The organism is Flammeovirga sp. OC4 (assembly GCF_000812565.1).
Taxonomy (GTDB): Bacteria; Bacteroidota; Bacteroidia; order Cytophagales; family Flammeovirgaceae; genus Flammeovirga.
Genome location: NZ_JTAM01000027.1, coordinates 57,672 through 111,436, shown reverse-complemented (window position 1 = coordinate 111,436; position 53,765 = coordinate 57,672). Strand labels below are relative to the sequence as shown.

Below are 53,765 nucleotides of genomic sequence, written 5' to 3'. Positions count from 1 at the left end.
TTTTTAATTATGAGACAGCCTCATTTTTTTATATTCAACTTTACAAGAAAGACTACATATTTCTTCTGTACTGTCCTCCAACATCAAACAATGCATGTGTGATTTGACCAAGAGAACAATACTTTGTGGCTTCCATTAAAGCGTCAAAAGTATTCTGATTGGCTAAAGCAGTACTTTGCAAATCTTTTAGTTTTGCAATGGCGTTTGCTTGGGCATGTTGATGTAAATTTTCCAGAGAGTTGATTTGACTATCTTTTTCTTCTGTAGAAGATCGAATCACTTCTTCAGGAATAATAGTAGGAGAACCTTCCTTACTTAAGAAGGTGTTGACACCCACAATAGGGTATTCACCATTATGCTTCAACGTTTCATAATGCAGGGATTCTTCTTGAATCTTAGAGCGTTGATACATTGTTTCCATTGCACCCAATACACCTCCACGCTCGGTTATTCTGTCAAATTCCATCATCACAGCTTCCTCTACCAAATCTGTCAATTCTTCAATGATAAACGAGCCTTGTAATGGATTTTCATTTTTTGCTAATCCAAGCTCCTTATTAATGATCAATTGTATGGCCACTGCTCTTCTTACAGATTCTTCAGTAGGAGTAGTGATGGCCTCGTCATAAGCATTAGTATGCAATGAATTACAGTTGTCATAAATAGCATATAATGCTTGCAGGGTAGTTCTAATATCATTAAAAGCAATCTCTTGAGCATGCAACGATCTTCCTGAAGTTTGAATATGGTATTTCAATTTCTGGGAACGGTCACTTCCTTTGTACTTAATTTTTAAAGCTTTCGCCCAAATTCTTCTAGCCACTCTGCCAATGACCGCATATTCTGGGTCCACGCCATTAGAGAAGAAGAAAGAGAAGTTGGGAGCAAAGTTATCAATCTTCATTCCTCTGTTCAGGTAGTACTCTATAAAAGTAAAACCGTTGGCTAATGTAAATGCCAATTGAGAAATTGGATTAGCACCTGCTTCTGCAATATGATAACCAGAGATTGAAACGGAATAGAAATTACGAATACCATTGTCAGTGAAATACTGTTGCATATCACCCATTAAACGTAGTGAGAATTCTGTAGAGAAAATACAAGTGTTTTGTGCTTGATCTTCTTTAAGAATATCGGCTTGAACCGTTCCTCTTACTTTGGCAATAGTTGCTTTTTTGATTTCATTGTAAATTTCTAAAGGTAAAACCTGATCACCTGTTACGCCCAAAAGCATCAGCCCTAATCCGTTATGATTTGGTGGTAATTCACCTCTGTAAGTTGGGATGGTTTGCCCTTTATAAATAGAAGCAATTTTATATTTTACTTCTTTTTCAAGACCATTTTCTTTAATGTAGACCTCACATTGCTGATCAATTGCGGCATTCATAAAGAACGCCGTCATCGCTGCCGCAGGACCATTGATAGTCATTGAAACGGAAGTACTTGGAGCACATAAATCAAATCCAGAGTATAACCTTTTGGCATCGTCCAGACAACTTACATTCACGCCTGAATTCCCAATTTTTCCATAAATATCGGGTCTGAAATCAGGGTCTTCCCCATAAAGGGTTACAGAGTCAAAAGCGGTAGATAATCGTGCAGCGGGTTGTCCTTGTGAAAGGTAATGAAATCTTCTATTTGTTCTTTCAGGGTTTCCCTCACCTGCAAACATTCTCGTGGGATCTTCTCCTTGTCGTTTGAAAGGGAACACACCTGCCGTATAAGGGAATTCTCCAGGTACATTTTCCTGCATTACCCAACGTGTGATATCACCCCACCCAGTAAATTTAGGGAGTGTAACTTTTGAAATTTTATTGCCGGATAATGTTTCAGATTTAGCTTCAACTTTGATGTCTTTGCCTCTTACTTGGTAAGTAAAGGTATCTCCAGCATAAGCTTCTACTTTTGCTTTCCAACCTTCCAAAACATCAAAAATATCGTGGTCTAAATCCCTTTTTATTTTATTAAAAGCTTCCTGTAAAGTAGCCTTTGTGCTTTTGTCACCTTCAAGAATTTCTATTGATTTTTGTAAACCAAATAGCTGATCAGCAATGTCAGCTTGTTCCTTGACATGTAAATTGTAGTTTCGAACGACTTCAGAAATCTCTGACAAATATCTAACTCTTGATGGAGGGATAATATGAAAGCGGTCGGAAGTTTCATTTACTTCAATCTTAGGGAATTTGACAGTACTTTTTTCCTCTAAAAGTGAAATGATTTTGTTGTATAACTCATTCACACCTTCGTCATTAAATTGAGAAGCCATGGTGCCGTATACTGGAATATCATTTTCCTTTAGTTCCCAAAGCCCATGATTTCTTTTGTACTGTTTTGCTACATCTCTTAATGCATCTAATGCTCCTTTTTTGTCAAATTTATTAAGAGCAATTACATCGGCGTAGTCTAGCATGTCAATCTTTTCCAACTGAGTAGCCGCACCATATTCCGGCGTCATCACATAAAGGGAAACATCGCTGTAATCCACAATCTCAGTTCCCGATTGTCCAATACCAGAAGTCTCTAGAAGAATTAAATCAAAGTTAGCTGCTTTGACGACCTCTAATACATCTTCAATATGTTCTGAAATGGCTTGATGTGCCTTTCTTGTCGCCAATGAACGCATGTAGATTCTACCATCCGCAATGGCATTCATTCGGATTCTATCTCCAAGTAACGCTCCTCCTGTTTTTCTTTTGGAAGGGTCAATGGAAATGATCGCAATGGTTTTGTCTTCAGATTGAGATAAAAATCTTCTGATTAACTCATCCACCAGACTTGATTTACCAGCACCACCAGTACCTGTAATTCCAAGTACGGGAATATTTTTATCTTTATTCTCTACGTTCAGTTCTTGAATAAAGTCAGCTTGATCTTCTTTGAAGTTTTCTATTGCTGAAATAATGCGACCGAGGTTTCTATGATTTTTTTGCCCTAATTGAAGTTTCTCTTTTCCTAGATTTTCTCCAGTAGGATGATCACATTGAATCAAGATGTCATTAATCATTCCTTGCAGACCCATCGTTCGACCGTCATCAGGAGAATAGATTTTCTTGATGCCGTAATCGTGCAACTCATCAATTTCAGAAGGGAGAATGGTGCCACCACCGCCACCATAGATGCCAATATATCCAGCACCTCTTTGTTTCAGCAAGTCATAAATGTATTTGAAATACTCTAGATGTCCCCCTTGATAAGAAGTAATAGCAATTCCCTGCACATCTTCCTGTATGGCACAGTCTACAATTTCTTGAGCCGTACGGTTATGCCCAAGGTGAATGATTTCTGCACCCGAAGATTGCATGATTCTACGCATGATGTTGATCGATGCATCATGTCCGTCAAATAAAGAGCCCGAAGTGACTAGCCTTACTTTGTTTTTCGGTTTGTAAGGTGTAGTGTTGTTCATTTGTGAAGTCATTTTTGTGATGTGTGTTTAAGTTATGGTTAAGTACTAGTTCAGCACCGTTAAATGGTTTTTGTACTAGTGTTTATGTGTGTATTTTAAGTTTGACAGTAAAACTGTCTTGAGTGTCTATAATCTCTAGTTGATGTTTGAGGTTATACTGCAAATTGAGACGTTTTTTTACATTTTCCAAACCTATGCCCCCTAATTGATCTTTTGAAAGCTTTGTTTTGGGTTTACTATTGGCTGCTTCAAAGTAGATTTCATTCTTTGTAGTGACATCTAATTTCACCTTAATCCAGCCGTGATCTTCATCCTCAATATGACTGTGTTTGAAGGCATTTTCTATAAATGGAGCAAACAGTAAAGGAGCAATTTGTAAGGAGGGTTTCTCAATATTCCAATGTGTCTCAATATTATCTTTTATGCTATCACTTTTAAGTAAATGTAGATCGATAAAGTTTTTCAAGTAATCGACTTCTTTGTGAATCGGAACGGTTTCAGTGGAGGTGTCATAAAGCATGTAGCGTAACATATCAGAAAGCTGTAATACCACTTCTGGAGTTTTTTCAGACTTGATAAAAGATAGTGTATAGATATTATTCAATACATTAAAAAGAAAGTGGGGGTTGACCTGTGATTTTAGAAAACTCATTTCAGATTTCACTTGTTCTTCTCTCAATAAAGTGGCTTCATTCTCCTTTTTTAAGCCAAAAAGTGTCATTCTGTATGCTGTACTGGCTAGAGCGATCACTCCAAACAAGATAATATTATAAGTACTTTCAAAGATTCGAAATCCTTTACGGACTCTTTTTGCATTACGGTTCTTTAAAGCTTTTTCCCTCATCTCAGGATCGTCAAAAGGAAACATCATCCTTTCAGAATTGGACTGTTTCCATGCCTGGAAAATTTCCTTTTCGATGTATTGATATAGAAAAGCGATGATCAAAACAAAAGAGAAAAGTGATAATGCATAAATGACATGCTTCTTCTCTAAAAGTAATTTAGGTACCAGGTAATGGAGATTGAATTGCCAGATGAAAACTTGGAAACTCACCAGTAAAATAGCTTTCATTGAGCCATAGGCAAAGCCAAAACGTTGCTCAAAAAAATTATAGGTTAAAAAAAGATAAGCAAGAATAAGTAGCCCTTGCCAAATATGATCTTGTTTTATGGTTTTTATTGAAAACATTCACCTCAACTTAAAATATTCTATTCCAATTGTTGGAAAAGACAAGATACAATATCTGAATTTGATTGAGGTATTTTTTAAGGATAATTATTGAAAGACAATTTCGTTTGGAATAACACCCACTTTGAATGAATCTAATTTGACACCCTCTTGGTTGTATTTGAAAATCCATCCTTTTTGAACATAATCAATGGCATCAGCAACGTAAATATCATTGTTATGTGGAGAGACTCCTAAACCATAGAACAGGCGTTTTTCTTTAGGGATAATGGAAGTGGGTTGGGAAGCATCAATTGGAAGGGAAAATATATCTTTTTGAATATAATATAAGATGTCTTTTTCTTTATTGATACGTAATCTAGAGGGCATGCTTAGATAATCATTAGCAGAAAGGTCAAATGTTTTTAAGATGTTAAAAGTGATAGGATCAACTTGAGCAATAGCAGGTTTGAGTTGTACTAAGCCTCCGTTACAGAGCACCCATATTTTTTCGTTTTTATCAACCTGAAGGTCAATAGGTCCGTAAGGAAGTGCTAAACTATCGACAATTACATCAGTTTGTGCATTGATTTTTAATAAAAATTGTCCACCTTTTCGGCTGTCGTATACTGTTCTGGTTTGTGTCATGTAAACGAAATCACCCACTTTACACATTTTTTCGGTCCATCCTGTTGTTCTTACTTCTTTTTGAATAGTATTAGAATCAAGGTTTAGAACATAAAAACGATCTGCATATAGTTCAGTAATATAGGCTTTGTGGTCATCTATAGGTAAAAGGTAACGTGGACTACTTCTTGGAATTTCGATTCTTCCAATCCATTTAGCAGTTTTGGTTTCTATGATATCAATTCTTTCTGAATTATTGACGCATAGATAACCTTTTTCTCCTATGATAGTCATGGACTGAGCTACATTACCAATTTCGAATTCATTTCTTTGTTTATAAATTTCTTCATATACGCTATCCGATTCATATTTTTTGAATGAGAGTGTCCCATGTCCCCAATCGAAATTACCCTCATTGATCACAAATAAACCTTCCTCAAAAGTAACTTCCTCAGGCACTTCTGGTGTATTAGAAATAGGCATGCTGTCCTCAACAGTATTACATGCATTTAAAAAAAAGGTAATAAATATGAAAATAAGAATCGGAAAACGCATATATGATTATAGTTTATAAGTAAAGGTGAGTTGATAGACTCGGCCAGGCATTGGTTTTCTGGCAATAGATTGATAGTGGAAAGCGAAAACATTTTCGATTCGAGCCTTTAAGTCGAATCGATGTTGACGAAAGGAGAACTGCTTACCTATACTGAAATTTGTGAGATAATAAGGAGGTAAATATTCGCTTCCATCAGTTTGTGTTAATCGCTTTCCGTATATCTGCTGTTCCACTATCCCGTACCAAGATTTGTAATTTGCTTGTATATAACCTTGAGCACTAAAGACAGGAGTATATATTAATTGTGTGCCTACTGATTGGTCTAGTTCATCATAAGCTTCTAAGTTTTCTGACTTTACATAAGACAAGGAAGCATACCCAATCCATTGCCAGTCGCCTTTATGATAGGTCAACTGTAAGATTTGTTCAATACCACGACTGTGTACTTTCTTTAAATTTTCTGGACGCCAAAGATTACTAACGGCAGGTTTCCAAACAATCCAATTGTGGATAATAGCGCTGAATGCAGTGACGTCATAGCTCAATCTCCAATTATTTTTCCAATGCGATTGAATACCTAAAGTTCCTTCATAAGTCCACCCTTGTTCTGGCAATAGGTCAGGGTTTCCGACAGGGTACCAATAGCGGTCATTCAAAGAAGGAGCATGGAAGTTTTTGGAAACATTACCCCTAAGGCTATAAGAGTATTTTCCATTTTGATTCCATTGGTATTCTACCCCCAAGGAAGGCAATATAGGTTTGTGATCACCATCTATCCATTGTTGTCGAACAAGAAAACTCATGGACAATTGTTCCATAGGAAAATAATCAAACCCACCATATAGATCAATGGTGTTTTGATGCACATCAATAATTGTTGAGTCAGAAGAAGCTTGGTATTGATTACTGCTAATTTTGTCCCAAGCATAATCATAACCACCTCTTAATAGCAGCCGATCATGAACTTGATAAGATGTTCTAAGGTGTGATTGATATTGATATGAAGTTGAGTTAGAATGAGTGGTTTTTGGTGTTTCATCATTACTTAAAAGCTTTTCATACCATAAATAGTCATGAATATAAGCGTTATTCCACTCCATTTTGAAACTGTCATGATTGATTTTCCAAGTGATTAATCCTCTAAATGATTCATCACCTTGTTTTGAATCACCATATCTACTGTCCATGGAAGGCGTCAACTTTCGTTCACTATTCTGATACCATAGATTACCTTGTAAGGTATGGTTTTCATTTATTTTATAGCCGATCTCTTGCAATGCTCCATATTGTATTTGTCCGGAGTGATCATTGCTCCAAGTTGGGGTTTCAGGTTGTAACGGGTTGACAAACTCAAAAAGATTTTGAGCATCTTTATAAAATAGTTTGGTAGTGCTGCTCCATTTTTCATTTGAAAAAGAAATGCTACCATTTGTGATTGAATTTTGTAATGTATTATAAGTTTTAGAGAAGATAACTTCCTGTTTTTTGTCCCAGTTTAATTTACTATTCATCTGAATGCCACCACCCAATCCACCAGTGCCATATAGTAAACTTGAAGCACCGTAATTGATTGTAACTTCATCGGTGAAAGCGACTGGAAATAGAGAAAGGTCAACCTGACCCAACATAGGTGAGTTCAGGTTGATTCCATTCCAATACACTTGGGTGTGACTGGCACCCGTACCACGGAAAGAGGGAGTAGCCGTACCTCCCGCCCCGTAGCTTTTGATAAATATGGGAGTAGTTAGGGTTAGTAATTCTCCTAAAGAAGCTGACAAATACTGATCAATTTGCTCTTTGTCAATTTTAGTGTTTTTGAAACTGACTCTCTCAGGTATGCGTTGCCCGATGATTTCCACTTCGTTTAAGTAAGTGGTTGAATCAATTTGTGCATTTGCCTGCGAAAACCAAAAGCAAACGATCAGTAAAAGTCTAAACTTATAATTATTCATTTGTAGGAAGTAGACTGATATCTGCCGCTTTAACAATTTCTGGAGAACGCTCTCCAAGCCAGTGTGCAATTTCAGTAGTTGCTGTATACACTTTTACAAAGTCTATTGCAATAAGCTCTACTTTCTCTCCATTTTCATCCACAGCATTACTGATATCAAAAAGGTCTGCGCTTCTTAAAATTCCTTCATTCTCATATCCTCTGTTGTCTGCATAACCCCAGTCATAAGCAGGGTTGTGGTAATATTTCCACTCACCCATATCTTCAAACCAGGTATTAGATTTTATCCTTGTGCCGGTGAAAGTGATTTCATCTTCAGTATAGAAAGTAGGGAACATGGGTTGTTCATGGAAGGGTTTAACTGGAGTAAAGTCCATTTCACCTTCGTTTTCAGTATCACCGTACTTTTCTTTGTATTTAATAATATGTTGATCTTCCTCAGGTCCAGGTCTGTAGTAAGTGATAGAATAATTGTGAGTGGTTTCATCTTTGTAATATTCACTCCCTGCTAATTCATACCAAGGTTCATCTTCATCAGCTATTCCGTTGTGATTCAAATCTTGACAAACCATTACGATACCTGGCTCACTATTGTCTTCAAATGGATTTCCGTAAATAGCAATATCATCACCTTCTCCATTCATGATAGAGTGGTCAAACTTAAATGTGACATTTCCTCCAAAAGTCCCCAGTGAAATAAATTGATACGAATCTCCTATGATATTGACGACAGAGGCTTGGTCATCTACTTTGTTTAAGAATTGTCCTGGAGCAGGAGAGAAGTTTAATACTTCTGTGATATATGGGGTGGCATTTGGATTGACAATAGGAGTATAAATAACATCCCATGTCGCTGTTAAAGTAAAATCTTCTTTTACAGGTTCTCCAAAATCATAAGGTACATCGTTTTTCAACCATGTTACAAACTCAGACCCATCCATAATTGGATCATTTGGTTTTGCAACTGTATCACCGTCAATGACCAATTGTGATTCAACAGCGGAACCTCCTGCAGGGTCAAATTTTACCTCATGTAAAATACTCTGATCTTCTTGAGTGTCACAACTACTAATCAGTCCAAGAATAGATAAGAATAAAAGTTTGTTTAGTATAGTAAGTCGTTTTTTCATTTTTAGATAAGTTAAATAGCTATTGCCCAAATTGAGCAATAGCTGATTTTAAAACTATATATTGTCAGTAAATTGTAGTTCTTCGCCTCTTAAAACAGAAATCACTTTTCCGTCTAGCTCAATAGTTTTTACAAACTTGTTTTGCCCTAACAGTGCCTCAATTGTAGCAACAAAGTCTTCAGAAACGTTTTCATAAGTACCTTCTTCAATTCCTAAAGTTTTGATATAAACTTCCGTTTCACCTATCAATACTTTTACTTCATCTTCACTTGTGAAAGTCACTTCTCTTACGTTACCTCTTACCACTTCATCAAAATATTCAACACCATAACGCATTGGAGCTAACCATTTTGATCCATTGTAAGCACCTGTTCCTGTTGCATCAAATTCTTCATTTCTTCCATACCCAAATCCTAGTTGAGGAGAAGACATGTAAACATCTTTTACCAAATCAAAAACAAAAGTTTGACCTTCAATGTGTGTGTCATTTTTAGTAAATTTTAGAGGGAATGAGAACATGCCGAAGTTGGAGTGATTATAGAAGTCTTTTGAGCTGTGACCTTCAGGGTCAGTAATGTAAGCTTCAGTTCCCCAAGCCCAGCCGAACATTAAATAATTGATTTGAGCTTTTACCAACATATGTTTTTGAGATTCCATTGCTTGGAAGTCATCAAGGGAAATCGTTTGGTACATTACTTCAGTTTCACCCACTGAGAACATATATTTTGCTTCAATACTGATAGGGGATGTAACAGGTGTCGCAAAGTCATACGGTTCATTTTCGTAGTACCATCCAAGGAAATCAGACCCTTCTTTTTGAGGGGTTTCAGATGGTTCTGCTACCGTTTCATTTTCAATGACAGAGACAACAACATCGCTATCACCGTTGTTGATACGAAATGTTACGTCAAATAAGGGGAGTTCTTCCGTTGCTTTTTCACAACTCGTGAAGCCTACGGTTAAAATTAGGAAAAGAAGATTGATTAAGTTTGTAAGCTGCTTTTTCATTTTAAACTAGAAAAATTGTTTGTCAACAACTTACGGGGTGGAGAGACACAACTATTTATTGTGCAGATTAGCGCAAGCAAAATGCAAAAAAATACCTCCAACTTTATTCCCGAAGTTGTCTTTTCGATTAATATAAAATTGGTAGGTCTCCTGACTTTCTCCTTTGTTACTCCTTCTCATTCAGATCAAATGAATAATGGTTATCTGTAACAAATCTTTGATTGAGATTTACAGTTGCGGGTACAGTCCTAGAATTACACTAGGTTCCCTGTTATTCTTCTCAGAACCAATTATGACACAAAATTGCAGGGTTGGTTTAAGAGTTTTTATGATGTAAGTCAGCGTTAACATATGATTGATAATAGCGACTAAAGTAAACGATTGTTAATCTTGTTGAAGGTTTTGTGAAGAAATTTTATAAAAAGCTCAATTAGAAAATCTTTAAAAAAATAGGTGTTTGACGCTGTTTTTTTGTTTTTTAAGATAAAAAAATTACTAAGAAAATGATTTTTGTTCTGATTTTCTAAACATTTATTAAATTTGCAACTTGAAAATTAAGAATGCTCTAGGAAAGAGTAGATTTAATTAAACAAAACAACAAATTTCGGCAGCATTCAGTGTGTTTCCCTATCACATAAGAAAAAAGACATGGCAAAAGCAAAAATTATTTACACCAAAACAGACGAGGCACCAGCATTAGCTACCTATTCGTTTTTACCAATCGTAAAAACATTCGCAAGTGCAGCAGGCGTTGAAATCGAAACAAAAGATATTTCTTTAACAGGACGTATCCTTGCGAACTTCCCTGAGAATTTGTCAGAAGACCAAAAGATCGGAGATGCTTTAGCGGAACTAGGTGCTTTGGCAAAAACACCAGAGGCGAACATCATCAAGTTACCAAACATTTCAGCTTCTATTCCACAATTACAAGCTGCAATTAATGAGCTTCAAGCATTAGGATATAATATTCCTGATTACCCAGCTGAACCTGCCAACGCTGCCGAAGAGGAAATCAAGAGCAGATATGCAAAAGTTTTGGGTAGTGCTGTAAACCCTGTATTGAGAGAAGGAAACTCTGACCGTAGAGCTCCAAAAGCAGTGAAGAATTATGCAAAGAAACACCCTCACTCAATGGGTGCTTGGACGGCTGATTCTAAATCACACGTGGCAAGTATGCCTGCTAATGATTTCTATGGTAGTGAAAAATCTGTTACTGTAGACAAAGCAACTGATGTAAGTATTCAGTTTGTAGGTGCAGATGGTTCAACTTCTGTATTGAAAGAAAAAGTAGCTCTTTTAGAGGGTGAAATCATAGATGCTTCAGTGATGAACATGAAAGCTTTAAAGGCATTCATCGCTGAGCAAGTAGAGGATGCAAAAGCACAAGGTGTATTGTTCTCATTACACATGAAAGCAACAATGATGAAGGTTTCAGACCCAATCATCTTTGGTGCGGCGGTAGAAGTATTCTATAAAGATGTATTTGAGAAGTATGCTGAATTATTCGCTGAGTTAGGCGTAACTGCTACAAACGGTTTGGGTGATGTATATGCAAAAATTGCAGGTCATGAAAAGCAAGCAGAAGTAGAAGCAGCTATCGAAGCAGTTTATACGTCAGCTCCAGATTTAGCAATGGTAGATTCTGACAAAGGAATCACTAACCTTCACGTTCCTTCAGATGTGATTATTGATGCTTCTATGCCAGCAATGATCCGTACTTCTGGTCAAATGTGGAACAAAGCAGGAAAGCAACAAGATACGAAAGCGGTTATTCCAGACCGTTCTTATGCAGGTGTTTACCAAGCTACAATCGACTTCTGTAAGCAAAATGGTGCTTTAGACCCAACAACTATGGGTTCTGTATCAAACGTAGGTTTGATGGCACAAAAAGCAGAAGAGTACGGTTCTCATGACAAGACATTCCAAATGTCAGCAGCAGGTACTGTAAAAGTAGTTGACGCGGCAGGTACTGTTTTGATCGAGCAAGCTGTAGGTGAAGGTGATATCTTCAGAATGTGTCAGGTGAAAGATTTACCAATCCAAGATTGGGTGAAATTAGCAGTGAAAAGAGCTAGAGCTACTGGTACTCCTGCAGTATTCTGGTTAGATGAAAATAGAGCGCATGATGCTCAATTGATCGCTAAAGTAAACAAATACTTAGCAGATCACGATACTGACGGTTTAGAGTTATTGATCAAAGCTCCAGTAGCAGCGACTCAATTCTCATTAGAGCGTATCGTAAAAGGTGAAGATACAATTTCAGTAACAGGTAACGTATTAAGAGATTACTTAACTGACTTGTTCCCGATCTTAGAAGTAGGTACTTCAGCGAAAATGTTATCAATCGTTCCATTAATGAACGGTGGTGGATTATTCGAAACTGGTGCAGGTGGATCAGCACCTAAGCACGTTCAACAATTCATCAAAGAAGGTTACTTAAGATGGGATTCACTAGGTGAGTTCTTAGCGTTAGCCGTTTCTTTAGAGCACTTAGGTGAAACGTTTGACAATCCTAAAGCGAAAGTATTAGGAGAAGCATTAGACGTAGCTACAGGTCGTTTCTTAGACAATGACAAGTCGCCAGCTAGAAAAGTAGGTGGAATTGACAACAGAGGTTCTCATTTCTACTTAGCTTTATACTGGGCACAAGAATTAGCGGCTCAAGACAAAGACGCTGAGTTGAAAGCACAGTTCGCAGAGTTAGCGAAAGACTTGACTGAGAATGAGGAGAAAATCAACGCTGAGTTGATCGGTGCTCAAGGTAGTGCTCAAAACATTGGTGGTTACTACCATCCTTCATTTGATCAAGCTTCTAAGGCAATGCGTCCAAGCTTTACTTTAAATGATGCTTTAGCACAACTTGTATAAGTTATAGTGTTACAAAACATAGATCAACCCTGTCTTGCAAAAGGCAGGGTTTTTTATTTGTTGAAGGAATTTTGGAGCGAATGTGATTAAGGAGGTGTTCAATAGTACTTTTTTTGGAATTATTGGAGATAAATCACAAAGGATATAATAAGTTATTTTTCTATCTGTTAAATATATATAATTGATTTTTAGATTCTTTTATGATCAATTTGTAAGGTGTTGGTATCCTTGGGTTTATTTGCATTATTTTTGTATAATGTGATAGCTGTATTTATTACGTTTAAATATGACGTCCTCATTTTAATATTACATTATGCTAGCGAAAGATAGTAACGCTTCATTCTATTCAAACATGCCGTTAGATATTTTCATGGGTTTTGCTGAGAAAATAGGGCTCTCAGAGGGTGAAGATGTTGATCAGATCTATGAAGATATAAAAGAGAGTGCTCTTCTAATCGAATTTGGTTCTGGGTATGGGAGAGTGATTCAGGCTTTGAAAATGAAAAATTTCCAGGGGAAAATTGTTGGAATAGAACGAGTACACGAATTAACTGAAATTTTAAAAGAAAAGGCATCAGATAACATTACAATCATTGAAGATGATTTGTGCTATTTAGATTGGCACAGAGAAAAGGCAGATACTATTTTGTGGATGTGGTCTGGTATCTTAGAATTAACGCCAGATGATCAGCAAAAAGTAATCACAAAAGCTTATGATATGCTTGCAGATGGAGGTAAATTGATTATCGAATGCCCATTTAATGATTCAATTTCTAAGGTCGGAATGTTATCAAATGATAAAAAAATTGTCGTTAAAGAAGCTTGGGGTGTCTTAGATGCAACACTTGTTGAAAGTAATGATATTGAAAATTACTCATCTAATGCAGGTTTTTCATCTCATTCTCTACGGAAATATGAAACGACTACAAATTTGATAAGAGCAATTTATACATTGATAAAGTAAAATATAATAAGCATATTTGACGAAATTATGCTAAAAAATCTATGAAGAACTTACTCCTTATTAGTCTGTTCTTTTTGATCAACGTTCCGTTGGTATCTGCTCAAAGGTTTGGTTACATTGATTCTCAAGTAATCATAGAGTCTTTACCTGAGTACAATGAAGCTGAGGATAAACTAAGAAAACTAACGGACAAATGGTTAAAAGAGCTAGATGACATGAAAAAGGAGGTGGAAGACCTTGAGCGTGCTTACACACATGAAGAGATCTTGCTGACTCCTGAAATGAAAGCTGAAAAGCTTGAAGCCATTGCTAGTTTGAAAAATGATATGAGAGATTTTCAAACCAATCATTTTGGATATGAAGGCCTTTTATATTCTAAAAGAATGGAGTTTATGAAACCGCTACAAGACAAAATAGCAAAGGCTTGTGAGGCAGTAGCGAGACAAAAAAAGTTAAATTTTTTATTTGATAAAGCTTCAGATATAACTTTAATCTACTCAGATCCACGTTATAACTATACTGATTTCGTTTTAGACGAACTTGGGGAGGGAGATCCTGAGGATTCTCCAAGATAATTTATATTTTTGCAAGGAAAACCGTACTAATCAGTTAGTGTTTTTATAAATAAACAGAGAAATTAATTACGCAATGAAGAAAATCTTATTCGCGCTTTGGTCGTTGATGATGCTATCTTCAATGGCAATGGCTCAACAAAAAGTAGCCTATATCAATGAGGATAGTGTGATTACTTCTATGGCAGAGTTTAAAACGCAGCAAAAGATCATTGAGTCTTATGCAAAGCAGTTCAAAACTCAAATAGAAATGAAACAACGTACTTTGCAAGAGAAATACCAACAGTTAATGCAAGGTCAACAATCAATGGCTCCTGCTGAGATTCAAGAAAAAGAAAAAGAGTTACAAGCTCTACAACAAGAAGTTCAGGAATTACAACAAAGAGCTTCACAAGGTATTAATAAAAAACAAGCTGAAGCGATGGAACCTCTAATGAAAAAATTAGAGTTGGAAGTAGAGGCAGTGGCCAAAGAAGGTGGATATTCAGTTGTTATAGCCAAAGGTGTTATGGCAAGAATTGGAGCTTTCTTAATTGACGCCAACGGTGAGGACATTACTGGTAAAGTAATTGCCAAAATGAACGGTCAATAGTCAAATTAGTTTTTAGAACTTACAAACGAAGAACAATGAAATTAAAAGTTATATTCGCATCTTTATTTGCAGTGATGCTTATGAGCTTCTCAAATGAAAGTGCAGCTCAAACTAAAATCTTTGCTTACGCAAACCTTGATAGTGTAGTAAGATCAATCCCTGAATTTGAAACTAAAATGAAGGAGTTGGAAAGCTATCAAAACCAATTGTATACTTCTATGCAACAACAAGAGCAAGAGTTCCAGTCGAAGTATGCTGATTTCCAACAAAACCAAGCAAACTGGTTACCAGAAATCATTCAGCAAAAAGCACAAGAGTTAGAGTTGTTACAAAGAAACTTACAAGAGTTCCAACAAACTGCTCAGCAAAACTTTGCAAAGCGTCAAAATGAAGCAATCACTCCTTTACGTCAAAAAGCAGAAGCAGCTTTAGCTGATGTAGCAAAGGCACAAGGGTACCAATATGTATTGCCAATCGAAATGTTGTTATACAATGATGGTGCTGATGATATTACTGAAATTGTAATTCAAAAAGTAAAATAATTTGGTATACTGCTGACAAGGTAATACTTGTTTCAATATCAAAAGAAAAGGCTAGGTTGATCATGAATTCAACCTAGCCTTTTTTGTATTCTGAAGAAGCTATGCTTAATCGAAAATTTGTTCCATAGTAATACCAAACTCGTCTTCAATCTCATCCAACTTGCTTAACTCTCTCTTGCTTACAATACATAAAGACACGCCAGACTTGCCAGCTCTTGCTGTACGACCACTTCTATGCGTAAAGTATTCAGTCTTGTCCGGAAGTTGATAATGTACCACATACGCTAAATCTGCGATGTCAATGCCTCTTGCTGCTAAGTCGGTAGCCACCAAAATCTGCAATTTATTACCTTTGAAAGCACGCATTACTTTGTCTCTTTCCTTTTGATTAAGATCTCCGTGAATAGACTCTGCTTTGAATTGCTTACCATGAAGTTGTTTTGCTACTTGTTGTGCTTCCGCTTTTGTCTTAGTGAAAATAACACCCCTAGCATCACCTTGCTGACGAATAAACCAGTTGAGTGTTTCCATTTTTTGCTTTTGCTCTGCTAAAATGTACTCGAACTTGATTTTCTTATTGATGACATTGAATTGGTTCACCTCAATACGGTGAGCATCTTTTGCCATGTATTTTTTGATGATGTCATTGATGCCTGCTGGGAATGTAGCAGAGAATAACCAAGTTGCTTTCTTGTGAGTTGTCAAACGCAAGATCTTAGAAAGATCTTCTTTGAAGCCCATGCTCAACATTTCGTCTGCTTCATCCATCACTACTGTTTTCACATACGAAAGGTCAATAGCGTTTCTATCTACTAAGTCCAACAAACGGCCCGGTGTTGCGACAACAATTTGTGTAGGACGCTTTAGGTTGTTGATTTGTTGATCCAATGAGGCTCCACCATATACGGCTTCACAAAATATCTTATGGTAGTATTTTGTAAAACGAAAAAGTTGTTTCTGTATCTGTTGTCCTAACTCTCTTGTAGGAGATAAAATCAATGCTTGGGGTTGAGGGCTTTTAGGATTGACTAATTGAAGTAGAGGCAATCCAAAAGCGGCTGTTTTGCCTGTTCCTGTTTGTGCCTGTCCAATAAAATCCGTGCCCTGATTTAATAAAAATGGGATTGATTTTTCCTGAATAGACGTCGGTTCTTCAATTCCATTTTCTTTAAGTGCTTTGATAATTGCACTTGAGATTCCTAATTCCTTGAATGTCATTATGCTTGTTTTTAATGATTTCGAGTGCAAAGGTAATCTGAATAATTGGGATTCTATTAGTAATTGGGAGGATATATACATTCTTTAAGAAGAAAAGGGGGAAAGCTTTTCTTCTTAAAGAATATAAGTACTAAGACAAAAAATCAAATAGAATTAACTATGATCTATTTTTGGCTTAGTGCTTACTGTTACCAAGGTTACAAACTAATGTGAATTATTTTGATCGGTTAATAACAAGGGGACAATGATAATGTAAAAGTCAAGTTGAGTTTAAATTCTATAGAGATTTACCCATTCGATGTAGATGATTTTGGGGTTATCTTCCCACATCTCTTGAGGTAACTCTATTTCAACAAAAGGTTCATCTTTTACAATCCTTTTCTTTTCAGCTCCTTTGTAGGTAGCGATGTATTGGTGATTACCAACACCGGCAGCATGAAAATGCTCGAAAAGGTGTTCTTTGTCAAGATTAGTGTAGGCTTTGAATCCTTCTAAACGGGGGAAAGGAAGCTTCACTGTAATTGATTTCGGCCATACGTTGCCCTCGGGTAAGGTAATAGTACCTTTTCCAATTTCTGAAATTTCATTAAAGACGATTACTTTTCGTTCGTTGTCTCCAATCATTTCCACTTCATGGACTCCTTTGGTTGCATCGTAGCTTAGTGTAGTGTTAATCTCTTCTGAGCTATTGCACCCTGAAAATATCAGTAGAATAGCAGATAAAATAAATACGTTTCTCATTAAGGCAATACAAGATATTCTGAGTGACTTTTACATGTTTCCATAATATATGAAAAAACGAAGAATAACTTTTGAATTTTGAATAATATAACAAAAAAAGAGTAACCTTTTATTAGTGGTTACTCTTTTGATTAAGTCTTGATAAGAAAGTATTGTGTTTCTTAATAACCTAGTTTTATGATGTTTAGATTGTTAGCGTATTCACTGGCAATGGCTAACTCGTTGGTTCTTTTAATATAAATCATCCCGCTTGGTCCATCACTAGAAGATTGGATAATACGAGGTTCTCTTGAAAGGGAACTGTTGATTTTTATAATCACATTTTCCTTATGATCAGCACCCCAAGCTGTCAAATAATAGCTCATAGAACCATTGAAAGTAATGTCTTCCAAGTAAGGGAAGTCCATGACCTGTAACTTTAATTCAACCGCTTTATCCTTTGGAGAGTAAGCATAAACACCACCTGCGGATTCAAGGGAACTTAGGATTAGAATATCTTTTGACTTTTTATCATAATAAACGCCAGTTGGTGAAGGAACATCTGTAGTGATCACTTCTACTTCTTCTGATCTAACGTTAACACTAAATACTTTTGATGCTTCTTTGTCTGAAATGTATAGAATATTGCCATTACAAGTAATCGCATGTAAAGCTTGAGCCCCTGCTACTTCAACGTTAAAAACCTCTTCATTGTCTTTAATATTAAAACCTTTCACTCGGTTAGAGTCTGCAACATATAATATACTATTTAGAATGGTCACTCCTCTAGGGTGTACCAAATCTTTTGTCACAAAAACAGCTCCTCCTCTACGGCCCCTTTTGATAATTCCATGATTTCCTGAGGAACTAATAAAGAATAAACCAGATTTTTCATCGAAAGCAATATCGTGTGGAGATTGAAGTTTTGCATCAGGATCCGCTGAAAGTGTTTTTTTGCTTTTTTTCTTCTTCTTTGCTTCTTTGTTTTGTCCTGAAACGGTGCCAAAAAGAGATAAGGTAATTAATAAACTAAATAATAATTTATACATCTTGTTAGATATTAAGTCTATTTGAAGTCTTGTTTGTCACAAAGATAACAGAGAATTCAAAGATGCATAAATTTTCAATTGTGATATAAAGTTAAAATGGTCACATTGATCACAAAGACAAGGGGATATTGAAGCAATTTTTTTCAACGAAATATCTACAGCAAATTTTGTTTAAAGGCCTCTGTAGCGAGGTGAATGATATTTTTCTTCTTATTCTTCTTAATCATGTTTTTCCGATGGCGGTTTACAGTTTCAACAGAGATATTTAATGTTTCGGCCATTTCTTTTGTATTCAATCCCTTGATGACATGCTGTAATATTTCAAGTTCTCTTCTGGATAAAATCAGAGAGGGTAGCGTTACTTTGGTATGATGCTCTGAAAGGTCAAAATGATGTTCTTCCTTACTTTTCATGTTATAAAAAGAGATACTATTATCTTGTTCGATTAAAGAATGGGAAATATCAGTTACTACAGAGAAAAACTGCTTAATCTTTCCATTCTTAATTTTAATAGGAATATCATGTTGAAGAAAAGAGGTGATCCTTTCGTTTTCCCTTTTTATTCTGAACACAAAACTTGACCGAAACAAAAAAGGGTCTTTTTCATCGAATAGAGCCAAATGTTTTTTAAACACAAAATTTATCGCATTTCTGTAAATTACTTTGTCTTCTTCGACTAAAAAACGGTCAAGATCATGAAATAAATAATCTAGTGAAGTAGTTGAAGTAGGACCTTCATACTTTACGCCCGAATTTTGAAGCAAAGTAAAACTAAAATTCTCAATGTCAATTAAGAAATGCAAAGACTTTCCAGGAAGAATATATTCCTTTTCCCTCTCAAACGAGTTATTAATAAAGTCCTTATGTTGTAAAGTTGTAATAAAGTAATCACTATTTTCTATGTAGGTATTTTGAATTTGTTCAATAAAATTGACTAACATTTATCTTTTGTTTTGAGTTAAAAGATTTTTTGAAGTATAGCCTTCTGAATAGCCACCATAATATTAGGGGTGTTTGTTTTCGATATAATATTTTTTTTGTGAGTTGAGATAGTGTGGGTGCTAATATTTAAAATAGTTGAAATCGCATTGTTTGAATGTCCTTCTGACACAAGTTTTAGGATTTCAATTTCTCTTTTTGTCAGTTTACGGATATTGATAACCTGTTCAAAATTTTCAATAGTATCCACATGATAATAAGAAGGAAGCTTTTGATCATGAGCTATAAAACTCAGATTAAATGCTTTCGTATTGTCATAATCTTTTTTGATAATTTGATTATAGGCTAAAACATATTTCAAGTTATTATTATCATCAAGTTCTAAGACTCTAACTTGTACCAAACAGGGGTATACGTTGCCATCTTTATGTAATAATGGGTAATAGTAAAAGATGGTATAATGCTCAAGATTTTCATAAAAATGATGCACAAAAAAAGTAAGTAATTCACCTAACGTTTTTAAAATAGGAGCGTAATCTTTTGGAGGGGTTAAAGAAAAATCAGAATTGAATAATGCTTCATGAATAGCATATCCAGTCTCTTCTGTAAATGAAGGAGAAAGGTGTTCAAATCTTAGTTTAGTGCAATCATAGATATAATGAAAAGTATTGTTGCCAATACTTAGAAATCGTTTATGATCTTCTAAAATAGTATCAAAATCTACAGGCATGTTAATAGTATTGGGAGCTTCCCTAACGAATTATAGTATAAAGATGTGGTAATCACTAACCAAGGTAAAGCGTAATAATAATGATTATACTTCAATTATACCAAAAAAAGCCAATAATATCTTAAAATAATATCATTGGCTTTCTGTGTGATTTTTGTCAGTGTTACGAGATAGCCGAAATGTAAAGATTTATAGCCGATAAAAGACCAATTACCCACATTACCTTTGAAATTCTATTTACTTGTCCACTGCAAATTGCAATAATCAAATAAGAAAGAAAACCAAAAGTTAAACCATTACTGATACTGTATGTCAAAGGCATTAAGATAATGGTTAAAAATGCTGGAGCACCCTCTACCAAGTCATCAAACTTAATCTCTTTGATATTTTTGAACATATAAATTCCGACCATCACTAAAGCAGGAGCTGTAGCAAATGCTGGAACGATAGTTACAATTGGTGAGAACAATAATGCGATGGCAAATAACGCTGCGGTAAATACTGAAGCTAAACCTGTTCTAGCACCTTGTGAAATACCTGAGGCTGATTCTATATATGTAGTTGTAGTTGATGTACCTAATAAAGAGCCAATTACTGTAGCTACGGAGTCAGCTTCAAGGATTTTACCAATCTTAGGAATGTTTCCTTTTTTATCTACCATTTTGGCTTCGTAGGAACAGGCCACAATAGTTCCTACTGAATCAAATAAATCGACAAACATAAAGGAGAAAATAGGAGCAATAAATGCTAGATCCAATGCACTCATGATATCTAATTTAAAGGCAATTGGAGCAATAGAAGGAGGAACTGAAATGATTGATTCGGGTAAAGCTACTTCACCTGCTATCATTCCTACTACCGTCATGACAATGATACCAATTAAAATACCACCTCTTACTTTCATTGTCTCTAATACAACAATAAATACAAGCCCTAATAAAGCAATGATAGTAGGTGTACTTAAGTGACCTAAAGACACAAGCGTAGCCGGATTAGACACAACCAATCCCATACCTTTAAACCCAATAAATGTAATGAAAAGTCCAATACCAGCCGAAGTTGCCAATCTCAACGAAAGTGGAATAGCATTTACGATTTTCTCTCTTACACCAAGCACTGTTAAAATGATGAACGTGACACCAGAAACGAAAACAATACCGAGTGCAGTTTCCCATGGTAAACCTCTACCGATAACAAGTGCATAAGTGAAAAAGGCATTTAACCCCATCCCTGGAGCCATTGCAAAGGGAACTCTAGCCCAAAATGCAGCTAGCAATGTACCAATAAGAGCAGCGACACAAGTAACAGTAAATAAAGCACCTTTGTCCATACCAGCATCACCCAAAATACTTGGATTGACAAATAAGATATAGGCCATTGTGAGGAAGGTAGTGATACCACCAATAGCTTCCGCACGGACCGTTGTATTATGTTTTTTTAAGTTGAAGAAGTTTTCAATAAAACCTCCTTTATTATGACTAGCTTCCATTGTTGGAGTTGTGATTTAATGTTGAATAAATTACCAAGTTAGACGTACAGCAGCTTGAGGAGCAGTCACTGATACAAATTCATTGTAATGCATGTATACATCTACACCCACTTCTAATTTTGTGAATTTATCAGGCATAAAATGTTGGCCTAAGTTGTATAGCACTCTAGGTTGAGCAAGGAAGTCAGTTCCCCAGTAGTAGTGGTCTTTCCCATTTGGAATAAAATCAAAGAAACCTTGTAAACGAAGTCCAATTTTTCTTGATAATGGAAGATCATAAACACCCGTGATTTGTGCCAAATGATCCGTATTTTCAGCAAAAGTAGAGGCTTTGTAATACACCATCAATTTTAGGAATGTATCGTAGTTAGCTGTTTTGAAAGTCATGCCTACACCACCTAATAAAGCATAAAAACTAGAGTAAGAAACGTTTAATTGACCTTCAACAGAGAAGTCTTTGAAAATCCAAAACCCAAGGTCTTTACCCGTAATTTTGTTTAATGATAACCAAGGAGACCACTCCGTGTATAATCTGATAGGTCCGTTGTGAGTAACATTACCGTCAAAGTCTGTATCAGGAATCATGTTGTCTGCTGCCATGAAGTTGATAAATGCATAGTTACCACCATAGCTCCATTCAGATACGTGATCTAATGTGATCAGCCACATGTTTCCGTTTTCAGTATTGTTACCGAATTGGAAGTCTTCGTTACCAGAACCATAAGCAACTTGCGCAAATGTAGAATTGAAATTCTGAGCCTTTGTAACATTAAAAGTAAGTAAAGTAAGTGCGAAGAATACGAAAGATAATAAATGTTTCATATGTAGTTTTAAATAATGAAAAGATCAAAAAAAGGATAATCTTACCAAACAGTGCTGTAGGGTTAGATTATCCTTTTTATATAAAGAGGACGAGAATTGTGATACGATCTTACTAATAAGCAAGACCGATCACTTTCTCCTTTATTTCGTGAAGCGTCAATAATTCGACCTAAAAAGCTTGCAAACATTAATGCTATTCTGTTTACATTTTTAATAGGTAATTTGATTAGAAAGGTAGGGTTTTGAGGGATAAAGAATTGAGAGTGTAAAATGCTATTTGCAAAAAAAGCATTGTAAGTCTCTTTTTTTAACAAGATTGAATAGGACATTAAATTGCCTATAAAACTCATTTTGTTTTTTATTTTTTCCAAATCACACTAATAATAACACCGTGTGCAATATTATTAATTTCGTTAAGAATTGAATAAAAAATTTAAATAATAAATATAAACGAAAATGGAAATGTTAGTAATATTTATGCGTTCTATAGAATTGATGTAGGATTGATGACTATTTTAAAGTTCATTTTTACAGATAGTGTTTGATAAGATTTATCTTAAGTAACCCAATTAATTATTTTACAAAAAACAACCTATGAAATTATCACTACTTCTTATTCTTAGTTTTTTGATCTCAATGCTTACACCAAAGCAGCTTATTCCAGTAGAGAAAAATGGCAAATGGGGATATTGTGATCAGAATAAGCAATTGGTGATCAATTACCTATATGAGACAGTTACGCCATTTAATTCAAGAGGAGTTGCCATTGTTTCCAAAGGCGGTAAGTATGGAATAATTGGAAAAGATAATGAGTGGAAGGCAAAAGCAAAGTATGCAAATATTAGGTTTACTTTGGAGGAGGATGAAATGATAGTAAGAAACACTAAAGGAAAACATGGTATTATTGATTATAAAGGGGACAAGATATTGAACTTAGAATATGATAGTATTAAACCGTTTGATCATAATCATACTTACCTCGCCTACAAAAATAACCTTTGTGGTCTTTATAATACTAAATTCAAAAAATGGAATCTTCCGTTAGAATATACTGCTATTACATTTAATGAATATGGTTTGCTGGAAGCAATGGGTGAAAGTTCATTAGGTCTTATCAATGATGAGGATTACTCATTGACTTCTAGAGGAATAGTGGTCAATAAAACAAGGGGAAGTAAGGGATTTAAATCAATAAATTTTGAACAATGGGAGGACTTAACTGTTATAATCACAAATAATGGATACAACATTATGAACAAAGAGGGGAAAGTACAATTAGCAGAGCATACAGACAAAATAATCAAAAAGATTGACAGCGAATATTATAACTCAAACGGTTTTAAGCTTCCCCATAATGCAAAATATATTTCCGGAGATAAGGTATATCTTGAAACATCAAGTCAACAGATAGAAGAACATCGATTAGATGAGTATTTGGTGGGCTCTACCATGGATGATGAAATCAAAATTAAAAATGTACCTAATTCGAAGAAATACGCTTTATATAAAGAGGGGAAAAAAGTCTCCTATGAATATGATTCCATCAAATCTTTTAGCAACGATTTTTTACAAGGAATAACCTATAAGGATGCTCAAAGAAATGTTTCATTATTGCCGCTTTCAGCGAAAAATAAACTTAAAATTCTTCCAGTTGTAGATCATTTTCATTCCGTTATTAATTACATATCCAGCAGTAATGATCCTGCACGAGAATGGGTTATTTTGATGAATGAAAAAAAGCAACAAGGCATCTTCGATTTGAATACTCAAAAATTTGTAGTGCCATTGAAATATGAACAGTTGTACATTCCTTTTGTAGAAAGTTATGGGCTAGCATTGGTGGGACACACAAATGATAAGTTTGCTTTTTATGATATATCCCTTCAAAAGCAAGTTACGGATATGAAATATGATGCTAACATCTCACAAGAGTGTATAGAGGAAGGTTATTTGTTTTTAGAAAGAATAGGAGAAGGGGTAGAATCCAAAAGAGTAATGGATATTTACGATTTAAATGAAAAGAAACTGTCAGGGAAAAAGATAGACGGATACAATATAATTAAGCGAAAAGAGAAAGGAACCGTTCACTACAGTAACAATAATAGCGGATGGGAAACGAATATTGATTATGAATTAAGTGAATTTGCTCCTGAGAATTTTGCTTATTATTATCTTCAAGATCAAGGTGATGGTCAAATTACAATTGGCTTTTTGGACCGGGATTTTAATATTATTATTCCTCCAAAATATGCAACTGTTGAATTTAGTAGTTTGAATAACCCATATCTTCAGGTAACAGACTTTGAGTTTAATGAGGGAATCATTGACGTTAATGGCAAAATAATAATTCCTCTAGGCAAATATTTAACGGTAGGAGCGATGCAAGATGGAATTGCACCCGTTGAAGATTTAGACGGAAATAAATTTTTTGTCAATAATAAGGATGAAAAGTACATCGTAAATCCTTGATATTTAACATATTATTAGTTGTTAATGCGTTACTTACTTCGTATATTATGAATATAAGTACTCATTTACTTTCATTGTATCCAATTAAAAACAGAAATAACGATACTTTATTTTAACCCATATACCATTTAGACTGTAATGTTTCTCAATTGCACAAAAATTAGAAACGTTGTTACATAATGAAACCAAAAAAAATAACTATGAATGCCGCAAATGATCAAAATGAATTCAAAAAGCTTTTTGACTCATTCCGTAAAGAAAAGAATAAAGCGGAAGAGAAAATGTCGTTTTTGGATTATCTAGAGATTGTACAAAACAATAATGATTTGGGTGATCTCGCTCACAAAAGAATGTATAAAGCCATTACCAAAGATGGCGTTTCACACCTAGACACCGATAAAGATGTAAGGCTTAGAAGAATATTTGGAGCACATACCAAATTGAAAAGTTATAAGTTCTTTGAAGATGAATTTTTTGGAATTGAAAAAGTATTACAAAAAATAGTTAGGTATTTTCATTCTGCTTCACTGAAAGGAGAAGAAAGCCGACAAGTCTTATTTTTAGTAGGGCCTGTAGGTGCAGGAAAATCTTCATTAATAGAAAAATTAAAATCAGGACTAGAAAAATTGAGTCCTTTTTATTTCTTAGAAGGTTCACCCATGAATACCAATCCACTATGTGCTATTCCTCCAGAACTTCGTCCAGAGATGGAAAGCCGCTTGGGTGTTGAAATTGAAGGTGAATTGGACCCTGTAACTCAGTTTAAACTTGACAATGAGTTAAAAGGTGATTTTACGAAGTTCAATGTCATTAAAAGGGATTTTAGTATTCGTAAAAGACACGGCGTGGGTATGGTACCGCCTGTTGATCCTAACAATCAAGATACTTCCGTACTTATTGGTTCTGAGGATATTTCAAAACTAGACCGTTACAGTGAGGATGATCCAAGAGTCCTTACATTAAATGGTGCTTTTAATGTGGGTAACAGAGGTTTAGTGGAATTTATTGAGGTATTTAAGAATGAAATTGAATACCTACACGTAATGTTAACAGCCACTCAAGAAAAAAGAATTCCTGCTCCTGGTAAACATGGAATGATTTATTTTGATGGTGTTATTCTAGCCCACTCCAATGAAGCGGAATGGAATCGATTCAAAGCAGATCATACGAATGAAGCAATCTTGGATAGAATTGTAAAGATTGAAGTACCGTATGTATTAGAGATTTCAGAAGAGATAAAAATCTACCAGAAGATTATCAATAAATCAGATTTCAATGCTCATATCGCTCCGCACTCATTGGAAATCGCATCAATGTTTGCCATTCTGACCAGATTGAAACCTACCAATAAATGTGATCTCCTCACCAAATTGAAATTATACAATGGTGATGAGGTGACTGAAAATGGACAATCAAAAAGAATTAATGTCTTAGAGTTAAAAGAGGAGCATGAAGATGAAGGTATGAGTGGTATTTCGACTCGTTTTATCATGAAAGCATTGGATAATGCCCTTTCTGATACAGAAACAAATACGATTCACCCCATTGCTGTTTTGGATGCCTTGCAAACAAAATTGAAAGAAGAGCCGTTAGCCGGAGATGTGAAGAGTCATTATATGGATATCCTGAAGGATATACTTTATAAAGAGTACTTAAAAATGCTTGAAATCGACATCACAAAAGCATTCGTACATGCTTATGACGAACAAGCAGAATCGCTCTTCCAAAACTATCTAGACCATGTGGAGGCTTATGTATTGAAACGTAAAGTACAAGGGCAGAACAATGATGAAATGGAACCGGATTTAAAATTCTTAGGGTCTATTGAGCAACAAATTGGTATTGCTGGTACTGCTGCAGATGGCTTTAGACAAGATGTGATGAGCTATGTGACCCATATTTTAAGAAGAAATGGGGCATTACATTACACAAGTTATGAGCCATTGAAGGAAGCAATTGAGAAAAAATTAATGGCTTCAGTCAAAGACATTACAAGAATTATTCTCAAAGCTAAAACAAGGGATGAGGGACAGATGAAGAAATACAATGCCATGGTAGAGCAGATGATTACTATGGGCTACAACGAAGAAAGTGTGGAAGCTGTATTGTCATTTGCATCCAATAATCTTTGGAAAGACTAAGTATTCTAATTAAAGAGCATGTTAGAAAACATGCTCTTCCCATTTTTTGAAATTTAGGATTAAACTTAGTGAAGTATGGCTATTTTTAAAGAATTTAGTAAGCAGAAGAGAGACCGATCTGTTGCAGACCGTCAGCGGCATAAAGAATTAGTCAAAGACAAAATCAAGAAAGGTATCTCTGATGTTATTGCCAATGAATCCATCATTGGTCAATCAAAAGATAAGAAAATAAAAGTTCCAATCAGAGGTTTAAAAGAGTACCGATTTGTATACGGTTCCAATAAAGGAAAAGGGGTGGCTCAAGGGACTGGAAAGGAACAAAAAGGTCAGGTGATTCAAGACCAATCAGCTCCACAAAAAGGAAAGGGAAAAGGAGAGGCAGGAGAAGATGCAGGTGAGGATATTTATGAAACAGAAATTTCCTTGGAAGAAGCTGTAGAATTGATGTTTGAAGACTTGGAACTCCCAGACATGGATCAGAAAAAGTATTTCCAATCTGAAACTGAAGTGCTTCGGAAGTTGGTCGGTTATCAAAAGAAAGGAATCAGGGCACGTTTGTCGAAGCGGAAGACGATGATGAATCGTATTAAGCGAATGAAAGCAAAAGGGGTGGATAGTGCCGCTTTGAAAAATTCGGATGAAACTTTTCCATTTCATAATGATGACCTTGTATATAGAAGGCTTCAAGTAGACGTTGAAGAACATTCAAACGCTGTGATATTGTGTTTGATGGATACTTCCGGTTCTATGGATCAGACTAAAAAATACCTTGCTCGAAGCTTTTATTTTATGCTGTATACTTTTCTCCAATCTCGTTATGAGAATACAGAGATTGTATTTATTGCACATCATACAGAAGCGAAAGAAGTGACAGAAGATGAATTTTTTCACAAAGGAGAGTCTGGAGGAACAAAAATATCCTCAGCTTATATTAAAGCATTGGATATCATAGAAGATCGTTTTAATCCAGCACTTTGGAATATCTATGCATTTCATTGCTCTGATGGAGATAATTTTGCATCCGATAACAAAGCAGCTATTGAAGCAGCCGAAAAACTAACCCAAGTATGTAACCTATTTGGATATGGCGAAATAAAGCCAGACATGGGATACTCTTGGTCAACGATGTTGGATGAGTTCAAAAAAATACAAGAAGAAAACTTTGTTTCCTTAAGAATGAGGTCAAAAGAATCTGTTTGGCCAGCACTTAAGAAATTCTTAAACAAAGACAGAAGTAATACAATGATGGATTAATGAGCAGACCGATGATCAATCATTAATTCTTTAAAATATAACAAAATATGGATTGGTCCTTAGATGATTTAGCCCGTTGGAATGATAAAATTGAGGAAATAGCACAGGAATGTGGATTAGATTATTATCCTCAGGAATTTGAGGTGTGTGATTACCACGATATGATTGGCTATCAATCTTATGTTGGTATGCCGTCAAGATATCCTCATTGGAGTTTTGGAAAATCATTCGAAAAACAAAATACACTTTATAAAATGGGAGCTCAAGGGTTGGCCTATGAAATGGTGATTAACTCAGACCCTTGTTTGGCCTATTTGATGATTGACAATCCTTTGTCGATGCAAATTTTAGTGATGGCACATGTTTATGGCCATAATGACTTTTTTAAAAACAATATTAATTTTTCTCATACGAAGCCAGAGTTCGTATTAGAAAACTTTAAACTACATGCCGATCGAATTCGCTCTTACATAGAAACACCAAGTATAGGTTATAAAGGTGTGGAAAGAATTTTGGATGCTGCACATGCTATTAGCTTTCATGTGGATAGAAATCAAAGAATTATTCGATTATCTGAAGAAGAACAAAAAAGCCATTATTATGGAGCATTAAACAAAGATCGGTCGTATTGGGATGAGTTAAAAAAGGAAGAAACAGAAGAAGAGTTTATTCCCTCTTTATCAGAAGATCTGATTTTATTCTTGATTGAGAATAGTCGCTTTCTTGAAGATTGGGAAAAAGATATTCTTAATATTGTTAGAGAAGAAACGCTCTATTTTCTTCCACAAATGGAAACCAAAATTATGAATGAAGGGTGGGCAAGTTTTTGGCATTATACCATTTTGCATAAACTAAAGTTACCGCCGTCTATGCATGTAGATTTCATCCGTTCTCACAATCAGGTGATTCGTCCGCACGTAGGAGGTTTAAATCCCTATCATATCGGTTTTAATATTATGGCCCATTTGGCAGGGAAAAAAGACATGTTTGAGTATGAAATCAATCCTCAAATATTTGAAGTTAGAGCAGTGGATAGAGATGTCTCATTTTTAAGACGTTTCTTAACAAGAGAGTTGATGGAAGAACTGGGGCTTTTTGAATACCAAAGAAATCATGGTAAGATTTCAGTAAGTAATATTTCAGACGATATGAAAGGCTGGAAAGAGGTACGTGATACTTTGATTGCTCAAACCGGTACGGGAAGTATTCCGATCATCAAAGTAAAAGGCATTGCACCTATAAATAACACTTTGCAATTGGTGCATGAATTTGATGGAAGAGAATTAGAACTAAGTTACGTTCACAAAACAATGCAGCATATTGGTACGCTTTGGTCTGATTTCCCGGTGAAGTTAGAAACTAATATTGAAGGAAATAAAGTAGTTTGCTGTTATCAGAAAGGAGAATTTACCGTAGAGACCGATTCTGAATATTAATTTTCAAAAGAATTACTCAAACTTCATTGATAAAACAATGATTAATATTTCTAAAAAAAGCTTCATCGTTAAAAAATGAAGCTTTTTTAGCATTAATAAGTGCTTGCTTTGTATTTTATTGGTGATTTAAATTACTTTTGCAGACGGTATTAAGTAAAGATTGTTTTGGGAATATTTAGAAACATGGCGCGTAAAGATTCTGGAGAGAAGAAAAAACAGCGTTTAGACAAGGGAAGTATAAAAAAACTGAGAGGTATATTTCGGTTTATGATGCCTTATAAAGGTGTTTTTACATTAGGTTTAATTAGCCTTTTCTTTTCTAGCACTATTTTATTGGCATTGCCCAAATTGATTGGAGTATTGATGGATACAGCACAAGGAAAAGTGACTGTTTCATGGCTACCAGATTTAAAATCTGTAGGTTTAGCTCTAATGGGGGTTCTATTGTTTCAAAGTATATTTTCATTTTTAAGAGTATACTTTTTTGCAAAAGTAAATGAAAATGCCATTGCTGATATTAGACGTACACTTTATCAGAAGTTTATGTCACTTCCAATGTCATTTTATGATAAAAACCGTTCTGGAGAGTTGTTCAGTAGAATTACTTCCGACGTATCGGTATTACAAGACACGTTTTCAACTACATTAGCAGAGCTATTTAGACAAATTGCTACATTGGTTTTTGGTGTTTCCATCTTATTTTATGAAAACCCAAAGTTATCTTCAATCATGATTTTGAGCTTTCCAATTTTAATTGTTTTCGCAATCATTTTTGGTAAATTCATTCGAAAGCTTTCTAAAAGCACTCAAGATGAATTGGCAAAAGCAAATATTGTTGTAGAAGAAACGATCCAATCAATAGGGACTGTTAAGACATTTGCTAACGAGGAATTTGAAATTAAAAGGTATGGAAACAATTTATCTAAAGTAGTAGATATTGCGTTGAAGTCAGCCACTTATAAAGGTACATTTATTTCATTCATCATTTTTGTATTGATGGGTGGTATTTTAGGCGTACTTTGGTATGGAACTTATATGGTTTCTGTAGGTGAAATTTCAATTGGTAGCCTTACTACATTTGTACTTTATACAATGTTCATTGGAGGTTCATTGGCAGGGCTTGGAGATATTTATGGCACTCTTCAAAAAGCTGTAGGTGCTACTGACCGTGTGGAGGAAATTTTAGCAGCAAATTCAGAGCATGAAATTGATAAAGAAACCATTCCAAAATTAAAAGGGAAAATCAGTTTCAAAAATGTTAAGTTCTCTTATCCAACTCGTAAAGAAATTGAAGTTCTAAAAGGGGTTAACCTTGAGATTGAGAAAGGAGAGAAAGTAGCACTAGTAGGTAAATCAGGTGGTGGAAAATCAACTATCGCACATTTATTACAACGTTTCTATGAAATTGATAGTGGAGATTTGTTGATTGATGGTGTATCTTCAAAGGATTATAATTTGATTGGGTTTAGACAGCATGTAGGTGTTGTTCCTCAGGAGGTGTTATTATTTGGAGGTTCTATTGCTGAAAATATTGCTTACGGTAATCCTGAAGCTACTGAAGCTGAAATTATCGATGCCGCTCGCAAAGCCAATGCCCTTGAATTTATTCAATCTTTCCCAGAGGGAATGGAAACTTTGGTAGGAGAAAGAGGTGTAAAGCTTTCTGGTGGGCAACGTCAAAGAATTGCCATTGCAAGAGCTATTTTAAAGGATCCTGCAATTTTAATTTTGGACGAAGCAACTTCAGCTTTGGATATCGAATCTGAGAAGTTGGTGCAAGAGGCGTTAGAAACATTGATGGAAGGAAGAACAAGTTTGATTATTGCTCACAGACTATCCACAATTCGTAATGCTCATAAGATCGCAGTGTTGGAAGAAGGGCAGATTGCAGAAATTGGTAACCATAATGATTTAATTAGTGAATCTGAAGGAGCATATGCCAAGTTAATTCAGATGCAAGACTACTAAAATTCTCTTAGGAGGTTGTATAAATCAAAATATAGGAAGCTAGAAATAAGGATAAGCCCTTGTTTCTAGCTTTTTTTTCTTGTGTAGAAAGGAACTTTAATATAAGTTTGTTTAGAGTAATTGAATGAGAGACTATCTATCAATAGAAGAACATTTAATTGTAGGCCAAAATAATAATACACTAAACGAAAAACATATGTTTCAAGACAACTATGCTCCACAAAAAGGTACCTTCACATTTACTATGATCAAACCCGGTGAAGAAAACCAAGACTACATTGGAGAAATCCTTACAATGATCCATGAGGCAGGCTTCAGAATTCAAGCTATGAAAATGGTAAGGCTAAGAACAAAACAAGCAGAAATGTTTTACCGTCATTTATCCGATCAACCTTTTTACCCAGATGTAGTAAAATACATGACATCAGGGCCAGTGATTGCAGCAGTGCTTGAAAAAGAGAATGCAGTAGCAGATTACCGTAAACTAATCGGTGCGACTGACCCATCAAAAGCGGAAGAAGGTACAATTCGTAAAAGATTTGCAAAATCTACAGACAGAAATGTTGTACATGGATCTGATTCAGATGATAATGCCGCTGAGGAAGCATCATTCTTCTTCTCTTTCAGTGAGAGATATAATAAAGATGGTCATTGTTTCTTCGGTTGGGGTAAATAAGAACTTTAATTATTATAAAACATAAGAGAGGGTAGTGATATAACTTATATATTACTACCTTTTTTTATGTGATGAGAAATTTATTTAAGTGATATTCTTCTTTTTTTATCTTTTAGGTTCTAAATAATGATTCTTTACATAAGTGTTGTAAATACATCTATTTTGAAAATTAACGTATTTTTAAGTTTGTTTTTTTATTAAATGTAGTATTTGTTTTGAGAGGTTTAAGTAATTGATTGTTAGTTTTTTAAGGTGTTTTAGTAGTAATAATGTAGTATAAATATCGTAAAATTGAATTTGATTTTATTTGAGGTAGAGGGGTAGTATTCCTTAACATTGCTATATGAAATTTTAACAGCTGTTCTATTTATCTCTTACACATTAAAATTTAGAAGTATGAAATAGCAAGACCTTACTCTTTTACATTAAGTAATAAAAGAAATAGTAATAACAACTATATAATCTGTCATTTTTATAACTACAACACTTTCTTTTTTAATTATTACAAATATGAAAATGAGGAATAAGATTATATTAGTATAGTAATACTATAAGACGACAATTGAGCTTAAATCCTTTCTTAGTTTCTATACGAAAGGTAGGACAGTTAATATAAATAGAGATTAGCACTCTCTTCTATTTATTCAATGTCCTTTGAAATGAAATACTATCGCTTATCAAAAAAACAAACATGCAGTATTACAACTCAAAAAGAAACATAAAAGTTTTGATGTTTCTTATATCCTTGTTGTGTTCTCTTCAATTATACGCACAAGAAAGGGTGATCACAGGACAAGTCCTTGATGCTGATGATCAATCGCCGATTCCGGGTGTAAACGTAGTAGTCAAAGGTACTTCAATCGGTACCGTTACAGATTTTGATGGAAATTATAAGTTGGCATCAAGTACACCAATTACAGAAATAGTGTTTACCTATGTAGGTTATAAAGACCTGGTAAAAGTTGTAGGAAGCGCTGATGTAATTAACGTAAGCCTTGAGGCAGATTTAGAACAATTAGAAGAAGTAGTGGTGGTTGGTTATGGCCAAATGAAAAAGTCTGACTTAACAGGCTCTCTAGTTTCTGTAAAAGGTGAAGCACTTCAGAATACAGTTTCCACGTCAATGGACCAAGCGTTGATCGGTAGAGCTGCTGGTGTAGTTGTTACTCAAAACTCTGGACAGCCAGGTGGTGGAGTATCAGTGAACATTCGTGGAGCAAGTTCATTTGGCTCTTCAGAACCTCTTTATGTGATTGATGGTGTTCCTTTTTCAGGTAACGCACAAGGCACAAGTTCAGGATTTGGCTGGGCAGGTGGAGGTGATGGACAAACAGCAGTGAGTCCATTATCAACAATCAATAATAATGATATTGAGTCAATTGAAGTATTAAAAGATGCTTCAGCAACGGCAATTTATGGTTCGAGAGCAGCTAATGGTGTAATACTCGTTACGACAAAATCTGGGAAATCAGGTAAAACGAATATTGCTTATGATACTTTCTATGCACTTCAGGAAGTTCCGAAGAAATTGGATGTTTTGAACTTGAGAGAGTTTGCAACTTATATGCAGGAAATCGATAGAGATTACAACAGAAGCAGTGATCCTTATTTATCAGATATTTCTTTATTAGGAGAAGGTACAAACTGGCAAAATGAAATTTTTAGAGTTGCCCCAATGCAAAGCCACAACCTAAGTCTAACAGGAGGTAATGACAAGACGAACTTTGCAACTTCATTAGGTTATATGGACCAAGAAGGTATTATGGTAGGGTCAGGTTTCAATAAGTTAACAGGTAGATTGAACGTAAACCATAAGGCAACGAATTGGTTTAAGATAGGAGCTTCTGTCAACTTTGGTAATACCACTGAAAATATTACATTAAATGATGATATTGACGGTGTAATCTCTTTATCGTTAAGACAACGTCCTGATATTCCAGTGAAAAATATGGATGGCACATGGGGAGGACCAAGACCAGAAGACGGCATTAACTTTCTTAATCCTGTAGCTCAAGCAGAACTAAGAGATATGAGTTTAGAAAGAATGAAGTTCTTTGGTAACCTCAACGCTGAAATTGACCTGCATAAGAATCTTAAGTTTACAACAAAATTAGGTTATGACTTTGGCATTACCAACAACTATGGTTTTGATCCTACTTATGAAATTGGGGCTGTAGTCAATAACGTCAACAAAAGTAGAAGACAAGTTGATCAAAATAAATTCTGGGTATTGACCAATTTCTTGACTTATAACAAGTCTTTCGATAAGGTGAAAGTAAGTGCTATGTTGGGCCAAGAAGCACAAGAGGCATCATGGCAAGGATTAATGGCCTTCAGAACTGATTTCGTGACAAACGATATTACAGAAATTAATGCTGGTGATGCAGAAACAGCACAAAATGCAGGTTACAAAGGAAGTCATGCATTAGCCTCTTATTTTGGTCGTGGACATATTGATTTCTTAGATAGATACATGATTACAGCTACTTTCCGTTATGATGGATCGTCTAATTTTGGCCCAGAAAATAAGTGGGGTTTCTTCCCGTCTTTTGCTTTTGCTTGGAAAGTGAAAAACGAAAGCTTTATGCAAAATGTTGACAAAATCAGTGATCTGAAATTTAGAGTAGGTTATGGTGAAGTAGGTAATCAAGATATAGGAGGTTACGGTTATGGTACTGCTTTAACGAACTACGCTACAAAGTGGGGGATAGGTCTTTTACCTGCCAATTACGCAAACCCTCTATTGAAATGGGAAACATCAAAATCAGTCAACTTAGGTATTGATTTGGCAATGTTTGAGAACCGATTAGAACTAATTACTGAAGTCTATCAAAAAAATGTAACAGATCTTTTAATGGATCTTCCTTTACCGATGTATATGGGTTCTCAAGGAACAGGTTCGATAAAAGCACCAACGACAAACATTGGTGAAATGACAAACAGAGGTGTGGAAGTGACATTGAATACAATTAATACTACTGGTGCTGTAAAATGGTCTACAGGAATCACATTTACAGCGAATAGAAATGAAATTATCTCTACAAGTGGTGCAACAATCAATGGTGCAGTACAATATGGTAGAGACCGTATCACAAGATCTAGTGAAGGTCAACCTATTGGTTTATTCTATGGTTATCAAGTAGAGGGTGTTTTCCAAGATGCGGCAGATGTTCAGAACCACGCACAACAATCAGATAAGATTGACAGATTGAGTGGTACATGGGTTGGTGACTTGAAGTTTAAAGATATCAATAACGATGGCGTGATTAACGAAGAGGACATTACACTTATTGGTGATCCAAACCCTGATTTTACATTTGGTATCAATAATACTGTAGAATGGAAAGGTTTTGACCTTAACTTGATGTTGACAGGAAGTGTAGGAGGTGATATTTTTAATTATACAAAACGTACTACAGAGGAATTAACAGGAGCGTTTAACCAATCAGCTACCGTGAAGGACAGAGCTATTTTATCAAGCAATGATAATTCAATTGAAGGTGTTACGCTTGTTAATCCAGGAGCTTCATTACCAAGAGCAACATCGGGTGACCCGAATGCGAACAATAGAATCAGTGACCGATACATTGAAGATGGATCTTATTTACGTATCCAAAACTTATCAGTAGGTTATAGCTTGCCATCACACGTCTTGAATAAGATACATTTAACGAAGTTGAGAGTGTATATGAACTTCCAGAACCTGTATACTTTCACTAATTATTCAGGCTATGATCCTGATGTAGGAAACTACAACCAAAGCTTGATTTTAAAGAATGTAGATAATGGTAAATACCCATCACCAAGAATCTATACATTGGGACTAAACGTACACTTCTAAACCATCGAGAAAATGAATTTTAAAAAATATATAGTGTTATTCATTGCAGCAACAACTTTAGTGGCATGTAGTGAAGATTTCCTAAACCGTCCACCCGAAGATGCTATCACTGAAGATTCATTCTACAAATCAGAGAAAGAATTGAAAATGGCCACGGCAGGTTTATATAATGTAGTATGGTTTGATTACAATGACAAAGCAAACTTTGCGATCGGTGACGGTGGAGGTGGTAATTTTGCTACCAATGATGCAGGATATGATGCATTCTGGAGATTTGCAGTTACAGGTACAAACTACGTTTTGGCAGAAGCTTGGAGATCACTTTTTACGGTTGTAGGACAAGCCAATAGTGTGATTCGTAATGTAAATGAAAAAGCGGATGAGAGCATTCCTATGGAAGCTAAAAATCAAGCAATTGCGGAAGCACGTTTTATGAGAGGGGTTGCCTATTTACAATTAGCGTTGTTGTGGAGAGAAGTGCCTATCATTGAGGATAATGTACCGTTAATCAGTAATCCGATTATCCCTAAAAATACAACAAGTAACGTATTCCAATTCGTCATCAATGATTTAACATTCGCAGCTGATCACCTTCCTGAAACAGACGAACCAGGTAGAGTCACAAAATGGTCGGCAAAAGGAATGTTAGCCAAAGCTTATTTGTATAGATCAGGTGTTGGACAAACAGGGAGCCGTAGTCAGGATGATTTAAATATGGCCAAGTTACATGCAGGAGAAGTAATCAGGCTAAGTGGATTGGAATTAATGGACAACTACGCAGATTTGTATAAGATTGAAAACAATAACAGCCCTGAAAGCTTATTTGCCTTCCAATGGATTTTTAATGGAGGATGGGGTACTCAAAATACACATCAAGCTTACCTTGCTCCAGAGGGAAAACTAACAGGTGTTGGTGATGGCTGGGGTAGTGGCGGTGGAGCTGCTCCTAGTATCAAAGAATTGTATGAAGTAGGTGATGAAAGAAGAAAAGCAACTTTTATGTATAAAGGTGATTTCTATCCTGAATTAATGAAAAGTGAAGGTGGATACCTTTATGAGTTAGAGACTTATCCAGCGGCTTCTTCTGTAAAAAAATATGTAGTAGGTTCTCCTGATGATAACGATGGTCAAGTAGCTTTTATGCGTACAAGTTTAAACACTTATATGCTAAGACTTTCAGAGGTTTACTTAATCTATGCTGAAGCAGCAATGGGCAATAATGCTTTTACTTCAGATGCTGATGCATTACAATATTATAACGCTGTAAGAGAGAGAGCTGGACTTGATGCAAAGTCAGCCATCACTTGGATGGATATTTTTAATGAGCGACGTGTAGAATTTGCAATGGAGGGCCACTTCTGGTACGACCTATCACGTTGGAGCTTTTATGATCCTCAAGCAGTTGTAGATTACCTTTCAACACAAGAAAGAGGTTCATTTAGCTGGACAGATGGCACCCCTGTTTTAGAATCAAGAACTTATAATGTGATTGAGTCAGATTTGATTATGCCTTATCCAGAAGCTGATGTGGTGAACAACCCTTTATTAAAAGAGGCAGCAGTAGAATATAATTTCGAGTAAACTAAAATTAAAAACATTATGAGAAGATTATTTCTTCCAATATATATAATTGTTGCATTGGTAATGCAAGGATTATTCTCCTCTTGTACAAATGAAACAGAGGATGCACCAGCAATTTCAATGGTAAGATATACCGACCCAGATTTAGCGGATCAAGATTTAGCAGAAGTAGGATTGGGTGAAGTTATTGCCATTGTGGGTAAAGGTTTAGGGTCGACAGCCAAGGTGACCTTAAACGATATGGAATTGTTCTTAAGTCCGGTATACATTACAGATGGTAGTGTGATTGTAACTGTTCCTGATGATGTTCCTACAGTAGCCACAAATAGTTCAGTTTCAAACAAACTAGTGGTAACGACAAGTAACGGGATGATTGAGAGGGACTTAATCGTATTACCTCCTGCACCTGCTATTGAAAGTATAAGTAATGAATTCGCGAAAGCAGGTGATTCATTTAAGTTATCAGGAAAGTTTTTCTATTTTGTTGAAAAGGTAATTTTCCCAGGTGGAATAGAAGTAACTACAGGACTTAATGTAAATGATGAGGCGACTTCTCTGACACTTACGGTGCCTGATGGTGTTACAGAGGCAGGTGCAGTGGAAGTAGTAACGGCTTCAGGAACTTCATCTACAGCTCCAAGGTTTATGTTCAATGATAAAACAGGTATGGTATGTAACTTTGATGACCTTAATATCTTCTCTTGGGGAGTTGGTCCTGGAGCGTTTAAAACAGAAGATGGTTTAGACGGTGTTTATGTACATACTTATCAAGATTCACCAATTACTCCAGGTTCATGGTGGGATAATAATTGGGTAATCGCCATGAATGGTTATGCAGGTCAAGGTTTGGATGGGTCTGCTAGTGATTATGCTCTTAAGTTTGAAGTAAATGTTGGGGCTCCATTAAATAGTGGTAGAATTCAAATGCAATTTATTGGTGATAATGGCCCTCATTACTTATGGAAACCATGGGAAATCAACAAAGATATGACAAGGTATTGGGAGTTTACTGGCGATCGTGAGCCTTTCCAAACAGAAGGTTGGGAAACGATTGTAATTCCAATTGAGTTATTCCGTTATTCAGGAGGTGCAGGGGCACCTGTTGGAAATGTTGCAGACATTGATGGACAACCGATTCGTTTTGCCCTTCAAAATGCAGATGATCCAGAGGGAGAGGAAATCCCTATGTTAGACATTAAATACGATAATATTCGAATCGTAAAAATCAAATAAATTCAATTGAAGAGGTAATACTTCAGTTGTTGAGTTAAGCTATAATAGCTTTTCCACGTTAGTTTAGTCTTTAGGCTACTCTGTTTTAGGGTAGCCTATTGTCTTTTTATCACTTTAAGAAAGCATTTCTCAGATTATTTACTTGATATTCCGAATGATTCATCGTTCAAGAATATCACTATCTTTTCTTTTTATTTCATTTTAAGATGAGAGCCTCAGAAGAGTATTTTGTTTTAGTTAATTTATAATAAGCAATCATCTTAAATACTATGAATTACAAAATACTTACTCTTGTATCTTTCTTTCTCTCCATCTCAAATATTTCCTATGCTCAATTTAGTGAAACAGTTTCTTCGGATAGACCTGGTCAAACTTACAGTGCAACTACTCTAGGAAAACATGTTTTTCAGTTACAAACAGGGTTTAATTATACAGAAGAAAAAGATGGGGATGTTGATCGTAGTAACATCAATAGTAATACTTTCTTAAGGCTCGCCTTAAGTGAGAGGTTTGATTTGGAAGCTTTGGTAATTTACCGTAGAGATAAAGCAAAAACACAAGGCGAAACTTCGGTAGTTGCTGAAGGTATAAGTGCTACTGAATTAGGTTTTAAATATAGTGTATTAGAAAATGATGGATGGATTCCAAGTATGGCTTTTCAAGGAAGAGTACTTTCAAGGTTAGTAGATGATGATTATAAAAGATCTTCTGCAGGTATGTTGATGAATGTAGCCACCCGAAATCAAATCAATAATTGGCTAGCGTATAATATGAATGTAGGTGTGACTTTTCCAAGAAGAGGAATTTCTACCTATTTAGTTCCAGCTACTTTTAATTTCTCCGCTTCTTTGGGGAAAAGGTGGGGCGCATTCATCGAGCTTTATGGTAATTTGAATGATTTTGAGCCAGGAGTTGATGGAGGTTTTTCTTTTTTTATCAATAATGACTTTATGTTGGATTTATTTGGAGGTGTTGCATCAGAGTCATGGTTTGTAGAAGGAGGTTTATCGTACAGAATAAAGTGGAGGGAAGATTAAATTTGCAAATAGGTGAACTTCTTACTTTATTTACATAATACGTACACATTCAGATATATAATAATACTACAAGCAACACGTTATATATTCACAAGCTATATACTCTTACAATGAAGACTCTACTACTCCTACTTATCATAGTCATGTCGCCTCTTAAGATATTGGCTCAATCAACACCAGAGGAAATTTCGAAGGACTATATTCGTTATGCTTATGAATTATTAGAGCATGAAGAGTACGATAAGGCATTGATCAAAACAGACGAAATCATAGCATTACTTCCAAGAACTACTTCGGAAATTCAATACATTAGATCTTTGGCTCATCATCATTTAAATCTAAATGATATAGCAAAGAATGAGGTGATGGAAATGTACAATTACCCAATGACTGATGAACTGAGAATGCATGCTAACGAGCTTTCAATGTTATTGGATCATGAAATGAAAACAGCTTCTGCTGAAGATTCCGATACTATTTATGCAATGCCCGAAACTTCAGCATCATATCCGGGAGGTATGGGGGAGTTTTACAGTTGGTTTCATGCTACTTTCGAATCCAATACATCAACTCAAAAAGGGAAGGTATTCGTAGAATTCATTGTAAATAAATACGGTAAATTAGAAGATATCAAAATCTTAAAAGGTATTGACAGTAGTGTCGATAATAAAGTGATCACTATTTTAAAAAGCTCTCCAAAATGGATGATTGCTCAACAGAGCGGTAAACCCGTACAACAAAAAATGGTGTTGCCTTTTACCGTGGAATACTAGCTTAATGTATTAAATTATCGTCAACTTTCAATAGGTCTTTCTACAAGCATTTATACGATCTACTTTCAAGCTTCCTTCTTCTTTTTTGTCTTGAAACAAAAACGAAGCAAAAAATTCAAGGCTTTGAACACAAAAGCTAAATTCCATTACTCTCGCCTAAATGATTTTAAACTCGCTTTGCTCAAACAAGAAAATCATTTTTAACGGTTCAATTTATGAAATTCTTAACGCTTTTCCCTTCAAGGCTGGGAAGTACTATACAATGAATAGAGTAGAAAGCTCACTGGCGCGAATGTAAGCGTTAGCGTCATTCGTGTCCTTCAGATCATCAAAAATCTCCTGATTTCTAAATGATCCAAAATTACCATAGTCTGATTACGTATTAGTATATTTTCAATTCTATTAGTTTGGGAGTAAATACCTTTAAAATTTATAGAAATGCTTCTTGATAGTTATCTCTAATTGAGTATTAAGAATGAGAATATTTAAGCTCTTGGGCGAGCAAACTTCTGCACTTCTTTGTGTCTAAAACAATCTACAGTGTGATCATTGATCATACCTACTCCCTGCATATAAGCATAACATGTAATACTCCCGACGAATTTAAAACCTCTCTTCTTTAAATCTTTACTCATTCGGTCGCTAATCTCTGTTTTAGTCGGTACTTCTTCCATTGTTCTCCAATTATTTTGGATCACTTTATGATCTGTAAATTGCCAAATGTACTCCTTAAACGTGCCAAATTCTTCCTTTACTTTCAGGTAGGCTTTAGCGTTACTGATAATTGCCTTTATTTTTAATTTATTTCGAATAATTCCCTTTTCCTGCATTAAAGCTTCAACATAGTCATCATTAAATTCAACGATAGCTTCTGCTTCAAAATTTTCAAACAATTCCTGATAATTCTTTCTTTTGAGCAATATCATATGCCAATTCATTCCTGCTTGTTGTCCTTCAAGGCATAGCATTTCAAAAAGTTTTCGGTCATCATAAACAGGGACACCCCATTCTTCATCATGGTAATCTTGATCGATTTGATGATGTGTAGACCATTCACATCTAGTTTTGTTGTCTGACATAATTTGAATGTTTAGGAAGATGTTAGGAATGTGGAAAGACGAGTTTACGCACTCTAGTGATGAGTGATATCCTCTCTTTCAGCCCAAAAGATAATAATAAAAACTCGTACTCTTATCTTGGAATAAAGGAATTAAAAAAGGTCGACTAAATAAATAGCCGACCTCTAAAAATATATTTTTATCTGTCTTATTTCGCGAAATGCACTGAGCGAGTCTCACGAATTACAGTTACTTTGATCTGTCCAGGATATTGCATTTCTGTTTCGATCTTGTTGGCAATATCAAATGATAATTGACCAGCATCTTGATCAGGAACTTTATCTGCATCTACCATAACACGTAATTCTCTACCTGCTTGGATCGCGTAGCATTTGTGAACTCCTTTGAAGCTCATTGCTAAACCTTCCAATTCCTTCAGACGTTGGATGTAAGATTCCATCATTTCACGTCTAGCACCAGGTCTAGAACCACTCACGGCGTCACATGCTTGAACGATAGGTGAAATAAGCGTTGTCATTTCAATCTCGTCGTGGTGAGCACCAATTGCGTTACACACCTCAGGGCTTTCACCGTATTTCTTCGCTAGGTTCATACCTAAGATTGCGTGAGGTAGTTCTGGCTCTTCTGGCCATACTTTACCAATATCGTGAAGAAGACCGGCACGTTTTGCTACTTTAGAGTTTAAGCCAAGCTCTGAAGCCATTGTGCTTGCCAAGTTAGAAACTTCTCTAGAGTGCTGTAACAAGTTTTGACCATAAGAAGAACGGAAACGCATTCTACCTACCAACTTAATTAGCTCAGGGTGTAAACCGTGAATACCTAAGTCAATAACGGTACGCTCACCGATTTCAACGATTTCGTCTTCAATGTTTTTCTTTGTTTTGGCAACTACCTCTTCGATACGAGCAGGGTGGATACGACCATCTGCTACTAATCGGTGTAAAGAAACTCTTGCAATCTCTCTTCTTACAGGATCAAATCCAGAAATAATGATTGCTTCAGGCGTATCATCCACAATGATTTCCACACCAGTACTAGCTTCTAAAGCACGAATATTTCTACCTTCTCTACCAATGATTTTACCTTTTAGTTCATCACTTTCTAGATTGAAAATAGAAACACAGTTTTCAATAGCTTGTTCAGCGGCAGTTCTCTGTATAGCAGTGATTACCGTTTTGCGAGCTTCTTTAGTAGCTGTCATTTTCGCTTCCTCCATGATATTTTTGATATGCATGGATGCCTTAGTGCGGGCTTCGTCTTTTAAGGCCTCAACAAGTTGCTCTCTCGCTTCTTCTGCTTTCAAGTTGGCTACTTTTTCAAGTTGCTCCACTTGCTTTAGGCGAAGTTGTTCAGCTTCCTCTTTGGCTTTAAAAGTAAGTTGTTTTTGATGTGCTAACTCATCAAAGCGTTGCTCCATTTCTTGATCTTTCTTTTTGAAAGATTCAATCTGTTTTGCAATTACAGCTTCTTTTTGCTTGTGCTTTGATTCTTGTTGTTTTAAACGATTTTCGAACTGCTTAAGTTTGTTTTCGTTTACGCTGAGTTGGTTTTTTCTCTTTGCCGTTTCAGAGTCAAAATCTTGTTTCATTTTCAAGAATTTCTCTTTAGACTCTACAAGTTTTGACCTTTTGATGCTCTCCGCTTCCTTCTTTGCATCTTTTACAATGTCTTGTGCTTTGTCTTTTGCGGCAGTTTCCATGCCTTTCAAGACTTTCACCAATAAAAATCTGCCAATCGCTACTCCTATAAGTAGACTGACAACGGCAGCTAAAATTATTTGTTCCATGTTGTACGTACAGATGTCTGTGCGTAGTTCGGTGACTACAGTTGAATAATATATATATGTTCAGGAACTACAAGATCAAAAAAAGAAGAAATATTAAGGTAAAATTTCGTCTAGTTGTTTATTGATATCATTCACACGACTAGCGATATTCTGTAACTCCTCTTGTTCTTTCAAAGCTTCCACCACAAAATCAAATGCAGTAATAACAAGTAGGTCTTTCATATCAACACCAGAGAGGTTTTGACGCTTTTCATCCACAATCTGATTGAGGCGTTCAGCTGCTTTTTTAAGCAGATGCTCTTCAGATTTGCTGGCTTTCACGTTATATAATTTGCCACAAATGTTCAGTTGTATGCTCTCTTTAGTGGATCTTAATCCCATGCTTAGTACTACAAGTTTTTTTGGTTATCACCCCATTAGGGTAGTTATTGCAATCTATGTGAATATGAATATTAAACCGAAATTTTCTTCGATCTAAGTAAAATTCCCTTTTAAAGAATAAATGTACTTTAATTATTGGAATTTTATATCTTTTTCAGTCAAAAAAGTAACTTACCCTTAAGAAAGTCTTTCGATTTCCTCATTAAGAAGCTCGATTTCGGCCTTACTTTCTTCTTGTTCCTTTAAAAGTTGCTGATTTTCTAATTGAAGTTTTTCAAGAGATTCCACAAGTGGTTTTAAATCTCTGATTTCCATTTTCAATTTCTGAACTTCCATAATTGATGCTCTTTTTTGTTCATTAAAAACATCAATGGTTTCATTTTTTTCTTCGATCTCTTTTCTTAACTGATCAATATCCTGATTGAGAAACTGAATCACACTTTGTTGTCCTTCGGAAAGTTGCTGTGCTTCATCTCTTTCCTGTTGTAGAGTACTTTTCTCATTCATCAATTGATCAATTTGTTCATCTCCCTTGTTGATCAATTCCTGTAAACGGTCGCTATGTTCTTGTACATCTATCGTTGCATCTAACTGTTTTTCAGTCTTAATGCGATCTTCGTTTAATTGTTGAATTGTAGTTTGAGCGTTTTTATAAAGTGCTTGCAGGGTGTTGATTTTTTCAACCAATAGTTTAAGTTCTTCGCTTAAATTGGGGATGATAGTTGACATAATTGATCAGAATTAAAAAATGAAACCACTCTCTATTTCATTAAAATAAAGAGTGGCTAGATAAAACTATTTACGGATTACAGCACCAAGCTGATTTTCGAAAGCTTTGATTAATGCATTCATACATTTATCAATAGTCTTATCATTTAAAGTTTTATTTTCATCTTGAAGAATAAAGCTTACTGAGTAAGATTTTAAACCTTGTGCAAGGTGCTTACCTTCATAAACGTCAAATACATTGATATCCTTCAATAATTTTCTTTCTGTTTTCTTTGCAATTTCCTGAATTGAAGCAAATGTTGCTTTGTTATTCAATACTAAAGATAAATCTCTACGTACTTCAGGGAATTTTGGCAATTCTTTGAATTTGTAATCTGCACTGTACATTTTCACTAATGCAGACCAATCGATATCAGCAAAGAATACTTCCGTTTTTACACCTGCCAATTTAGCAGCCTTAGGATTCACCATACCTACAGTTGCAATTACTTGCTTTCTTGCAGTGTAAGTCAAACCGTAAGCGAAAGTATCGTTCTTCACATATTCCTTAGAAATACCTTGAATATTTAATCTTTCAAAGATTCTTTCTACAATAGAAGAGATTGTATGGAAGTCAGCATTTACTGCTTTTCTGATCCATGACTCATCTGATGAAGTACCTGAAACGAATAACGTTAGGTGTTCTTTTTCAGTATAACCTTCTTCTCCTTTATGGTAAGTTTTACCAAATTCAAAAGCTTTGATGTTCTTTTGCTGACGTCTGATATTTCTATCAATAACCTCAAGACCAGAGAACAACATTGACTGACGCATTACATCTAAATCAGCAGATAAGATGTTTAAGATTTTTACGTCTTTAGATTCATCGATATCCGCTAAACCAGTTGAATACTTGCTAGTAGTCAATGAGTTGGTCATGATTTCGAAACAACCGCTTCCTGCAAGCATTTCAGTTACTTTTGTCTGAAGGATTTGCTTGTCTTTCTTAGGGAAACTAGCCAAGAAATCAGTCGATAAAGACTCATCTAATGCTACACTGTTGAAACCGTAAATTCTTAAGATTTCTTCAATGATATCCGCTTCTCTTTGTACGTCCACTCTATAAGGAGGAACTGAAACTTTAATCGTTTCTTCAGTACGCTCTAAAATAGAGATTTCTAAACCTTCAAGAATTGAGACGATTTTGTCTTGTGGAATATGCTGACCGATTAAACGATCTACATTTTTGAATTTTACATCAATAATGAAGTTCTCAATAGGAGTAGGGTAGATGTCTACAATCTCAGATGAGATTTCACCACCTGCATACTCTTTGATCAACATTGCCGCATATTTCAATGCAGTGATACACATATTCGGGTCACAACCTCTCTCAAAACGGAATGAAGAATCTGTTTTGATGCTGTGTTGCTGTGATGTCTTACGAACAAAGTCAGGGTGGAAGTAAGCACTTTCTAAGAAGATACTTGTAGTTCCTTCAGTAACACCTGAATCTAAACCACCGAACACACCTGCGATACACATATCTTCAGATGCATTGGCAATCATCAAATCATTACCTTTTAATTCTCTTTCCGCTTCGTCTAGTGTTGTGAACTTAGTACCTTCAGTAGCAAACTTTACGTTTACTTCGTTGTCCGTTACCTTCGCTAAATCAAAAGCGTGAAGTGGTTGTCCTAATTCATGTAAAACGAAGTTAGTAATATCTACTACGTTGTTGATAGGAGCTAAACCAATAGAATTTAAACGTTGCTTAATCCATTTCGGAGATTCTTTGATTGTGATTCCAGAAATAGTTAAACCAGTATATCTTGGACAAGCTTCTTCTGCTTGAACATTAACTTTAACAGGCGTGGAAGTATTATCTACTTTGAAGTTTTCGATTAATTCAGCTTTAGTAGCTTGCTTGATTTCACGATCCAATAAAACCTTCAAATCACGAGCAGCACCATAATGCGAAGAACCATCTACACGGTTTGGAGTAAGACCAATTTCAAAAACTTGATCATTCTCTAAACCAAAATATTTTGCGGCAGGAGTACCGTTGGCCATATCAGTGTCTAAAACCATAATACCGTCATGAGATGTACCCAATCCGATTTCATCTTCAGCACAGATCATACCTAGTGAAACTTCACCACGGATCTTACCTTTTTTTATTTTAAAACTTTCAGTTGGAGAAGGGTAAAGTTCAGTACCAACAGTGGCTACTACAACTTTTTGTCCTTTAGCGACATTAGGAGCACCACATACAATCTGTACAGGTTCTTCCTCTCCGATATCAACTTTTGTAACTCTTAATTTATCTGCGTTTGAATGTTGCTCACACTCTAAAACCTCGCCAATAACTAAACCTTTCAGTCCACCTTTCACTTCTTCAACTTCACCGATTCCTTCTACCTCTAAACCAGAACTGGTTAAAAGCTCATCAATTTCCTGTGGCGTTTTGTCTTCTATATCAATTAGGCCTTTTAGCCAATTTAAGGAGATTTTCATATATCGCTATTTTTGCCGGAAGCGTTAGAAACGCCACCTTTTTATTTGTTTACTTTCACTAAAAATTATGGAATTGCAAAAATACAATTTTCCACGGCAAAAATAATAGGTTATTGCAAGTTCTTGCAATAACCTATGTTTTGTTTAGAATTTATATTAAAGTTGTCCCCTTAATTTCTCTATTTCTTCATTTTTTAGCCCAATTTCTTTTTCGAGAGCATCAATTTTATCTTCTTTTTCAGTGACAGTTGTTGACAGCTTTTCAATTTTAGCTTTGTAATTCTCTTCTGTAACACTCATTTTCTCAAAAGCTTTCTTTAAAACCTCTTCATTGTTTTTGGTTTTCAAATTGGCTGCTTCCATTTCCTTTTGCTTTCTGTGCATTTCTTCTTGAGTGGCTTGCAGTTCTTCAACATTCTGTCGCATTTCCTCTTCCTGAGCCCTCATTTGCTCTGCCTGTATTTGAGAGTCTTCCAATAGCGTTTTCATTCTATCTGAATTTCTTGTAGCGGCAATAGTGGAAGCGATCGTTTCTCCCAATTTTAGGACAAATTCTCTTTGGAACTCAGGCATCTCTTTGAGAGAAGCTAATTCAATTACACCGTAAACTTCTTCATTCATAATCATAGGTGCAATGAAAAGGTTGGTAGGTCTTGCTTGCCCTAAACCACTTGAAATGTTCACGTATTGATCAGGGATTTCCTTGAGGTACATTGGTCTTTTCTCGATGAAAACTTGTCCTACTAATCCTTCTCTAGGTTTTACATTTCGATTAATGTATTTTTTTCTTTCATAAGCATAGGCTGAAATCAACATTAATTCTTTTCGATCATCAATATTTTCATCCACAATGAAAAGCCCCCCTTGAGTTACACCAAGGTAGGAAACTAGGTTATTGATGATTTGATCACAAAGTTCTTCAAGGTTACTTTGAGAAGTTCTAAGAATATCAACAAATTTTGTGAGTCCTTCAGAAACCCATGCTCTTTCTTCCTCAATCACTTTTAACGCTTTTCTTTGCAGTCTCAAAGCATTAATAGCTTCCATTAAAGGTTCCTCTTCTTTTTCATTGAAGTTGTAGTCTTCCTTTTCTTCAAGGAGGGCATTACAATACTCCAAAGCATTGTCAAGGTTTGCTTTTAATTTGCTGTTTTCTTCCTTTAATCTGGCATATTGATCAAGCCACAGAACTTTAATACCAATTTGTCTATTCATCTTTAGAAAATTTCTATACTTTTTCAGCTACTTCTCAAAACTAAAAAATAATTCATTCCCGCTTCTTGGTGGAATGCTGTTGTAGCATCTTTCAAGTATTTTTATATCAAACTTTGGTTCGAACAGGGATAAATACTCTTCTTTACTTCCACCAAAAGGTGGGCCATTTTTTGTAAGCTCAAAGTCAAAGAGTAATCCACTCAATTTACCACCTTTTTTCAGTAAACGATACATTTGCTCCACATATTGTTTTCTAAGGCTAGGATTCAAAGCACAAAAAAATGTTTGTTCTAGTATTAAATCAAAGTTATCGATTTCTAATTGAAAAAAATCATCGCAGATTAATTGCTCGTCAGGAAAGTCAGGGCATCTTTTCTTTACATTTTGAAGCGGGGCCTCTGAGATGTCGACAGCATAGCAATTTTTGAAACCCAATTGCCACAAGTATTCTATTTCATAGCCATTGCCAACTCCAGGGATCAAGATCTTAATCTCTTTATTTTCTAGTTGATCGATATATTCTTTTAATGGCGTACTGATGTACCCAATGTCCCAACCCGTATTGTTGGATTCGTATTTTTCGGTCCAGTATTGTTTATCCATAAAACTAAAAGACCTTTCAATGGGAAGTTTATACTTCTACTCCCAATTGAAAGGTCAAAATATTAAAGTTATTAATAAGTCTTATTTAGAAATAGCATCAATAAGATCACTATCAGTCGGCTTAACATTGCTATTGAAAAAGTCTTTTAATTCTCCTTTTCCATTGATGAAATACTTGCAGAAGTTCCATGATGGTGCTTCGTCGTTCCATCCATTTTCTTCAGGATCAGATAACCATCTGTATAAAGGACTTTGATCATCACCTTTTTTTACTTTCACTTTTTCCATCATCGTAAAAGTGACTCCATAATTTAATTTACAAAATGACGCAATATCTTCACTTGTCCCTGGTTCTTGCCCTCCAAATTGATTACAAGGGAATCCAAGAATTACTAATTCTTCTCCATACTTTTCGTGCAATGCTTGTAATGCTTCATATTGAGGAGTAAAACCACATTTAGAAGCTGTATTGACAATCAAGATCTTTTTTCCTTTCAATGTTTGAAAGTCAAGGTACTCTCCGTTTAATTTCTTCAATTTAAAGTTATAAAACTGAGACTCCCTTTTTCTGTCTTCGAAATTTACAGAGTCCGGGCTCGATTTATGCACTTTAGTACAAGCTAGAAGTGCTACACAACAAGTAAGAAGAGTTATCGTGAAAAAATTTTTCATAGGTTTGATAGATTTAGTGAGTGTCCAAATATCGTATAGTAATATATGTTGATAATAAATGTAAATTTATGTATAAAATATAATTAATCCAAGGAGTTTGTGAGCCATTCGGTAGCATTAACTTCGTCATCAAAGTATTGCAATTTAAAAAGATCTATTTCACTGGTAGTTTTATCGAGAGTCTTTTCAAAAGACATCTGAGAAAAAATATCTGAAGAAACAATAAATGCCATCTTCTCTAAACCAATTTTTTTATTTAAGATTACACTACGCTCATTTATCCATTCCTGAGTATCAGGAGGTATATTATAATAGGCCCTAACAGCATCAACCAAAAGCAACTTTGGGGCGACATCTTCAGTTACTTTAAGGTAGGCTATTATTTCATTTCTATATAATTCTTCAGAGATGTTAATAGGAGTATTCCAAGTTGATTTTAGAATTTTTAAAGAATCATTCCACTCAATTTTTTGGAAATCACTTTTGTATTTTTCTAAGTGATTCATGGTATTTTTCTAAGATTAAATTTGTGTGATTGCATAATAAGTACCCTTGATGACTTCGTTCATTTTTTTAAAATCCAAACTTTCAGGAGTATCGTTTTTTGTGTGATAGTTGGGGTTTCTAAAAAAAGAAGTATCTGTAATCATGACAGCATTTTGGTTAAAGTGCCAATAATTTCTGTGATCAGAATTAGCCAAACCTCTGACACTGGAAGGAGCATTAATTGAATAAATAGGTGTTTTTGATGTTTTTCTCATAGCGGATTTTAATTCCTTTACAGCAAAATGATTAGAAAGGTTTCCTACAATTGCTATAAAATTGGCCTCTTTAGGATAAAGCTTATCCAAAAACTTAATGGGATAGCTTTGACTTCCAGAGTGATCACTAAAATAACCAATCATTTCAAGACAAACCATAAGTTTTGTCTTAACATTGTCGTTTATATTTCTTTCTGCATGCACATAACTTCCCATTCCTTTAGTAGTAAAAAACGGTCTTTCTTCGTTGGCATAGGCCACTAACTCTATGCAGAAATCTAATTTTGGTTGATGCTGTTGTAATAAGCGAGCAATTTCAATCATACCGGCTATTCCGCTCGCATTATCATCTGCACCGTGTTGATCACCGAACGTATCATAATGAGCTCCTACGACAACTCTTTCATGATCGGGGTTTCCATAAAAAGCAATGATATTTTTGTATTCCTCTTTTGCGGCTTCAAATTTTTGAATATGAGGTTCATATCCAAAACTGGTTAATTGCTCAAAAATATAACTAATAGCCTCTTTTTGAGCTTTCTTATTTTTATAATTTCTGTAATCACTTGTTGAACATAACGCCCTTACATGTTTTTCTAACTCAGATGCACTTGATTGGATATCATTGGCTGTGGTTTCGGAATACGATGAAGAGGTAGGCATATACAAAAAGTAAATACCTATTATTGGAAGCATCACAACAATGAATCCTAAACTATAGATGAGTGCAAGCATTTGGTTGAAAAATTTTTAGAGAAGTAAGCGGTTAATCTTTTTGTTTTTGAAAAGTGGAATCCGATAAAACGCTAAAGTCTAATAGTTTACTCATTTTTATAGAATAATTGATATTAATATCCTTTCTTTCAATAACGTTATAGCTTATGTTTTTATTGGATTTGTTTTCCACCTTCCTTACACTTAAAATAATACCTTTTTCTGATAATGGTGTCTCTAAGGTAGAAGATTCTTGAATTATCATCCAAAAACCTTTCTTTAATCCATAATTATTAAACTTTGAGTCTTGTGTGAGTACAATTTCAATTTGGTTGTCATGATCTATAAATACATTAGGTTCATTTTCAATAAAATTATATTTTCCTGAAATATTTTTGTTTGAATCAAAAAAGGATAGAGGACCACAGATTGCATATTGACTACTATCTAAATGACAAACCACAATCATTTGATTGAGCTTGATATCAAAAATAATGACATCATTACCTTCTAAATGAGAAGTCATAGCAAAATACTTTTCTTTTTCTGATGCTAAAATATAGTATTCTTTACTTTCTGTAGGGTCAATTTGTTTTACCTTAAAGGCAAAATCAAAATGATATTGGTCTGGATAGAGGGACTTGTCAGATTTTTCTTCTAAGAATTGTGCAAATGAAGAAATCAGTTGCATTGATTTTTGTGCACTACTATTATAATTATGGAATAAAAGACAAAGTGTGAAAAATGCTATTTTAAGACCAATGGACATAAGGACGATTATTAATGATGATAGGTGAATGATCAATTTTACAACATAAAAAAATCCATTACATTAAATGAGTTTGGAGATCTAATGTAATGGATGTCTATTGAATTATAAATTAATAATTATAAAGTCGCAGTGTTTTTTTGGATGTACTCATCTACTAATTTTTCTAATATTGATAGCGGTAGAGGTCCATTGCATAATACTACTTCATGAAAAGTTCTGATGTCGAATCGATCTTCCATTTCAAGTTTTGCCTTGTCTTTTAATTCTAAAATTTTCATCAATCCAATTTTATAAGCTGTTGCTTGTCCGGGCATAACGATGTGTCTGTCAACCATTTTTTCACATTGCCCATAAGCAGCAGGCGTATTTTTGACGTAGTAGGCTATTCCTTCTTCTCTAGTCCATTTTTTAGCGTGAATTCCAGTATCTACAACTAATCGGCAAGATCTCCATAGTTCCATTGCCAAACGTCCAAAATCAGAATAAGGGTCACTATAAAATCCAAGTTCCTTTGGTATAAGTTCTGAGTAAAGTCCCCAACCTTCAATATAGGCTGTATAATGAGCTTCTTTTCTGAATTCAGGGAGACTTTCTAATTCTTTTGTTAATGCAATTTGCATATGATGACCAGGTATTCCTTCATGATAAGCCAATGCTTCCATCTCATATTTCGGCATTTGATTCATATCATAAAGATTAGCATAATAATAGCCCGGTCGAGAACCATCAGCAGCTGGAGAATTATAAAATGCTTTACCTGCTGTTTTTTCTCTAAAAGGTTCTACCCTTTTGACTTCAATGGGTGCTTTAGGTTTTGTGATGAAAAGGTCATCAAGTTGCTTTCTCATGGCATCAATAATGTCTTTAGCATCTGCTAAATAAGCCTTTTTGCCTTCATCCGTGTTTGGGTAATAGAATTGAGGGGCATTTTTCATGTAAGTGAAAAACTCAGGAAGACTTCCTGTAAAGCCTACATTTTTCTTAATAGTATTCATCTCTCCATGAATTCGAGCCACTTCTCTTAATCCCATCTGATGAATTTGTTCTGCTGTAAAGTTGGTAGAAGTGATTTTTTTAAGACAATAAGCATAATATTCTTCTCCATCTTTTAAGCGCCAAACGCCTGCATCATTACTGGCTCTTTTTTCTTGTTCTTGGAGCATCTTAATCAACTTTTTATAGGTAGGAGCAAAGTTTTGCTGCATGGCAATGTTAAACTTTTCGATCAATGCTTTTCTTTCATTTTCACTGATTTCCACCTGATCAATTTTGGTGTAGAAGTCTTGAGCAATTGGGTGTGTTTTTTCAGAATTTGAAATTGGTTTCCCTTCTAAAAGATTATTGCAATCACTCAACACTTTGCTGAAAAGGAATTTTGGAAGTATAAAACCTTCTTTTTCACTTTGAAGAGCGTTTTGAATTTGTTGCTCCATCATCCCAGGGATTTTTTCTACCCTACTGATATAATCTTCAGCATCTTTTTTAGTGCTGATTTGATGAAAGCCAATCAAAAAAGAAGCAGGACTACTTTGAGCTCCATACATTTGATTAAAAACGTAATCATATTGATGAAACCTTTCTCCTTCCAAATCAAGTTCAAGCTCATACTTAAATAACTCTAAGCTTAATGCTCTGTCTTTAGTGTAGTTAGGGCTTTGAAATGCATTGGCTTTTCGAAGAGCATTCCTTTTGTTTTTTACACTCTTCAAGAATTGTTTTTCAGAATGATCGTTCCATTGATCATTAAAGCGTTTGTCACCCCTGTAGGTCATAGTTTCAGGGTTTTGCTCTAAATCA

At 35.2% G+C, this 53,765-nt stretch carries 41 protein-coding genes and 1 riboswitch (1 of these 42 only partly in view); of the genes, 16 read left to right on the top strand and 25 right to left on the bottom strand.

Annotated features, from left to right (window positions below):
- Positions 1-52: 52 nt before the first annotated feature.
- The 6 genes from PL77_RS16190 to PL77_RS16165 form a co-directional block, all read right to left on the bottom strand.
- The gene (locus PL77_RS16190) at positions 53-3,406 is read right to left on the bottom strand and encodes a methylmalonyl-CoA mutase family protein (RefSeq protein ID WP_044207480.1); all 3,354 of its coding nucleotides are present in this window, start codon (positions 3,404-3,406) and stop codon (positions 53-55) included.
- An 82-nt stretch (positions 3,407-3,488) separates the two neighbouring features.
- Positions 3,489-4,595, bottom strand: coding sequence for a sensor histidine kinase (locus PL77_RS30710; RefSeq protein ID WP_052444485.1), 1,107 nt, complete (start codon positions 4,593-4,595; stop codon positions 3,489-3,491).
- An 87-nt stretch (positions 4,596-4,682) separates the two neighbouring features.
- Positions 4,683-5,756 (bottom strand): DUF5074 domain-containing protein, encoded by a 1,074-nt coding sequence (locus PL77_RS16180; RefSeq protein WP_172665878.1) that lies wholly within the window; start codon positions 5,754-5,756, stop codon positions 4,683-4,685.
- A 6-nt stretch (positions 5,757-5,762) separates the two neighbouring features.
- Positions 5,763-7,709 (bottom strand): TonB-dependent receptor, encoded by a 1,947-nt coding sequence (locus tag PL77_RS16175; RefSeq protein WP_044207434.1) that lies wholly within the window; start codon positions 7,707-7,709, stop codon positions 5,763-5,765.
- Complete coding sequence (locus tag PL77_RS16170) at positions 7,702-8,838, bottom strand: InlB B-repeat-containing protein (protein WP_052444484.1); 1,137 nt, start codon at positions 8,836-8,838, stop codon at positions 7,702-7,704. The genes PL77_RS16175 and PL77_RS16170 overlap by 8 nt, the downstream gene beginning before the upstream one ends.
- Positions 8,839-8,892: 54 nt before the next feature.
- A complete protein-coding gene (locus PL77_RS16165; protein WP_044207432.1) occupies positions 8,893-9,846 on the bottom strand; it encodes an InlB B-repeat-containing protein in 954 nt (317 codons plus the stop codon).
- A gap of 122 nt (positions 9,847-9,968) precedes the next feature.
- A riboswitch (cobalamin riboswitch) is annotated at positions 9,969-10,152 on the bottom strand.
- 342 nt (positions 10,153-10,494) lie between these two features.
- On the opposite strand from PL77_RS16165, the gene PL77_RS16160 reads away from it, so the two are divergent.
- The 5 genes from PL77_RS16160 (at position 10,495) to PL77_RS16140 (ending at position 15,384) form a co-directional block, all read left to right on the top strand.
- Complete coding sequence (locus tag PL77_RS16160) at positions 10,495-12,714, top strand: NADP-dependent isocitrate dehydrogenase (protein WP_044207428.1); 2,220 nt, start codon at positions 10,495-10,497, stop codon at positions 12,712-12,714.
- Positions 12,715-13,027: 313 nt separating this feature from the next.
- On the top strand, positions 13,028-13,678 hold the full coding sequence (locus PL77_RS16155; protein ID WP_044207427.1) for a bifunctional 2-polyprenyl-6-hydroxyphenol methylase/3-demethylubiquinol 3-O-methyltransferase UbiG: 651 nt from the start codon (positions 13,028-13,030) through the stop codon (positions 13,676-13,678).
- Between the two features lie 41 nt (positions 13,679-13,719).
- Positions 13,720-14,253, top strand: coding sequence for an OmpH family outer membrane protein (locus PL77_RS16150; protein ID WP_044207424.1), 534 nt, complete (start codon positions 13,720-13,722; stop codon positions 14,251-14,253).
- Positions 14,254-14,326: 73 nt separating this feature from the next.
- Positions 14,327-14,842 carry an OmpH family outer membrane protein gene (locus tag PL77_RS16145; RefSeq protein ID WP_044207422.1) on the top strand — a complete coding sequence of 172 codons (516 nt, stop codon included), beginning with the start codon at positions 14,327-14,329 and terminating at the stop codon, positions 14,840-14,842.
- 35 nt (positions 14,843-14,877) lie between these two features.
- On the top strand, positions 14,878-15,384 hold the full coding sequence (locus PL77_RS16140; RefSeq protein WP_044207419.1) for an OmpH family outer membrane protein: 507 nt from the start codon (positions 14,878-14,880) through the stop codon (positions 15,382-15,384).
- A gap of 105 nt (positions 15,385-15,489) precedes the next feature.
- Here PL77_RS16140 and PL77_RS16135 read toward each other — a convergent pair whose 3' ends face one another.
- The 7 genes from PL77_RS16135 to PL77_RS16105 all read right to left on the bottom strand — a co-directional run bounded on the left by PL77_RS16135 (position 15,490) and on the right by PL77_RS16105 (position 22,351).
- A complete protein-coding gene (locus tag PL77_RS16135) occupies positions 15,490-16,602 on the bottom strand; it encodes a DEAD/DEAH box helicase (protein WP_044207417.1) in 1,113 nt (370 codons plus the stop codon).
- A gap of 270 nt (positions 16,603-16,872) precedes the next feature.
- Positions 16,873-17,343, bottom strand: coding sequence for a hypothetical protein (locus tag PL77_RS16130; RefSeq protein ID WP_044207415.1), 471 nt, complete (start codon positions 17,341-17,343; stop codon positions 16,873-16,875).
- 161 nt (positions 17,344-17,504) lie between these two features.
- Entirely contained in the window at positions 17,505-18,371 is an 867-nt protein-coding gene (locus PL77_RS16125) for a hypothetical protein (RefSeq protein ID WP_044207413.1), read from the bottom strand.
- A gap of 155 nt (positions 18,372-18,526) precedes the next feature.
- Positions 18,527-19,312 (bottom strand): response regulator transcription factor, encoded by a 786-nt coding sequence (locus PL77_RS32310; RefSeq protein WP_052444483.1) that lies wholly within the window; start codon positions 19,310-19,312, stop codon positions 18,527-18,529.
- A 17-nt stretch (positions 19,313-19,329) separates the two neighbouring features.
- Positions 19,330-20,040 (bottom strand): LuxR C-terminal-related transcriptional regulator, encoded by a 711-nt coding sequence (locus PL77_RS16115; RefSeq protein ID WP_044207412.1) that lies wholly within the window; start codon positions 20,038-20,040, stop codon positions 19,330-19,332.
- Positions 20,041-20,203: 163 nt separating this feature from the next.
- Complete coding sequence (locus PL77_RS16110; protein ID WP_044207410.1) at positions 20,204-21,529, bottom strand: NCS2 family permease; 1,326 nt, start codon at positions 21,527-21,529, stop codon at positions 20,204-20,206.
- Between the two features lie 30 nt (positions 21,530-21,559).
- Positions 21,560-22,351 (bottom strand): hypothetical protein, encoded by a 792-nt coding sequence (locus PL77_RS16105; RefSeq protein WP_044207408.1) that lies wholly within the window; start codon positions 22,349-22,351, stop codon positions 21,560-21,562.
- A 594-nt stretch (positions 22,352-22,945) separates the two neighbouring features.
- On the opposite strand from PL77_RS16105, the gene PL77_RS16100 reads away from it, so the two are divergent.
- From PL77_RS16100 to PL77_RS16050, 11 genes are all read left to right on the top strand, one after another.
- Positions 22,946-24,820, top strand: coding sequence for a WG repeat-containing protein (locus PL77_RS16100; RefSeq protein ID WP_082026583.1), 1,875 nt, complete (start codon positions 22,946-22,948; stop codon positions 24,818-24,820).
- 179 nt (positions 24,821-24,999) lie between these two features.
- The gene (locus tag PL77_RS16095; RefSeq protein WP_216595910.1) at positions 25,000-26,961 is read left to right on the top strand and encodes a hypothetical protein; all 1,962 of its coding nucleotides are present in this window, start codon (positions 25,000-25,002) and stop codon (positions 26,959-26,961) included.
- A gap of 75 nt (positions 26,962-27,036) precedes the next feature.
- The gene (locus PL77_RS16090; RefSeq protein WP_044207405.1) at positions 27,037-28,215 is read left to right on the top strand and encodes a DUF444 family protein; all 1,179 of its coding nucleotides are present in this window, start codon (positions 27,037-27,039) and stop codon (positions 28,213-28,215) included.
- A 47-nt stretch (positions 28,216-28,262) separates the two neighbouring features.
- The gene (locus PL77_RS16085; protein WP_044207403.1) at positions 28,263-29,651 is read left to right on the top strand and encodes a SpoVR family protein; all 1,389 of its coding nucleotides are present in this window, start codon (positions 28,263-28,265) and stop codon (positions 29,649-29,651) included.
- A gap of 183 nt (positions 29,652-29,834) precedes the next feature.
- On the top strand, positions 29,835-31,619 hold the full coding sequence (locus tag PL77_RS16080; protein WP_044207401.1) for an ABC transporter ATP-binding protein: 1,785 nt from the start codon (positions 29,835-29,837) through the stop codon (positions 31,617-31,619).
- A 124-nt stretch (positions 31,620-31,743) separates the two neighbouring features.
- A complete protein-coding gene (gene ndk, locus PL77_RS16075; RefSeq protein WP_371199229.1) occupies positions 31,744-32,295 on the top strand; it encodes a nucleoside-diphosphate kinase in 552 nt (183 codons plus the stop codon).
- Between the two features lie 691 nt (positions 32,296-32,986).
- On the top strand, positions 32,987-36,136 hold the full coding sequence (locus PL77_RS16070) for a TonB-dependent receptor (RefSeq protein WP_044207399.1): 3,150 nt from the start codon (positions 32,987-32,989) through the stop codon (positions 36,134-36,136).
- Between the two features lie 12 nt (positions 36,137-36,148).
- Positions 36,149-37,717 (top strand): RagB/SusD family nutrient uptake outer membrane protein, encoded by a 1,569-nt coding sequence (locus PL77_RS16065; protein ID WP_044207397.1) that lies wholly within the window; start codon positions 36,149-36,151, stop codon positions 37,715-37,717.
- Between the two features lie 18 nt (positions 37,718-37,735).
- Complete coding sequence (locus PL77_RS30700) at positions 37,736-38,950, top strand: glycan-binding surface protein (RefSeq protein WP_156152399.1); 1,215 nt, start codon at positions 37,736-37,738, stop codon at positions 38,948-38,950.
- A 269-nt stretch (positions 38,951-39,219) separates the two neighbouring features.
- A complete protein-coding gene (locus PL77_RS16055) occupies positions 39,220-39,987 on the top strand; it encodes a transporter (RefSeq protein ID WP_044207394.1) in 768 nt (255 codons plus the stop codon).
- A 110-nt stretch (positions 39,988-40,097) separates the two neighbouring features.
- A complete protein-coding gene (locus PL77_RS16050) occupies positions 40,098-40,760 on the top strand; it encodes an energy transducer TonB (protein WP_082026582.1) in 663 nt (220 codons plus the stop codon).
- Positions 40,761-41,245: 485 nt separating this feature from the next.
- Here the strand turns inward: PL77_RS16050 and PL77_RS16045 are convergent, their stop codons facing one another.
- The 12 genes from PL77_RS16045 to PL77_RS15990 all read right to left on the bottom strand — a co-directional run.
- Positions 41,246-41,839: a DNA-3-methyladenine glycosylase I gene (locus tag PL77_RS16045; RefSeq protein ID WP_044207389.1), complete on the bottom strand. Its 594-nt coding sequence runs from the start codon at positions 41,837-41,839 to the stop codon at positions 41,246-41,248.
- Between the two features lie 187 nt (positions 41,840-42,026).
- Complete coding sequence (gene rny, locus PL77_RS16040) at positions 42,027-43,625, bottom strand: ribonuclease Y (protein ID WP_044207388.1); 1,599 nt, start codon at positions 43,623-43,625, stop codon at positions 42,027-42,029.
- 93 nt (positions 43,626-43,718) lie between these two features.
- Positions 43,719-44,006, bottom strand: coding sequence for a cell division protein ZapA (locus tag PL77_RS16035; RefSeq protein ID WP_044207387.1), 288 nt, complete (start codon positions 44,004-44,006; stop codon positions 43,719-43,721).
- Positions 44,007-44,183: 177 nt separating this feature from the next.
- Complete coding sequence (locus PL77_RS16030) at positions 44,184-44,735, bottom strand: hypothetical protein (protein ID WP_044207385.1); 552 nt, start codon at positions 44,733-44,735, stop codon at positions 44,184-44,186.
- A gap of 66 nt (positions 44,736-44,801) precedes the next feature.
- Positions 44,802-47,231 carry a phenylalanine--tRNA ligase subunit beta gene (gene pheT, locus PL77_RS16025; RefSeq protein WP_044207384.1) on the bottom strand — a complete coding sequence of 810 codons (2,430 nt, stop codon included), beginning with the start codon at positions 47,229-47,231 and terminating at the stop codon, positions 44,802-44,804.
- A gap of 156 nt (positions 47,232-47,387) precedes the next feature.
- A complete protein-coding gene (locus PL77_RS16020) occupies positions 47,388-48,446 on the bottom strand; it encodes a GAF domain-containing protein (protein ID WP_052444481.1) in 1,059 nt (352 codons plus the stop codon).
- A gap of 27 nt (positions 48,447-48,473) precedes the next feature.
- Positions 48,474-49,049: a methyltransferase domain-containing protein gene (locus PL77_RS16015; RefSeq protein ID WP_044207382.1), complete on the bottom strand. Its 576-nt coding sequence runs from the start codon at positions 49,047-49,049 to the stop codon at positions 48,474-48,476.
- An 81-nt stretch (positions 49,050-49,130) separates the two neighbouring features.
- Positions 49,131-49,721, bottom strand: coding sequence for a glutathione peroxidase (locus PL77_RS16010; RefSeq protein WP_044207380.1), 591 nt, complete (start codon positions 49,719-49,721; stop codon positions 49,131-49,133).
- A gap of 83 nt (positions 49,722-49,804) precedes the next feature.
- Complete coding sequence (locus tag PL77_RS16005) at positions 49,805-50,227, bottom strand: hypothetical protein (protein ID WP_044207378.1); 423 nt, start codon at positions 50,225-50,227, stop codon at positions 49,805-49,807.
- A gap of 15 nt (positions 50,228-50,242) precedes the next feature.
- On the bottom strand, positions 50,243-51,217 hold the full coding sequence (locus tag PL77_RS16000; RefSeq protein ID WP_052444480.1) for a M28 family peptidase: 975 nt from the start codon (positions 51,215-51,217) through the stop codon (positions 50,243-50,245).
- 31 nt (positions 51,218-51,248) lie between these two features.
- Positions 51,249-51,965 carry a hypothetical protein gene (locus PL77_RS15995; protein ID WP_156152398.1) on the bottom strand — a complete coding sequence of 239 codons (717 nt, stop codon included), beginning with the start codon at positions 51,963-51,965 and terminating at the stop codon, positions 51,249-51,251.
- A gap of 119 nt (positions 51,966-52,084) precedes the next feature.
- Positions 52,085-53,765 carry the 3' portion of a DUF885 family protein gene (locus PL77_RS15990; RefSeq protein ID WP_044207375.1) on the bottom strand. Its footprint extends 146 nt past the window's final position, so only the last 1,681 of its 1,827 coding nucleotides appear in the window; its start codon lies beyond the right edge, outside the window — the gene reads right to left on this strand; the stop codon is at positions 52,085-52,087.

Excerpts from the sequence above, each read along its gene's own strand:
- PL77_RS16080 (WP_044207401.1), top strand. The coding sequence starts at position 29,835 with ATGGCGCGTAAAGATTCTGGAGAGAAGAAAAAACAGCGTTTAGACAAG.
- PL77_RS16125 (WP_044207413.1), bottom strand. The coding sequence starts at position 18,371 with ATGTATAAATTATTATTTAGTTTATTAATTACCTTATCTCTTTTTGGC.
- PL77_RS16085 (WP_044207403.1), top strand. The coding sequence starts at position 28,263 with ATGGATTGGTCCTTAGATGATTTAGCCCGTTGGAATGATAAAATTGAG.
- PL77_RS16115 (WP_044207412.1), bottom strand. The coding sequence starts at position 20,040 with ATGCCTGTAGATTTTGATACTATTTTAGAAGATCATAAACGATTTCTA.
- PL77_RS16175 (WP_044207434.1), bottom strand. The coding sequence starts at position 7,709 with ATGAATAATTATAAGTTTAGACTTTTACTGATCGTTTGCTTTTGGTTT.
- ndk (WP_371199229.1), top strand. The coding sequence starts at position 31,744 with ATGAGAGACTATCTATCAATAGAAGAACATTTAATTGTAGGCCAAAAT.
- PL77_RS16105 (WP_044207408.1), bottom strand. The coding sequence starts at position 22,351 with ATGAAACATTTATTATCTTTCGTATTCTTCGCACTTACTTTACTTACT.
- PL77_RS16160 (WP_044207428.1), top strand. The coding sequence starts at position 10,495 with ATGGCAAAAGCAAAAATTATTTACACCAAAACAGACGAGGCACCAGCA.
- PL77_RS16095 (WP_216595910.1), top strand. The coding sequence starts at position 25,000 with ATGAAACCAAAAAAAATAACTATGAATGCCGCAAATGATCAAAATGAA.
- PL77_RS16165 (WP_044207432.1), bottom strand. The coding sequence starts at position 9,846 with ATGAAAAAGCAGCTTACAAACTTAATCAATCTTCTTTTCCTAATTTTA.
- rny (WP_044207388.1), bottom strand. The coding sequence starts at position 43,625 with ATGGAACAAATAATTTTAGCTGCCGTTGTCAGTCTACTTATAGGAGTA.
- PL77_RS16030 (WP_044207385.1), bottom strand. The coding sequence starts at position 44,735 with ATGTCAACTATCATCCCCAATTTAAGCGAAGAACTTAAACTATTGGTT.
- PL77_RS16050 (WP_082026582.1), top strand. The coding sequence starts at position 40,098 with ATGAAGACTCTACTACTCCTACTTATCATAGTCATGTCGCCTCTTAAG.
- PL77_RS16015 (WP_044207382.1), bottom strand. The coding sequence starts at position 49,049 with ATGGATAAACAATACTGGACCGAAAAATACGAATCCAACAATACGGGT.
- PL77_RS30700 (WP_156152399.1), top strand. The coding sequence starts at position 37,736 with ATGAGAAGATTATTTCTTCCAATATATATAATTGTTGCATTGGTAATG.
- PL77_RS16035 (WP_044207387.1), bottom strand. The coding sequence starts at position 44,006 with ATGGGATTAAGATCCACTAAAGAGAGCATACAACTGAACATTTGTGGC.
- PL77_RS16055 (WP_044207394.1), top strand. The coding sequence starts at position 39,220 with ATGAATTACAAAATACTTACTCTTGTATCTTTCTTTCTCTCCATCTCA.
- PL77_RS16130 (WP_044207415.1), bottom strand. The coding sequence starts at position 17,343 with ATGAGAAACGTATTTATTTTATCTGCTATTCTACTGATATTTTCAGGG.
- PL77_RS16170 (WP_052444484.1), bottom strand. The coding sequence starts at position 8,838 with ATGAAAAAACGACTTACTATACTAAACAAACTTTTATTCTTATCTATT.
- PL77_RS16045 (WP_044207389.1), bottom strand. The coding sequence starts at position 41,839 with ATGTCAGACAACAAAACTAGATGTGAATGGTCTACACATCATCAAATC.
- PL77_RS16065 (WP_044207397.1), top strand. The coding sequence starts at position 36,149 with ATGAATTTTAAAAAATATATAGTGTTATTCATTGCAGCAACAACTTTA.
- PL77_RS15995 (WP_156152398.1), bottom strand. The coding sequence starts at position 51,965 with ATGTCCATTGGTCTTAAAATAGCATTTTTCACACTTTGTCTTTTATTC.
- PL77_RS16140 (WP_044207419.1), top strand. The coding sequence starts at position 14,878 with ATGAAATTAAAAGTTATATTCGCATCTTTATTTGCAGTGATGCTTATG.
- PL77_RS16020 (WP_052444481.1), bottom strand. The coding sequence starts at position 48,446 with ATGAATAGACAAATTGGTATTAAAGTTCTGTGGCTTGATCAATATGCC.
- PL77_RS16005 (WP_044207378.1), bottom strand. The coding sequence starts at position 50,227 with ATGAATCACTTAGAAAAATACAAAAGTGATTTCCAAAAAATTGAGTGG.
- PL77_RS16150 (WP_044207424.1), top strand. The coding sequence starts at position 13,720 with ATGAAGAACTTACTCCTTATTAGTCTGTTCTTTTTGATCAACGTTCCG.
- PL77_RS16010 (WP_044207380.1), bottom strand. The coding sequence starts at position 49,721 with ATGAAAAATTTTTTCACGATAACTCTTCTTACTTGTTGTGTAGCACTT.
- PL77_RS16180 (WP_172665878.1), bottom strand. The coding sequence starts at position 5,756 with ATGCGTTTTCCGATTCTTATTTTCATATTTATTACCTTTTTTTTAAAT.
- PL77_RS32310 (WP_052444483.1), bottom strand. The coding sequence starts at position 19,312 with ATGTTAGTCAATTTTATTGAACAAATTCAAAATACCTACATAGAAAAT.
- pheT (WP_044207384.1), bottom strand. The coding sequence starts at position 47,231 with ATGAAAATCTCCTTAAATTGGCTAAAAGGCCTAATTGATATAGAAGAC.
- PL77_RS30710 (WP_052444485.1), bottom strand. The coding sequence starts at position 4,595 with ATGTTTTCAATAAAAACCATAAAACAAGATCATATTTGGCAAGGGCTA.
- PL77_RS16070 (WP_044207399.1), top strand. The coding sequence starts at position 32,987 with ATGCAGTATTACAACTCAAAAAGAAACATAAAAGTTTTGATGTTTCTT.
- PL77_RS16000 (WP_052444480.1), bottom strand. The coding sequence starts at position 51,217 with ATGCTTGCACTCATCTATAGTTTAGGATTCATTGTTGTGATGCTTCCA.
- PL77_RS16145 (WP_044207422.1), top strand. The coding sequence starts at position 14,327 with ATGAAGAAAATCTTATTCGCGCTTTGGTCGTTGATGATGCTATCTTCA.
- PL77_RS16100 (WP_082026583.1), top strand. The coding sequence starts at position 22,946 with ATGAAATTATCACTACTTCTTATTCTTAGTTTTTTGATCTCAATGCTT.
- PL77_RS16135 (WP_044207417.1), bottom strand. The coding sequence starts at position 16,602 with ATGACATTCAAGGAATTAGGAATCTCAAGTGCAATTATCAAAGCACTT.
- PL77_RS16190 (WP_044207480.1), bottom strand. The coding sequence starts at position 3,406 with ATGAACAACACTACACCTTACAAACCGAAAAACAAAGTAAGGCTAGTC.
- PL77_RS16155 (WP_044207427.1), top strand. The coding sequence starts at position 13,028 with ATGCTAGCGAAAGATAGTAACGCTTCATTCTATTCAAACATGCCGTTA.
- PL77_RS16110 (WP_044207410.1), bottom strand. The coding sequence starts at position 21,529 with ATGGAAGCTAGTCATAATAAAGGAGGTTTTATTGAAAACTTCTTCAAC.
- PL77_RS16090 (WP_044207405.1), top strand. The coding sequence starts at position 27,037 with ATGGCTATTTTTAAAGAATTTAGTAAGCAGAAGAGAGACCGATCTGTT.